Raw genomic sequence first — 57,671 nt, forward strand, 5'->3', positions numbered from 1 at the left:
CACTATTATTCGCGCCCACCAGCACGCCTCCGGCGCAAAAAAGGGGCTGAAGATCAGGCCCTTGGCCGTTCCCGCGGCGGCTTGAGCACCAAAATCCATATGGCCGTGCGTGGCCTTGGATGTCCCGTTCGTTTCATTCTGACCGCCGGTCAGAAAGGCGATGCACCGCAAGCCGATCTCCTGATCGAAGACCTACCAGCCGAGGTCGTCATGGCCGATACGGCCTACGACAGCGACCGGCTACGCAAACTCATTGCCGACAAGGGCGCGCAAGCGGTCATCCCGAACAACCCCTCGCGTGCCAAGAAGTATCCGCTCGACAAGCAACTTTATGCTCAGCGCTATCTCGTCGAATGCTGCTTCTCGAAGCTCAAGCAGTTTCGACGCATCGCCACACGATATGAGAAAACCGTTCGAAACTACAAAGCCATGATCGCTCTGGCCGCAACAATCCTATGGCTCAGATAAGTGTCCACAGCTCCTAAAGCGTGTCGCATCAAATTTGATTCATGCCACGCGCTTTAGCTCATTGTTTTGATGCATGTCGTTATCCCGGAACCGCGGCACACTTCCGGGCGACATGCATTAAAAACCAAACGCCGCGGAATTTTGCTCCGCGGCGTCAGGACGATTATCGGTTCACCACAACCTGTCAGGCGTTTGTCGATTCCTGATAGAGATTGGTGCCGATGCCGGTATAGGTAAAGCCGTGTTTGCGGACCTCGTCGCTGCGGTAAATATTGCGCAGGTCGACCAGGACCGGGGCGCGCATCGACTGCTTCAGGCGATTGAAATCGAGCGCGCGGAACTGGTTCCATTCGGTGACGATGACAAGCGCATCCGCACCAGCGGCCGCTTCATAGGGACCGCTCGCATATTCGATATTCTCGATCACCTTGCGGGCATTCTCCATGCCCTCGGGATCGTAGCCGACCACCAGGGCGCCGGCGTCCTGCAGGGTCTGGATGACCGCAATCGCCGGGCTGTCGCGCATGTCGTCGGTGTTCGGCTTGAACGTCAGGCCGAGAATCGCGATCTTCTTGCCACGAATGTCGCCGCCGACGGCCGAGATGACTTTACGTCCCATCGCCCGCTTGCGGTTGTCGTTGATCGAGATCGTCGTCTCGATAAGCCGAATCGGCGCGTCGTAATCCTGCGCCGTCTTGGCGAGGGCAAGCGTATCCTTGGGGAAGCACGAACCGCCGTAACCCGGACCGGCATGCAGGAACTTGGCGCCGATACGGCCATCGAGACCGATGCCGCGCGAAACGTCCTGGACGTTTGCATCAACCCGTTCGCAAAGATCGGCGATCTCGTTGATGAAGGTGATCTTCATCGCGAGGAATGCATTGGCAGCATATTTGATCAATTCCGAGGTGCGGCGGGTGGTGAAGACCAAGGGGGCCTGGTTGAGGTAAAGCGGGCGGTAGACCTCGGTCATGGCTTCGCGTGCCCGGTCGTCATTCAGGCCGACGACGATACGGTCGGGACGCTTGAAATCTTCGATCGCCGCGCCTTCGCGCAGGAACTCCGGATTGGAAACGACGGCGACATCCGCCGCAGGATTGGTTTCACGCATGATGCGCTCGACTTCGTCGCCGGTGCCGACCGGCACCGTCGACTTGGTGACGATCACGGTGAAGCCTTCCACATAGGTGGCAATCTCGCGCGCCGCGGCGTAGACATAGGAGAGATCCGCGTGGCCGTCGCCGCGCCGGGACGGGGTGCCGACCGCAATGAACACGACGTCGGCGCTACGGACGCTTTCGCCGACATCCGTCGAAAACGACAACCGGCCGGTGCTGGTATTTTCGGCGACCAATTGTTCCAGACCCGGCTCGTAGATCGGAATGCGGCCTTCGCGAAGGGCTTCGATCTTGCTCAGGTCCTTGTCTACGCAGATGACGTCATGGCCGAAATCCGCAAAGCAAACGCCTGAAACGAGGCCGACATAGCCTGATCCAATCATCGTGATGCGCATAATTCCCTCAAATCATTAGAGTAGGACATCATGCTGCGTCGCAGCATGGCGTCCGTCATACTTAATCTGGGCGAAAAGACAATATCGAAGATCGCTTGATACCCATACCGGAAATCGAACTTGGGGCGCCGCAACTCTCTGACGGCGGCCCTGTCGATAGCAAAAACATAGGTTTGTGTGAGCGATATGACAAGTCGAGCCGTTCGTCAGAGCGGCTCGACCTGGATTTCTAAAGCGGTGCGTTCAGCTTATTTTGCGGCGCCCGCTGTCACAGCCGGTACCAGACATAGGGGTCTGTTCCCGATTGAATCTTGTCCCAGCGCAGATCGGTATCCCGCCAATTCTTGATGCTGCTTAGCCTGTTGTCGAGCACGAGGTCGCCCTTATCGGTCCTGACCACCAGGACGGCATGCCCTTCACCGGAGGGTGTATAGGCGGTCGCAATCCGCAAAGCGCGCGACGACCAGCCCATCGCGATCAGCCGGCTGCGCTTGGTGAGCGCGAAATCTTCGCAGTCGCCGCTGCGCACATTCACCTTCCAGACGTCGCCGTTCAATTCGTTGCGGGAATCGTTCCGGCCGATCATCGTACGATTGACGGTGCCGTTCACGTTTTTCAGCTGCTGCATTTGCTCGTCGGTGAGCGCGACGACCGAGAGACCGTTGTTGTCGCGGCATTCGGCCGGGTTCTGGGCGCAGAACAATACCTGCGCGAAGGGCGGAATGATCGTGCCTTTTTCAGAGATATAGCTGACCGCCGACCTGCCGTTCAGGCCGCGGGCGAAACCTGCGGGACCGGCGGCAAATGCCGAGCAGGCATTCCCTGCTGTAAAGGCCAGCGCCAGAAGTGTAACGAATGTCTTCTTCATCTGTTAAATCCCCGTTCAGGGCAACTGATTGAGATCAGGCTTGCCTTTTTTCTCAGTCAATGGCATGGCGATCTAGTGATCCGCCAAGTATTGGCTGCAGAACGTCTGTCCCGTTCCTGCTGCTTGACGGAGCATAGCCGGGGGCTTGTCTCGATTGGCTTAAGTCTTTCGCGACAATTTTAAACGATGTGAAATTCTGTTGCACTTTAACACGCAAGCCTTTGATATGCAACTTATGTTAGTACGTGCATATTAACCGCTCGGGTTGTAATTCTGCCGTTGCCGCTCGCCGGCGAAGAGATCGAATGTTATCCAACCTCATCAACAGGCAGGTTTTGCGAGAGGCCCTTCTCTTCGCCTTTATCGGCCTCGTTATACTGACGCTCATTCCGTTCGGAAGCGTCACGCCCTTTCCCTTCGCCTTTGCTGCGATCGGAATGTTTACCCTTGGCGCCATTTCGGCACTGCTGTTCGGAGAGCCGAGACAAAGCAGGCGGGTTTTCGGTATCGCCCTGTTGATGCTTGTCGTGGTGACGGGCTGGACGTTCATCCAGACCATTGAACTGCCGTCCAACTGGCTGGCAAACCCGGCCTGGAGTGCTGCGCGTGACCTGGCAGGTGTCGATTACGCGGCAATCTCGGTCGAGCCGGCCGACACGCTGGCGTCGATCCTCTCCGTGGCACTGCCCTTCGTTACGTTCCTGACCGGGCTTCTCTTATGCGATACCGATCAGCGTGCGAGGAAAGTGTTGGCCTTCCTCGGGCTGTCGGCGGGTATCATCGCTGTGTTCGGTCTGCTGCAGTTTTCACTGTTTCCCAGCATCTTGATCGTCGTGGAGAAGCACGCCTACCTCGACAGCCTGACCGGAGTCTTCGTCAATCGCAATACCGCGGCGACCTTCCTCGGGCTTGGAACGCTGCTGATGCTGACCCTGGTCAGAGACATCGTCCGTTCCTATTCGAAGCATCCGCCCGGCGAGCCGGGCCGAAACACTCTTCTGTTGAAGTCGTGGATGTATATCCTGCTCTTGTGCGCATGCTTCACCGCGCTGATGCTGACCCGCTCACGCGCCGGCATATTCGCGACCTTTATTGCCGCTCTCATTTATTTCCCGTGGCTGGTCATGAATTGGAGCGGCTCGCGGCGCTATCTGAAACCGGCGCCGGGATGGCGTTCGATGCTGAAACTCCTCTCGGCGATCGTTTTCGTCGTCGTGCTGCTGACGGTGTTTGCAGGTCAGGCGATTTTGCGCGCACAAGAGCGGCGGCTCGAGGATGATGATCGGTTCTGCATCCTGCCGGGCATTTGGCGTGCCATTTCGGATCATTGGTTGACCGGGACCGGCCTCGGAACCTTCCGGACCGTATTTCCTGCCTATCGCGATCCTGCCTGTGGAATTTTCGGGATCTTCGACCGGGCGCATAATTTCTATCTCGAAGGATTTTTGGGTCTCGGAATATTATTCCCGATTGCCGCGATCCTGGTCTTCTCTGTCCTTGCCAAGGTGTTTCGGCAGGGGTTCGCCCAAAGGCGGCGTCTCAGGCATTTTGTGCTGCTCGGCTTGGCGGCAACGGTTCTGGTCGCCCTTCATGCGGCCGTCGATTTCTCGCTGCAAATACCGGGTTTTGCTGTGTTTTATTCCGCGTTCCTCAGTGCGGTCGTCGCGATAAGCCTTGGGCGCAGCAACGGAGAGGCGGATGTGGCATATGAGCGGCCGCTCAGCCGCTAAAATTTAAACAGATGGTTTATGAAGGTTTTTGAAAAATAGCGATTGTGCAGGTGCGAACTGTTGACTCTGAAACGCAAGAAATTTTATAGCGGGTCTAGCCCTCGGGTTCTTACGGCGCCAGAAAAGTTAAACTGGGTCGTTATTCGCTTCCTCAGGGGCTTGGCGTTGCCAGCCTGCCACAGTTAGGGGAATGTTAATCGGCTTTCAGTGTTATTGATCGGGGTTTGTCTTGTATTTTGTCAGATTGCGGGGCAGTAGCTTCAGGGGCGTCAACACAGGTTATTCTATGGGTTGTTCTCGTATCGGTAGTACACGCGTCGCCATTGTTGTAGCGCTAACCACTATATTGGCAAGCTGCACATCGTTGCCAAGGTCCGGTCCCGATCACAAAGATGTCGATCGAGATGCGGCAGTGAAAGTGACAACGAAGGAGCGTCGCGTCGGCATCGACTACGCCCTGATTGATCTCAGCAAGAACGTTCTGCCCTATTTTACCTCTGCCCAGCCGACGTCCTTCAAAGGATTTGGCGGTGGTCGCGGAGGAGCGCCTGAAATTCCGCTTGGTTACGGCGATGTCGTTCAGGTTGCCATCTTCGAAGCGCAGTCCGGTGGGTTGTTCATTCCCTCGGACGCCGGCAGCCGACCCGGCAATTACATCAATCTGCCGGAGCAGACCATCGATCGAAACGGAACGATTACGATCCCCTATGCCGGTCGCGTTCCGGCCGCCGGTCGCCTGAAGGAGACCGTGGAGCAGGACGTCGAAGATCGGCTGGCGAGCCGCGCGATCGAGCCGCAGGTGGTTATTACGACAACGAACAGCCGCTCCAGTCAGGTGGCCGTGCTCGGTGACGTCAACAATCCTCAGCGCGTCACGATCAGCCCGGCCGGTGAGCGTGTTCTCGATGTCATTTCCGCCGCCGGCGGTTTGACGACCAACAATATCGAAACGAATGTTACGCTGCAGCGTCGCGGCAAGACGGCAACCGTCGCCTACAATACGCTGTTGAAGAATCCGGCGGAGAATATCTATGTCGCGCCGAATGATACGGTCTCGATCGATCATGAGCGCCGCACCTATCTCACGCTCGGCGCCGCTGGCGTCAGCGGCCGCTTCGATTTCGAAGAATCCGACCTGACCCTAGGAGAAGCAATCGCCAAGGCGGGCGGTCTGCGCGACGACCGCGCCGATCCGGCTCAGGTCTTGCTCTATCGCTTGGTCCCGAAGAAAACGGTTCAGTCGATGAACGTCGACACGACGAGATTTGCGGGTGAGACGGTTCCAGTGATCGTCCGCGCGAATCTGCGCGATCCGGCGACCTTGTTTGCCGTTCAGCAATTCAAGATGGAAGACAAGGATATTATCTATATTTCCAATTCGGACTCTGTTGAATTGGTCAAGTTCCTTGACATCGTAAACTCGGTATCGTCCACTGTTGCCGGCGTGACCGACGATGCGAACGATACTCGCAACGCGGTCCAGGATCTCGGAAATTGATTGAAATAGGCGAGTCGGCATCGATCGCGAGTGATCAATGCCGGCGGTCTATATAGCGGATTTGATGAAGGACTATGTTATGGCAAGGTCAGCTGTTTATCGTAAGCTTGCATATAGCGGAATTGTCGTTGCGATGTTTGCCGGGATGAATTCAAGCGCTTTTGCGGCGGCTTGCCTGGGTCCGGCAAATCTTACTTCCGTCGATGTCAGCGGATTTACGGCCAACCCTGCCGTTCTGCTCGATATGTCCGATCCATTGATTTTGTCGTCGCGTGTTCGCGCCCTGGTCGGGACCAGCAATGACGCGCTGTCGCCGGTGATCGAGCAGGCCAAGAAGGCCAATGCCGCGCAGATGGCGGCTATCGGCTCCGGTCTTGGCCGGGCCGCAAACAGCTGCCAGGTATCGGATCCGCAATTCAAGCTGGCGATCGAAAAGGCCGTTGCCGACGCGGCGAGTGCCGATCCCAACCTTGCTCCGCTGCTTGCAGCCTTTGCAAAGGTCCTTGCCGAAGGTGGCACCGCGGCGCTCGGTCCGGGCGCAGGCGCTGCCGCTGCTGCATCCGGCATTGGCAACACGGGGTCGATCGGGCAGACAGGTCCTGGATCGGACGATGGTACGCCCTTTGACGGCGCGGCGACGACTGCCGGTTCGCTGGTTTCGAACGCCGGCGATGGAGATAGCTCGACCTCGACCTCGACAAGGACATTCCTCACCGTCAATGGGGGAGGGCAGTCCTCCTCTGACACGACGGGATCGACCAGTCCGAGCACACCCGTCATACAATAGCTGGAATTGCCCGTAGATCTTAGCGCTTGACGCCTTAGTTGGAGATCGAAATTGCTATCGCCAGATAAACTTACGCCGCGTATCGACCCCTCCCGCGATACGGGAAACGAAGCTGATTTCATCGATTTCGACAAGCTGATCGCGATCGCCCGCCGACAGTGGCGGATGGTTGCGGCGTGCGCGTTCGCCTTCGCCATTCTCGGCGTTGTGTATGTGCTGACGTCGGTGCCGGTCTACACCGCCGACACAAGCGTGCTGATCGACCGCAGCGATAACCAGGTGATCAACCAGCTGGCGGCTTTCGGCCAGATGGACGATGACGAAGGTACCGTCCTCAGCCAGGTCGAGCTGTTGAAGTCCGACACGATCGCCTATGCCGTTGTCGATAAGTTGAAACTGGTCGACGATCCGGTGTTCAATGCACAGCGCAATTCGCTGTTTTCAGTTGCAACCGTGAAGTCTCTGTTCAGTTTCAAATCATGGTTTGCCGACGACGCGGCAGTGGCGCCCGATCCGGAAATGCAACGGCGGTACGCTGCGGAAACTGTGGCCGGCAATATCGATGTCGAACGTGTCGGCAAATCCTACGTTCTCGATGTCAGTTATACCTCGCAGTCACCCGATATGGCGCGTCAGATCGCCGCGGCCATTGCAGACGTCTATCTGGTCGATAAACTCAATTCGAAATACGAAGCGACACGCCGGGCCGGTGAATGGCTGCAGGAGCGTATCGAAGAGCTTCGGCAGCAGGCACTGGACACCGACCTTGCGGTTCAGAAATTCCGCAGCGAGCATGGGCTTGTCGAGGCCGGATCCGGTACGCTGATCAGCGAACAGCAGCTTTCCGAGATCAACACGCAGTTGATCAATGCCCAGGCCGAGACGGCGAAGGCCGAGGCAAAATATGCGCGCGTCAAATCGATCATCGACGCCAAGCAGACCGATGCTATCGTCACCGATGTGCTCGACAGTTCCATTTCCAACGACCTGCGCAAGAAATATCTCGAGGCTTCCAAGCTCGAGACCGAAATCGAGGCGCGGCTCGGTCCCGATCACGTTCAGGCGGTTCGGCTTCGTGCGGAAATGGAAGAATATAAGAGACTCATGTTCGATGAGTTGAACCGCATCGCCGAGAGTTACCAAAGCGAGCTGCAGGTTGCGCAGTCACGGGAAAATTCTCTGCGTGACAGTGTCACGAAAGCGACCGGTGTTGCCGCGACGGCCGGCGAAACGCAGGTGCAGGTTCGCGAACTCGAGCGCACGCGCGATACCTATAAGAATCTTTATCAGAGTTTCCTGACGCGCTACCAGGAAGCCATTCAGCAGCAGAGCTTCCCGATTACCGCTGCGCGCATCATCACGATGGCGGAGACCCCGACGAAGCCGAGTGCACCGAAGAGAGCCCTTGTCGTCGCTTTTGCGATGTTCCTCGGATGTGCGGTCGGAAGCGGCATAGGCGCTTTCCGAGAATTCCGGGATCGGTTCTTCCGCACCGGCGATGACGTCAAGGAAGTGCTCGATGTGGAATCGCTTGGTGTCATGCCGCTGGTTGACGATAACGTCGATGATCCCACGCTCGTCGATCCAAGCAATCCGCGAAGCATCGCCAGGGGCAGCAAGACCACGACCTATGTCGAGGAGCATCCGCTCTCGGCATTTGCCGAGACGCTTCGAAGCGCCAAGATTGCGATCGACCTCAGTGCGGCTGATCAGCGCTGCAAGGTCATCGGCGTGGTGTCGAGCTTGCCCGGCGAAGGAAAGTCGACGACATCCATCAATTTTGCCAAGCTTCTGGCAATGCAAGGCGCCCGCTGCCTGCTTATCGACGGCGACATGCGAAATCCTGGCTCGACCCGGGCAATCGGCCGCCATGCCGAGGCCGGCTTGCTCGAGGCGATCGTCGACGGCCGTCCGCTCAAGGATCTGATCCTTCTCGATCCCAAAACCAAGCTTGCATTTCTGCCGACGGTTGCACGATATCGTGTCCCGCATTCGTCGGAGCTGCTCGCATCACGTGGCATGGATCAGCTTCTTGAAGTGGCGCGTCAAAGCTTCGATTACATCATCGTCGACCTGCCGCCTTTGGCGCCGGTTGTGGATGCGCGCGCTATCAATTCGAAGCTCGATGCGGTGGTTTTCGTTATCGAGTGGGGAAAGACATCGCGCAAGGTCGTGCAGTCGACGCTGCTGTCGGAGCCTGAACTCTATGCGAAATGCGTCGGCGCTATATTGACCAAGGTCGATCCGTCGCAGATGAAGCTTTACCGGACATTCGGCTCCAGCGAATACTATTATAAGCGTTATTCGCGATACTATACCGAAAGCTGATGTTCCGAAGCCGGGTCGTTTCGGTCACCAGGATCGCTTTCGTTATCGTCACCGTCGTCTTTGTGGTGCTGGCCGGACGAGAGCTCTATGCTTCGATCAGAACGGCCAGCATCTCGATCGTCGCCGAGAGGATCGAGCGTGGCGATACCGTCGCCGATGATGTGGTGACGAGATATGCGTCGCGCAGTGTCGACGTGGTTGACGGACATTATTGCCGATCCGATATTGTCGCTGCCGGTGTGACGCTCGTTCTGGCGCAACTCGACCGACAGAATGTCAATGTTAACTACGATGCCTGGGTTGCTGCCGCATCGAGCGCCCGCGGTTATCTGCAATATGCGCTCTCCTGCATGCCGACGAACAGTAATTTTTGGCTCCGTCTCGCCGCTGTTCAGTCGATCATCGCGGAAGAGCCGCTTTCGATTGCGGGAATGATGAAGCGTTCGGTCGCTTTCGCGCCTTACGACGAGTCGATGATTTTGACCCGGTTCTATTTCTGGAACGATTTCACCGATGCAACGCTTTCGGCGGCAAAGACTGCGCTCAATAGCGATCTCACGACGATGCTGAAACTTGGCGATCGTTGCAGGGTCAACGCCACCATAAAAGAGATCAGCCCACAACTCCGCCCGATCTTCGATCGAACTTGGGCAGGCGCCGGAGACGGCGCCACAGCGCGATTTCGGCAACGCTGCAGCAAGTAACCGACGGCAGATTTCTGAGGACAGTTCGAGACCCAAGACGGCTGTATGCAAGGCTTGATGGGCGACAACGCCCGCTGCTTGCGCAGCGGGCGTTGTCGATTGATCGGCGATTGGATGATCAGACGCTGGCGCCCGAGACAAAATCCGTGCCCGTGATATTGAGCGTCAGAACGCCGGCGTCCGTGTGACCTTGGCCGTCGGAGATCTTGTAATACTGGATGGTTTCCGTGACATGATCGCCCGGAGCGATATCGGCTGCCAGATCATAGGTGAATGAGCCGTCGGCCTTGACATGGAACGTGCCATAGGTCCCGACGACGTCGGTGGTTGCGCTCGGGTTGCCGTTCACGTTCGTGCCGGCGAACTGACGGAGGAAGAGATGTCCATTGTCGCCGGGAATGTCGTTGTCGAGCGCATTGCCGGCGATCGGGCTGCCTTCGGTGAAGCTGTAGTGGTCGTCGACGGCGATCGGCTTGACCTGAGTTACGCCCTGAATATTCAGGGTGAACAGGCCGACATCGGTATGACCGCTGCCGTCGGAGATCTTGTACGAGACCTTTTCCTGGAGCAATTCACCATTGGTGAAGTTGACCTTGGCAGCATCGCTCAGAACATAGGTGTAGCTGCCGTCCGGCTTGACGAAGAAGGTGCCGTAGTCGCCCTGGATTTCAGTAACCTGGCTGTTGCCTTGCTTGGCGCCAACGCTCTGCTGGTCGAATGCGCGAAGGAATAGGTGGCCGTTGTCAGATGAATCGTTGCTCAGCAGGTTTCCCGAGATGACGTCGGTTTCCAGAAATGTTGCACTATCGTCGGTTGCGTGAATAGCCATTGTATCTCTCCTTGAATTGATCTTCGCTGGCCAATTTTAACCTTAGCGACGGGTGAGATTAAGGATATATTAATACAGCGAGTCAAGGCTAGGATTAACAGAAGATGAACAGAAGATCGTTCTGCGTGCAATAATGACACACATAGTTTCGGCGTAAGGTAAGGAAGCACTTGCCGATGAGTGCTTTAATAATAAGTGAATACGCGACATAATGATCGATTGAGCATATTTCTTCAGAATGTAAGAAGTTTTATGCGGAGGCAATCAATAATAATACCCGAGTTCACTTCTAGGTGGACGAAATTGTCAAATAATCACATTGGGCTAGCGATCTCTTTTGGTGATTTTGTCGCGCTGCCCCGATATGCCGATCTCAGGCCATTTTAAGTTCACCATTGTCATTTCCATTCTCGGATATGCCGAGGGAGAACCTTCGCAGTTGCGGCGACATTATCACAGCAATCCGTCTGTTACGGAAAATGGACTGCTATCGAACCGACATTCTAGTAAAAATACAATTCTGTCGTGCGTTGCAACTTTGACGCCATGAAAGATACCTGGAGGACGAAGAAAGTACCCCCTGCGGTCAAGAATATCGACAGATAGAAAGAATTTTAGTGTTTCATTTTAGCTGGCGGAGAGAGAGGCGCGCTTAGAAGATTTCCATTACCTCGGGGAGATCAAAGCATGACCGTCTACTACGTGAATTCAGCGACAGGATCCGACCATAACAACGGAACCACGGAGAGCTCGGCTTTCGCGACCTTGTCAGCGGTCGAATCCCTGAGGCTGAACCCCGGTGACAGTGTGCTGCTTGCCGCCGGCAGCGTGTTCAATGAACAATTCGACTTGAAATACTCCGGAAGTGTTACGGCGCCGATCACCATTGGCAGCTACGGTCTTGGCGACGCCCCGGTCATTCACAGCAGCAATGACGGCATCCATGGTTCTAAGGCCTCGAATATCGTCATCGAGAATATCAAGATCGCCGATACTGGGGCGAACGCGATATATGCAGGGAATGTGTCCAACTGGGTCGTGCGGAATGTTGAGGTGACGAATACGGGCCTTGCCGGAAAGCCCGGATCCGTCAGCTTCCAAAGCAGCCAGAACATCACCATCGTAAACAGCACGCTGACCGGTGTCCATTCCGACGGGATCTGGATGGAAAAGGTCAATGGCGTCACCCTGATCAACAACACCGTCACCAACGCCCAGGGAAGCGCGGCAGACGCCATTCAGCTCAACGACAGCAGCAACATTCTCGTCAAGGACAATCATCTGGAGCAAACGCAAACCAACAGCGCCAAGGGTGTCCTGGTGCTGATCCGCGCTCAGGATGCCCTGGTCGAGGGTAATACGCTCATCGGCGGCGGTTTCGGGTTGAGTGCACAGGCGGGCACCAATATCGCCATCCACGACAACAATATCTCGGGATATGGCGGCTACAGCTGGTCCTACGGCATCGGCCTGGGCGATCAGGGCGATGCGAAGAACTATGATATCAGCGGGAATTATATTCACGATGGCGTGTACGGGGTTCTGGTCAGCGCCGCCGGCAATCCGCTCTATGTTCGCGAGAATATCGATGTTCATGACAATGTCTTTGACGACCTGTCGTCTTCGGCGCTGAAGGTCGACCGGCCTGCATCGGGCTCCTTCTATGACAACATTATAGACAGCGATGTGTCGACGCTGACGATGCCGGCCGTAATCGCTGCGCAAAACACCTTCTTTGTCGGCGACAACAAGACATTCGAGCAGGCGCAGGCCGAACTCGACAGCGCTGCCGGCAGCACGACCGGCGATACGTCACCGAGCCACGAGCAGACGCCTGCCGTACCGGTCATCGAACATCCTGCGGAAATCCCGGCGCAGCCGCTGGTATCCGCCCCGGCGCCTGTGACCGAAACGCCGGTAGTGAACGTGCCCACAGTCGCCGCGCCGAAAATTGTCGCAGTCCATGACAACTTGAAGATTTCGGCCGATACGGGCAGCGCATATCATGGAAATCTTCTTGAAAATGACAGTGCTGCCAACGGGCATGTACTGCTCCGCCGCTTTGGCGACGGTGCCGTGGATAAATATGGGCTGACGGTAACGGGGAAATATGGTGTGATCCATATCGAAAGTGATGGCGATTACACCTACACCGTCGACGCGGCGAAGCTCGCCGGTCTTAGCGGGAACGTCAGCGAATCCTTCCAGTACAAAATTTCCGACGGCGCTTCGCACATCGACACGGACTCGCTGGGTATCTACATCAATGTCGATGCATTTCATTCCAGCCACGCGTCGCACCTGTTGGTCTGACGCACGCCAACGCCGAGACAGCGTCAGCCGGCCGTCTTCCCGGCTGACGTTTCCCGAGTTCCTTGGTCGATGATGAGCCGCCGCAGGCTGTGAAATGGGGCAAGGCGCGGTGACAAAATATTTCCGCGGTTCATATTCAGAACACACTATAGACTAGATTTATAGTTAACGCCTCAGTAAGCCTCGTGTCTATGTGCGCGACATGTTCAACCCTTTGAGCCGATATTGGGCGGTTTACGGTTTTCACTTGCTTGGGCCGGTATATTTAGCATAGCGTTAAGCTAGGGCCCCTGAAATCGCTCGCTATAAATTGGAATTTTCGGTCATTTTTCAGTGGGATTCATGTAATAAGCTTTGGACTTGTCAGTGGGTTTCGGTACCGATGCCGAAAATCCCAAACAGCGATGTCATTATTCGGGCTTCATTGGCCTGTAGCTGCGATGTACGCAGATTTATTTGCCCGTATGCGATGCGGTAGGAGAGGATTTAATTCGTGTTTCAGAGTTCAGCGACTGATGCCAGCGAGCCGTCCCAGGCCTTGCGGAAATGCAAGGGGGGACTCATCTTCATTGGCATAGCAAGCGCGCTTATCAATATTCTCTATCTTACAAGCTCGTTTTTCATGCTTGAGGTCTATGACCGGGTCATCCCCAGCAAAAGCATCCCGACGCTGGCTGCCCTGGCAATACTTGCCCTCACTCTCTACGCTTTCCAGGGCGCCTTCGAGGTTCTCCGGAGCAGAATGCTGGTGCGCGTTGCCGGTGCGCTCGACGAGATGATGAACGGACGCGTATTCCGGGCGCTCATCAAGGCGCCGTTGAAGGTCAAAATCGGCGGGGACGGGCTTCAGCCGTTGCGCGACTTCGACCAGATAAGGACCTTTCTGTCCGGCATGGGCCCGACGGCGATGTTCGATCTGCCCTGGCTTCCCTTCTACGTCGTGATCTGCTTCCTGTTTCATCCGGCGATCGGATATATCGCGATCGGTGGATCGCTGGTGCTCGCCATCCTGACGTTCCTGACCAACCAGGGAACGCGGACGCTCTCAAAGAAGCAATCGGAAGCCGGCAACATGCGCAATGCCTTCGCGCAGACCTCGATCCGCAACTCCGAGGTCATTCACGCAATGGGCATGGCCGGCACCATGGCTGAAATCTGGGACCGTAAAAACAGCGAATACCGGCTCATCAACCGGCAGGCGTCGGATGTCGGGAACGGATATGCGACCCTGTCGAAGATTTTCCGTATTGCCCTGCAATCGGGAACGCTTGCGACCGGCGCGATCCTGGTCATTCAAGGACAGGCGTCCTCAGGCATTATCATCGCGGGTTCTATTCTGACGTCTCGCGCTCTGGCGCCTGTGGAAGCGGCTATCGGAAATTGGCGCGGTTTCGTTTCCGCCCAGCAGAGCTGGGCCCGGCTTGCGAACCTGTTGAAAACCATTCCGGAAATTCCCGCCCCGCTCGCGCTTGCAGCGCCTTCCAAGCAGGTTACGGTCGAGGGGCTGGCAAGCGGGCCGCCGGCGGGCCAACGCCTGGTCATTTCCGATATCAGCTTCGGGCTGAGAGCGGGTAGCGCCCTCGGAGTCATCGGTTACAGCGCCTCGGGCAAGTCGTCTTTGGCGCGGGCGATGATGGGCATCTGGCCGACCGTTAGGGGATCCATTCGCCTCGATGGCGCAGCACTCGACCAGTGGGATGGCGACGCGCTCGGCCGGCATATCGGCTATCTCCCGCAGGACGTGGAACTGTTCTCAGGAACCGTCGCTCAGAATATCTGCCGTTTCGCCAAGGAAATGTCGCCTGAGGCGGTGGTTGCCGCAGCGCGGGCGGCGCGTGTTCACGATCTCATTCTTCGGCTGCCGAACGGTTACGAAACCGAAATCGGTGAGGGAGGCGCCGCGCTTTCGGCCGGCCAGAGACAGCGTATCGCGCTTGCAAGAGCGCTCTACGGCGAACCCTTCCTCGTCGTGCTCGACGAACCGAACTCCAATCTCGATGAAGAAGGCGAGCGGGCGCTGAGTGCCGCGATCATGAGCGTGCGCGCACGCGGCGGCATCGTCGTCGTCATCGCGCATCGGTCCGGGGTTCTGGCGGTCTGCGACTTCGTGCTGATGATGCAGGACGGCCGGATGATCGCCTTCGGACCGAAAGAGGAAGTTCTGGCACGGGTCAGCCGGCCGGAAGCGGCGCCGCGTACGCCGATTGCCGAGCGCGTGGCTCAGCTCAAAGTCGTCGTCGACGGCATAAATGCCGCCGAATAGGCCGGAAGGAAGATTGTGAGTAAGGTTATCAGTGAATCGAAACGCTCCCTCAATCGCCATGTCGCCATTGTCGGCGTGTTGTCGCTAGCCCTGGTTTGCGGCATTGGCGGCTGGGCGGCAACGACCGAGCTTTCGAGCGCCGTCATCGGCGAGGGCGTGGTCGTCGTCAACGGCGATGTCAAGAAGATCCAGCACCTGACCGGCGGCATCGTGTCGAAACTGCTGGTCTCCGAAAATGACCATGTGACGGCTGGACAGGTCCTGATACGGCTCGACGGCACGACGACAAAAGCACAGCTCTCGATCGTCGAGAGCACACTCGCTCAGCTTTATGCGCGCCGTGCCCGCCTCAAGGCCGAACGGATCGACGCCGAGACATTCGATGTCCAGGAAAACATCAGCGATCTGACGTCCAGCACCTCGGCGCGGGATCTGCTCGACGGCGAGACGAAGCTGTTCGACAGCCGCAGATCGGCGCTGATCGGAATGAAAAGCCAGCTGGCGTCGCGCAAGGATCAACTGGCCGAGCAGATCAAGGGGTTGGTCGTTCAGATCGACGCGACCCATGATTCCCTGGGCTTGATCGAACAGGAACTCGAGGGTGTCGATACGCTCTACAAGAAGGGGCTGGTGACGCTGCAGCGTTTGAATGCGCTCAAGCGCGCCCGCGCCGACCTTCAGGGTAACAGCGGCCAGGAAATCGCTGCAAAGGCGGAGGCCGAAGGCAAGGCGATCGAGATCGATCGCCAGTCGATCCAGCTGGACGAGGATCGCCGTTCGGAGATCGCCAAGGAACTGACCGACGTTGAGGCGAAGATCGCCGAAAATGAAGAGCGCCGAGGAACTGCGCTCGATCAGCTCCGCCGTCTCGACATTACCGCGCCGCTCAGCGGGCGCGTTCACGAGCTTTCCATTCACACCGTCAATGGCGTCGTCAATCCGGGTGAGACGCTGATGCTGGTCGTTCCCGAAAATGAAGATCTGACGGTTGAGGCGAGAGTTGCCACGCGCGATATCGACCAGCTTCACGTCAGCCAGTCCGTCGATGTGCGTTTCAGCGCCTTCGATCAGCGCACGACGCCGGATGTGCGCGGTGAGATCACCTCGATTGCGCCTGATATCGTCAAGGATGAGCGGACGGGCATCAGCTATTATCCCGTTCGCGTCAAGCCGGAGGCTGAAAGCATCGCCAAGCTGAAGTCGATAAAGCTCTATCCCGGCATGCCGGCCGAAGTCTTTATCAAGATCGCCGACAGAACCGTTATCTCCTATCTGACGAAGCCGCTGACCGATCAAATGCAGCACGTATTTCGTGAGGAGTGATGGCGCGGCTGTGCCGCGTCACAACCGGCATGAGCGGTCATCTTCATAAAATGGTCTCAAGCCTGCTGCAGTTTGTGTCAAGAAGGGCATGGCTGCATTTCCAGCCGGATTTTGGACGCGTGACCTATCGGTTCCGCCGAGATATGATTTCGCCATGATAAGTTTGCGGCTTTGGCGAGCAGCGCCGGTTGAGAGACGATCGCCCTATGGATGGCTTCTGCTTTTGGCGTGTCTGGCGATGCTCGGGGCGCCGGAAAGCGGTCATGCCGGGAATGCCCCGCCGTTGAAAATAGTAGCGTTCGGAACATCATTGACGGCTCGGGGAGGGTGGCAGCCCGCTCTCGAGACAGAGCTTGCAGCCTGCCTGCAGAGGCCGGTGAAAATCGAGAGCGTTGCAAAAAGTGGCGAGACATCGCTATGGGCTCTTACCCAGCTCGATCGCGTCGTTGCCGAGCAGCCGGATATCGTCCTGATCGAGCTTTACGCTAACGACGCAGCATTGCAGCGGTTCGTGTCGCTTGCGCAAAGCCGAAAGGATATCGGCGATATCCTCGATCAGCTTCGGCAGCGCCTGCCGCAGGCGCGGATCATCGTCATGGCGATGAATCCCTTTTCGGGGCTGCGCGGCCTGATCCGCCCCTTTGTCGGCAGCTATATCTCGGCCCATCAGGCGGAGGCGCAGAAACGCGGTCTGGAGTTGGTCGACCACCAGCCGAACTGGCGGCGTCTGACGCCGGTAGAACTGGCGGCAGCAATTCCGGATGGCGCCCATCCCCTGCCTGAGATTGCATCCAAAGTCATCGTGCCGGAACTTGTCAAACACATTACCGGTGGCAATTGCACGGAATGAAGGATCTCCGCCGTGCCGACAGCGTCTCTGCGGGGGCTGATTCAGACTGCCGCGAGATAGCCTTTGAGGTAGTTGACTAGGGAAGCCCGTCCAACCTCGGACGGATCCTCGTGAGAGGGACTGTCCAGATCTGCAAGAAGATAGTTTTTGAGATCCTCGTCGGAATGCGCGACATAGATGCCCGGCCGGCCGGCGAGCTGACCTACGGTGGCAAGCTGGTGATCGTTTCGATGCTCGCCGAGGGATGCTTGCCGCGGCACGAGAATGATCGGTTTTCCAAAACGTTTCGCGGTTAGCACCGTGCCAATTCCCGCATGCGAGACGATGACAGTCGCGTCGCGAAAGACCCTATCGAAGTCCGCGGGCTCGATATTCTTGATCCATTTCATATTCTGTGGCGTGTAGGTGCCTTTGCCGATCTGCGCCAGAACCGGCTTGGACAGTTCCTTTGCGAAAGTGTCGACGGCCCTGATGAGGCGGTCAAACGGCAGCTGCGTTCCGACGGTGACAAGGATCAAAGGACAGCTCCTGCGTAGTGGGGACCATCCGGCCGCGACAAATGTTGCCATTGCGTGAGCCACAGCGTCGCGATACGGCCAGCCAATTTTCCCGATAGGGACAACTTCTCGACATTGGCGACGCTATCGATCCAGATCGTCCGCTTGCCCGTCAATTTGCCGGCAAGCAGGCAGAAAAGTCCGGGCGCAGCACCCGTGGAAATGACAACGTCGGGCCTCTGCTTGATAACCATGGCGAAGGCGCTGAAAAAGCATCGGATCGACATGGTAATGGAGTCGCGGCTGCAATCGGGCAGGACCAGCCCGTCGCGAATATCATATTTGGCAAGCAGCCCGGGAATGGTCGTTGCAAAGACGATATCGCAGCCCTCGAACGCGCCGCGCATGGCCATCAACTGCTCCCAGTGGCCGCCTCCCGACGAGGCAGCGAGAACCTTTATTTTTTTCTCAGCCATAGACAGGCATCTCCTATATTTGACCGACGGCAAGAGCGAAAAACCGTTCTGTTCGAACCAGCAGTTGTGTCACGATAATTCAGTAGAAGTGTATCATTCTCGGCTCGGTTGGTTGAAGCCTTGCAGTTCATCGGCAGCCGTTAGACATGATAATTTTGGTTGGAACATAGTAACGGCCAGAACGTCTCCAAGAGCGCTTCCGCAAATAATATCAGTGGGCGGCATTGGGCTTGTATTCCTGATAGGCATGTCCGAGGATCCCGTTAACCATGCCGGCGCCGCGCAGAACATGGGTGAGCGCTCGCATGCCCCAGTAAGGTGAAATCAAGATCGCCGGCAGCATGAACAGTCCGAGCACGACCCTCGTGGTGCCATAGGCCGCGCGGTAGAGCCGGCGCTTGAGGTTGCCATGCAGCACCTCGCTGACTGCGAAGGTATTGCCCAGACGGTACTGTCTTTGCAACACCCATTTCCAGGTCATCCGATTCGCCGGAACGATGTCATAGACAAGGGCCTTGTCAGCCCAGAAAATCTGCATGCCGCGGCGGATGGCCTGGTTGAAGAAAAGATAGTCCGTTCCGCCGGTGAACCGCATCTTCTCCTCAAAACGAAGATTCCATGAGCGGATCAGGGGATAGTCGAACATGACATTGTTCGAAGCCGCATAACCGATACGCTGGCCGTCGATGTTCTTCTTGCGCTCGAAAACCCTGGCCTTGATGAAATATTCCGGCGGGTTTTCGGGATAGACCGGCTGGACGGGGCCGTAGACGCAATCGGCGCGGTTTTTCTCGCGGGTCTCCAGCATGGCGTCCAGCCAGCCGTCGACCGGCCATTCGTCATCGTCGAGAAAGCAGAAGAGGTCGGTGCCGGGAGGTGCCGAATCCAGCGCGCGGTTGCGCGCAAAGGGGATGCCCTGGTTTTGCTCGACGACGTAGACCAGGTCGTAGGCGCCTGTCTGGCCAAAGCTCTCCACCGTTGCCTTGGCGCTGCCGGCCGCATCATTGTCCACGATCACCATGGTGAGATGATAGGGGCGGGCGGGGTGCCTGATCTGGCGCGTCATGACGTCAAGCAGCTTGGCGATCCCGTCCAGACGCCGATAGGTCAGCACGCCGACGGCGATCTTCAACGGCGCAGCGTCTGCCTGATCGGTGCCGCGGGATGAGCGCGGGAAAGTTTCCTGCTGGTTCATGACTGTCCTCTCCGCAGCATATTTCCCAAACGCTTGCGCGCCGCCATCAGGGCCACCTCGGTTGCGGCAGCATCGCCGAACGGACCGCCGGTCACCGTGTTGCGCGCTTCGCTCCTGAGCTTCAGCAGCGATGTCGTTTCGGCAATGCCGCCAGCCACCAGGCTCTTGCCGAGCGCCTGCAGCCCATCGTATCGGCGCGCCAATTCCAGTCCTGTCGCGATCATGATCCGCGGGCGCAGCGTCTTTGCCCTGCTTGTGCCGGTATAGCGGTTCGAGGCGTGAATGCGCTGGAAGGTCAGCGGTGTTTCGATGATGGCGCCACGGCCAAGAAAGGCTGCAGCGAACTTGATGTAGTTGTCGCTGAGGACGACGTCTGTCGCGACGGACATCGGCAATATCTGTGACAGCAGGCTGCGGCGGAAGCTCAAGCCCGAAGTCGGAACCGGGAGCGAGGGAAAGCCCCCCTTGCGAAGCGTGTCCCGCTTGTCGAACAGCATCATCTGCAATTCTGCAGGAGGCTGGTCGCTTTCCTCGGTCGTGACACGGTCGAAACACCAGTCGATCTCGTTGCGATCGTAGATCTCGGCAATCCGCGCGAGTTTGCCGGGCAAAAACGCATCGTCGGCATCAAGGAGAAAGAGGACATCGCCGCTCGCGGCCGCAAAGCCTGCATTGAAGCTCGAGGCCTGGCCAGCGTTTTCCTTCAATACAGCCAGAATCCGGTCCCCGTAGGAGGCAAGAATCTCGCGGGAATCATCCGTCGATCCGTCGTCGACTACCACCACCTCGAAGTCAGGATAGGCCTGCAACAGAACGCTATCGATGCATGGGCGGAGAAAACGACCATAATTGAAATTATTGATGAGCACCGAGAGCTTCAAATTACCGCCTCCTACAGCGCCGCGCGTCTTCTCAGACGCGCAAAGGACGCTGTAATATTTCGAATTGCTAAGGCCAATCGATCACCGCGCCAGCGTCTGAGGCGCATATCGGCGAATTCCAGCCCGATAACCGCGCATGTAGTAATATTTCCAGATAGCCCAGAAACGCTTCTTGGATTGCGGCAGGAGATAAAGCGTGGCTGCCCGGAATGCCCATTGCGCGCTTTCGATCCACGTCGGAAGCGGAACTCCGCTTAACCTTACTCCTGCAGGCACTTCGTCGGGAAAGAGCGCCGGCATGCCATAGCCAAGACGCTCGCCTCGTTTCTGCACCCAATCCTCGGTGACGCTTGATGCTGGAATCCAGTGATGAACCACGGCTTCGGCGCATCGATAGGATTTGGCGCCGTTTGCCGCCAGACGGATGATGATCTCCGCATCTTCACCCATGGCAAATATCTTTCCCGGAAGAGGACCGATATCTTCCCGGTAGCGCACGCTGGCACCCAGCAGTTCCCGCCGAATGATCGTATTGGGGCCCCAGACTTTTGTCGGGTCGCACGGCCCGCTTTGCGTTTCATCGACGATCGCAAAGGTGGAGCCCATCGGAATCCACTCGATGAAGCGATCCTTTGGCTCCTTTTCCCAATCGGGGACAATTCGGCCTCCGAAGACGCCATAGCCCGGATGGGCGATGGCGCAGTCGACGATGGCTTTCAGCCAGTTCGGTTCGGCGCGTATGTCGTCATCGGTAAAGACGACGAGATCGCCCTTCACCCGATCCAGAGCCAAATTCAGCGCCCCGGACTTTCCCGGCTTGCGCTGTTGCAGGATCGTGATGGGGAGCTTGTCGCCATACGACGTCAGAAGATCGAACGTGTCGTCATTGCTGTTGTTGTCGACAGCAACCAGTTCCCATCGATCGTGGGGAAGCTCCTGGCGCACCAAGGAATCCAAAGTATGGCGCAGCCGGCGGCTGGCGCCATTATAGGATGAAAAGAGTACGCTGACGAATAGATCCGACATCAATGACCAACCCTCGTGGTGAAGTCGAAAGAAAAAAGCCTCATATTTTGACTGCCTGTGCGATATTTGAACGGGATCGGCGCCTTATGCCGGGTTCGACCGGGTCTTGCCGAAAAACTCGCGCCTGTGACTTTGGCCGAGTATCCTCAGCTTTCGAAGATTGCGCAACCACCGCCGCGGTTTGGTAAGCACGCCGCGGTTCAGGAAATACTGTCGCAGCAGGCTTGGTGCCTGGCTGTGCGATCCGCCATGGGCGACCCGATAGACCGCCCCGCGAAAGGGAAGTTTCGTCAGCGGCGCTCCACGTTGGGACAGGATGGTCGCAATGCGGACGTGGCTGCCCAGCATCGACTTGATCCAGTCGAGAGAAGCATCCTCGAAGCGGCCGGGGAGCTCGTAGAGATCGGCACGAATGATCAACGAGGTGCCGCAGAGATGGCTGAAATCATCATGGCCGAACAGGAAATTGCCGCCATCGTCCCAGATATAACCGTGGTCGATCGTCCACCCGTTTGCATCCCGATTCTCGGACGCGTGCTGCACGATCCGGGAGCTGACGAAGTCATCGTCGTCGACAATCATGAAGAAGCGGCTATCGGCGGCGGTCAACATGCCGCTCAGGACGCGCCGGCCCTTGTCTGCCCGGAAGGCGTCAAGGAAGTCTTCCTTGCTGCCCTTTCCAAGTTCATGCAGGTCGTTCGGCGGAAAAGTCACGCGCACGGCGGAAAACTTTTCCGGCAGATCAGGCAGGTCGGCGCCTTCGTTCGCCACGATGATCCCGCGCCAATCTCCATTGGTCTGGTTGGAAATCGAGGCCACGGTCTGGCTGAGATTTGCCTTCAGCTTGCTCCAATCGCGGGCATTGTCCTGGTGTCGGACCGGTATGATGAAGGTAACGAGTGGCATCAATAACCCCTTAAGCCCGCAAGCTCATAGCTTCTTTGTTATCGACACGCCCTTTGGCCGCCTGGTGACGCGCCCACTCGATCCCGTCGTCGAGCGAGGTTGCCTTGTATGAAAGATCCGTCCCGCCGGAGAACGCATTCATGAAGCGGCGGATCTTTCCATAGCTGTTGTCCAGCACGGCATGTGGACGGCCGAGCAGCAGCGAGCAGATATGGACGTGCAGGCGGTCGGTGACGATTGCGCGGGCACGTGAAATCTGGCTGATGCCGCGTTCGAAGCGGTTATGCGCAGCCGCGTCCAGCCTGCGCAATGCGACTTCGCTGGGCTTCAATGCGAGATAGGCCGAAGCTACGCCAAGCTTCTTGGCGATATTCACCTTCCGTTTCGACTCCGTAATCCAGTCTTCCACAGGAATGTCGGAAGGAATGCTGCGATCGGTGCCGCCAACCCGTTCCGCATCCTCCCGCAGCATGGCGAGGACGGGAATTTGCGTCGCCCTTTCCGGAAGCGCGCCGATGGCGAAAGCCATATCGGGGCATAGCCGCACCGCGCAGTCGAAATGTTTCTCGGAAAATTCCTTCGATTCTTCGTCGCGCACGAGCAGCACGAAATTCTTGTGGCGCCCGATTGCCCGTTTGGACTGTTCGATGCGCTCAGGCGAGCTGTAGTGGATCGACTGCGGGAACTGGACGATCTGCCGATCGGGGAAGCGCTCCATGATCGCTTCACGGAAATCCTGATGGGCAACCCAGATATCGCCGAAATTGCCGCCGCCGTGAATGAAGATCGGGCCTGTGGGAACGCGCCGTTTCAGCTCTTCCGCGGAGAAGTCGTACAGCCTGGAAACATAGTCCGGGCGCTTGCCGAAGCGATTCTTGAGATAGGCCATCTCACCCAGCCAGATCGCCGAGTCGCCACAATTGCGGATGTCGGGGAAGTCGAGAATCGCGAGCGGCTCGTCGCGCGAGACATAGTCCTTCAGGCAATCATGGATCATGCCATTGAGTTTTGCGATCAGCTCAGATCTGGATAGGCTGGTCATTCTGCCTCACTTGTTAAGGTTCGTTTTAGCTTTAAGCCGACTTGGGAACGGCTATACGTTTGGCTTTTGACAGGAACTTGACGGCGATACGCTGAACTTCGGTTTCCGGGCCATTTGGCTTCTTCATTGCGAGCCAAAGGACAAAGCTGGAACCGATATAGAGAATACCGCCGGTGACGACGAGGATGGCGAGGTGCAGGGCCAGCGCCGGCTTGTCGGTGGGGGTGTTCAGGACATGCGACAATCCCCAGACGCCGGCGGCCATCAGGGCGACACTGGCCAGCGCGCGGAAATTTGCGGCAAGCTGCTGGAAGAACGGCAGATTGATCAGGCGCTTGACGAGAAGCATGTTGACCACCGTGGAAATCAGACCCGTCAACACCCGCGCATAAACCACGCCCGGAAGCCCGGCCATCATCAGGCCGGCGATGATGATGGGAATGCGAACCACCAGCATCTGCGTGTCGCGGATGAACAGCATCTTGGTATGGCCTTTCGCCATGCCGAGCGGCTGGACGAGCGAACCGAGCGTCTGCAGCGCGAAGACCGATGCCAGCGCCTGGACGATGAAGATCGCAGGAGCCCACTTCTCTCCCAGGGCAAGCCGCATCATCGGATCCGCCACGACAGCCATGCCGATCCCTGCCGGAAGCGCCACCGCCGCCAGCAGCGCCTGCGCGCGCTGATAGGCGGCGACCAGCCGGACCGGATCGTTGCGGACCTTGGAAAAGCCCGGATAAATCGTCTGGTTCAATGGCGCCGTCGCCTCGCGCGTCGGCAGCGTCGAAAGAGTGTTGCCGACGGTATAGTGACCAAGCTGCGTGGCGCCGAGCATCTTGCCGATCAGCAGATATTCGATCCGCCAGTTCAGCGTATTGACGATCTGTCCGGCCGTCAGCCACACCGAGAAGGAAAACAGTTCCCGGGCATGGCGGAAGGTTATACGCGGCCAGAACGGCAAGACGGTGTAGGACACGATGATATTGGTCACCTGATAGGCGAGCGTGCCGATCACGAGCGCCCAATAGCTCTGGTAGATCGCAGCAATTGCCACCGTCACGATGAAGCCGACCAGCTTTTGCGAGACGTTGAGGACGAATTCCTGCCAGAAGATCAGATCGCGCTGGAGCATGACGCGGCGCGGATTGGCGAGACCACTCAGGAGCAGGCTGAAACTCAGGGCAAGCATCACACTCGTCAAACGAGGTTCATTGTAAAACTCGGCGATCGGATAGGAGGCGGCGGCAAACAGCAGCGCCAATATGGCGCTTCTCGTTACGCTCAATGTCCAAACCGCGCTGAAGTGAGTTTCGCTCGGAGATTCGTGGCGGATGAGCGCCTGATTGAGTGAAAGCTCGGTGACCGAACTCAAGATGACCTGGATCGTCGTTGCAATGGCGACGAGACCAAAATCAGCCGGTACGAGATACCAGGCCAGAACAAAGGTGCTGAGCGCTGAAAGCCCGTTGACGATGGCGCGGGACAGACTCAGCCACATGCTGCCCTGAATCAGTCGGTCGGTCACACTGCTCATGGGCGAACCGCTCCCGAGATGGAGAACATCGACCAGTTGAGCGGGCCGCATGCCCATCCAAGGTGCTTCTGCCCCTTGCGGGCGCAGAGGGTATCGATGGAGTTGGAAAGCATCATGCCTTGTTGCCTCGTCACGAAACCGGTTTGCGCCCTTAAAGGGCGCTTGCCGTTTTCTTGGAAAAATCTTGCTTCAGTCGGTTCAGCTCGACCAGCATTCTCTCGTGTGCTCTTACGATAGACTCATCAGTGCTGAGCTGGCCGGGCTTCTCCGCCACCTCCTGCAACGTCTTGACCGTCGATCCGAAGACGTAATTTCCGGTCAGCTGCCGGATCCGGCGGTGGCGGAACGTTATGTTCTTCAACAGGGTGGTATTTTTCCGTACCAGCGACGCTCCGACCTCGACGAGGTTCGACGGGCCGATCGGATCGAAATCGATCTCCAGATCGAGTGCACTCGCCCAATCATACCACTTGGCGCGATTGCCCGGCGCGATCGGCCGGATCGCCCGCCATGGAACGCGCAACGCATCCGATATGATGCAGCCATGCATTGCCTCGGAGACGACCTTATGCGAGGCGCTGATTTCGGTCAGAACCTTTTCCACCGACCAGCGGGGATCGATATAGTGGATGCCGGCGAGATCACAGACCTTGTCCCAACTGCCGTACATGGCGCTTTCGTAGTGCGGCATGAAGGAGACGGGATAACGCTTCTCGATGCTTTTGGCATCCCAGCAGCTGCGCGTCAGGATGCCCGAATCGCCGATGGCGTAGCTCGGATCGATGCCGAGGATTTCGGCAGTCTTCTTTCCGCGCACGAAATAGAAGGTCCAGTTGCCGTCGACTTTCGGCGGGTTGGTATAGCCGCCATAACCTGAGCCGAAGACGATCTTCTGCATGTTCGGATCGAAATTGTCGTAGAGAATCGAACCGATGCCGAGAAAGAGCTGACCTTCGTCATCGTCGAAGAAGCCGGGCAGCAGACGCTCCCAGAGCCAATGGTTGAGTTCGTCGCCAAAATTCTCGTGTTTCCCGCGGTAGGCAAACATCTTCATCGTGCTTCTCCAGTCGGCAAGTGCGTGACGATCTGCGAGACCGTTTCGTCTTCGCGTGCCATGCGTCCGTAACGTGAAATGATCTTGATGTCGCTGCGGATGATCTTTGCCGGATTGCCCGCCACGAGCGAGCGCGGCGGCACGCTCCTGGTCACCACCGAGCCGGAGCCGATGACGCATTCGTCGCCGATTTCGACGCCGGGCAGAATGATGCTGCGGGCGCCGATGAAGCAGCGTTTGCCGATTCTCGTGTGAAGGTAGAGCCCGCGCGTGAGATCATGGGTCAGGATCGCCGCCTCAAAGGCGACATAGGTTTCCGCGCCGATATGAAGGCCCTTCGGATTGGTCTTGTCGAACCGGACGCTTAGGGAAAAGCTCGCCGTCGGATCGATGTCCATTCCCCAGAATTTCGTATAATAAAGCCATTTGGCCGTCACGATTCCGTTCCGCAGCGGCCGAAATACGTTCAGTCCCCACTTCGGCTTCTTTCCTGTCTGCACCATCAAGTCCGACCCCGGCTGGAAAATTCGTCTAGCACGGAACTGTAATAGTCCTCGAGCATCCCCGTCTGACGACGTAAGTCGAAGCGCTCGGCCACCAGAAGCGGTGCCCGCGCGCTGAAGGCTGTCCACAGGGCTTGGTCGTTGAGCAGTCTTCCGACTGATTCGGCCATTCCCGCGACATCCCGCTCCTCCACGAGATAACCAGTTTTCCCCTCTTCGATCGCTTCGCCAACGCCTCCCGAGCGAAATGCGACGACCGGAGTCCCGACGGCTTCGGCCTCCAGATTGGCGAGGCCGAACGCTTCGGCGTGACCATTGTCGAGGGTCACGCTGCCATGGAGATAAAGCTCCGCACTGGCGAGCAGATCCCTTATCTCAGTCTGCGACAGATTTTCATGGATCGTGACGCTTGGCAAGGAACGACGCGCCAGCGCCTCGATTTCCTGTTTCAGCGGTCCCTGACCCACCATGACGAATTCGACCGGCGTGCCGGCCGCCGCCACGCGCGAAAGCGCGTCGATCATGAAGCGGTGGCCCTTATAGTCGACGAAACGGGCAATGGAAACCACCAGGCCTCTTTTTCGGGGGCGCGGCTCCATTTTGAAGAGATCGAGATCGATGCCGATATGGTGGCGATAGACGCGGTCGGCGCGAAAGCCGAGCGCCAGCAGCCGGTCGCGGATGAAATCGGAAACGGCGATATTCCAGCTGTTCCAGCCGGCCATCTCGCTGCGGCCCTTGGCGAAGAAGCGCACCTGATTGAAGCCGCCCGGCTTTTTCGGATCGCCGCCATAGGTGGCGTCGAAGCCGTGGAATGTCGTGACCAGCGGCTTGCCGGCGGCGCGTGCCAAGGGCCCGATGACATAACCGTTCTTGCCGAAATGGGCGTGAACGAGATCGGCATTGCCGATCGCGGGGAAGAGAAAGGGAAGGCCGATCTGGGGGATTTTCAGAAGCAGTTCACCGGCCCGCGCCACGGGAGACCGACGGATGTCATGAACCGGAACAGTGGATTTTTTGGTATGGGCGGAAGAAATTCGCGAGCCGGCAAGAATTTCAGCTTCGAAGGAACGAAATGCCACCGCCTGGTTGAGAACAAATGCCTGGCTGGCAGGCAGAAATTTTTCCACGTAAATAACGGCTTTTCTCATGAATCTGTCGATGTCTCCGTTGTCTTGCGCATCACATCGCCTCTATTGCCCGTCGGACGCCATCAACCGCACTTCTCGGCGCATTGTTTTCGTCGTAAAGATTAACGCGTTTCGTACACGCCGCGTCGGGGCCGGCGGCCTTCTCGTCGGGCTCGCCGTATTTCTCCGACATGCCCCATACCGTCACGCCTTTCAAGTCGCCACGCTCGGCTGCCACGGTGATGACGTCACTGAAAATATCGGCATACGACGTCGGCGTGAAGCTTTTGTCGCGGTTCAGGAAGTGGCAGGAGGCGTCGAGTTCGGTGATGAAAACGCCGATACCCATGTCCTTCAGCGCCGCGCAGAAGCGCCCCATTCCTTCCGGGTCGATGCGGTCGAGGCCGGGGCGGAAATGCGCCTGCAGTCCCACCGCGTTGATCGGCGTTTTCTTGGCGACGAGGTCCTCGACGATTTTCAGGATGCGCGCGCGCTTCTGTTCGAACACGTCGGATTTTTTCTCCAGATGCGTTTCGTTGAGCACCAACGTCGCGCCGGGATTGGCCTGATGTGCCATATCGAAGCTCATACGGATATAGTCGTCGCCAAGAAGGCGTCGGAAAACACAATCCCGCAGAACCGGCGCATCATATTCCAACGGCTCGTTCACCACATCCCAAGCGTCGATCGCGTTCTTATAACGAGTGACAACCTGTTTTATATGACGGTTCATCGCCGCCTGAATCGTCTTGGCATCGGCGATGTCAGACACCCATTCCGGGACGCGATACCAGATCAGTGTATGGCCATAAACCCTCATGTTGTTTTTGCGTGCAAATGCAACCATAAGGTCGGCATTTTTGAAGCTGAAAACACCGGGTCTTTTTTCCGTCGCATTCCATTTCAGCTCGTTTCGCGGCGTTATCGAATTGACGTTGTCGATATAGATCCCGGAAGCGATCGGATCGTCGATGTTCTGCGGGTCGATTGCCGATCCGAATCGCAACGCCTTGCTGTCGGCAAGGGCGCGCAACCCTTTCGCCGGAGGCACCTGAGCCAGGACGTGGCCCGCATTGGCATACAACAGAGCAAGCGGAATCGAGGCGAGGAAACGTCTTCTATTCATCTTATCTCTCACTGTTGGCTTTTTTCATGTCAGCGGTGGAATTTAACGGGCCGGCCTGGCCGGCAACGATCCATCGCGGGGTTTGCGTTCAATTCAGTAGAGTAATGCAATCTCAAGTATACTTTCGCACCAGGGGATATTGTCAGTATCTGCTAGACTTTCCAGCTTGCTCCAAGATATAAGCCGTTCTGGAGGGCGCTCGCGATGGAAGATTGGTTTAGCTATCTGATGAGCTGTTTTCATATGGCATTTCAAAATGCCGTTTTTTTTATGGCGACTGTCCAAAAGGATCTATCCCTTCTCGACGTTAGGCAGTTCACAGCCCTTGTCCTCGGCATCGGCGGCGTCATTGTCATCCTGTTTGCAGCGCTGATCAGAACATCCTTGCGGTTGCGTCGCTCGGCATTCGCCATTCGCTCTCTGAACGATGATCTTGCCCAGGTCACGCAGGACCTCAATGTCGAGCGTGTCTGGCGCCTGGCGGGCGGAGACGGCACCGAACGGCCGAGTGCGGAGAGCTTGAAAGAACTTTACAGGATCCTGGCCAGACATCACGACGATGTAAGCTACATGGTGTGATCAGCTTATTGGAGCCGCTGCACACTTCCGAGCGACATGCATCAATGCGGATGTTCCGCATTTTCTGCCGGTGCCTCGGCATCGGCAGGCGTCGACACCGGTGCCGGTTCCGTGCCGGCCTCGGCCGTGGGGTCCGGTGATGGAAGCCATGTTCTGTCGGAAAAATAACGTCTTGTTCTTTTCTGCGGTCCCGAGGTCGCATCCAGCGACAGCGTGAAATTATAGCGCCCGGGATTGAGCACCTCTCGGGCGAAGTTGATGCTGGCTCCGAAGCCGTCTTCCTTGATGTCCCTCAGATCCTTGATTGCGTTCAGCGTCTCGTGAAAATCGAGCCATTGCGGTTGCCGCAATATGGTTTCGAAGATTCGCAGAATGCCTGGATCGAGCTGGCCGTTTTGATCCGTCTCGGGATTGATGATTTTCACTCGCATATTGTTGATCGCGCCGGCGGCGTCGCCGCGAACGATGACGAAGATGGAGTTCGGAAGCTGATCCTTCTCCCGCTTGCCGCCATGTTCGAAAAAGCATTCGAACGTATCGGCGTTAAAGCTCGCCGCCGCCCAATCGCTGGTTTCGATGCCGGCATCGCGCAGCGCCGCACACATGGCAGGCCCGGATATTCGCCATGTGCGCAGAAAAGTCGACGCAGTCTGTGCCGACGGCGGTTCGATGATATGCAAGGGAAGCTTGAAGGTGGCTGGCGGCGTCGGGCGGGGAAGGGCTTTGGGGGGAGGCGGCCTGACGTCAGGGGCAGAGAGATCGAAGCCAAAATAATGGCTCACCGTCTTCAAGTGTTTCATATCGTTGGAAAGAAGCACCGTCCCCATCACCAGCGAGAGGGAGATCGTCAGCAGCAACCAGAAGACCACGGGAATCTTCGGTTTTCCCAATGGCTGTTTCGCATTTGCGGACGACGAATTATCGGGCAAGCTTGTCTTCTCCGGTGCGAGAAGGGTTTCGATCGGGCTGTCTAAATCCAGCACTATACATTTATCCGTTAAATATCTTTGGCTTCGTGTCGGCAATTGGGCGCCTTTGTGCCGCACCGGATGGGCGCGGCAGCGTCGGCAAAGGCGCAGCGCCATTCGATCGGGAACCGCTCATGCAGCTGCGCAATATCGCAGCGACGGATCGCGGACGATGTCATTATTCGCTCTGTGAACAGTCCCGGCTGGTTTCATAATTTCGAGATATTGCTCTGTTTGTTATTGTGAGTTCGGTGACTTCATCGGACTGTTCCAGGTATTTACTGATGATCCATCCGATCGTTATTTTCCATTCGCCATTTTCTATGTATTGTCGCGCTCTGGTTTTGTTTTTAATTATAAAACCTCAGATTATATATCTTGTTATCCTTGCTGTTCGGCGGGTTTCATCAAATTTTCGACGTATTCTTGGATAGGGTCTGCCGTGCAATCGCCGGGGGAGGGGACATGTCCGTCGAGCTAGACGCAACCACCTATGTTCACGTCAAACCGACAACCGCGCATTCCTACATCCTGCCCGCCGTGCTCGACGTGCTGGAGAGCCATTTCGGCGGTTCTGCAAAAAACGACGTCTTTGATTTGGGATGTGGTACCGGCGGAGCGGCCGCTGCTCTTGCGCAGAAGGGTTATCATGTCGTTGGTGTCGATCCCTCCAGCGATGGTATTGCCAAGGCCAATATCAATTATCCCGAACTGCCGCTGCAAGTCGGCTCGGCCTATGACGATCTTTCCCGGGAATACGGCAGGTTCAATGCCGTCATAAGCCTGGAGGTGGTCGAGCATGTCTACGATCCGAGGGCATTCACCTCGACGCTGTACGATCTTGTCAAGCCGGGTGGCGTCGCCGTGTTGTCGACCCCCTATCACGGTTATCTGAAGAACCTTGCGCTCGCGGTGATGGGGAAAATGGACGATCACTTCATGCCGCTGACGGATCATGGGCATATCAAGTTCTGGTCGAAAAACACTCTGAGCACGCTGCTGCTGGATGCCGGCTTCGACAAGGTCCGTTTTGAATTTGTCGGAAGAATTCCCGTTTTGGCCAAGTCGATGATCGCCGTCGCTCAAAAATCTCTTTAGAGCCCTAAATCTCTTTAGACGGTATCGGGGCGGCCCGCATTTGGAACAGCATTGCTCTGTGGATTTGCGCGCGCGAGTGCGATGCGGGTCCAATCCAAAGGCGGCCTCCGCTGCAATAATCCATAGGTTGTTTTTGCTATGCGCAGCGCGGAAAAAAATCCTTAAGAAATATTTACTTTTAGTTGCATTCTTGCTTAAACTCTCCATTATACGGCTCGGCATGCTGATAAAGTGGGAGACTTGTTCACATGAAGGCGAAATCCCCGAATTCGATCGACGTCTATGTTGGCAACCGCGTCAGGGTCCGGCGAAAGACGCTCGGGATGACCCAGCACGGCCTAGCCGAACTTCTGGGCATCACCTTCCAGCAGATCCAGAAATACGAAAAGGGGACGAACCGCATAGGCGCCAGCCGTCTTCAGCGCATATCCGAGATTCTTCGCGTGCCCATCGGCTTCTTCTTCGAGAACGGTGGTTCCGGACCGATCGAAGGCGAGACGAGCGAGTTGAACAGGTTTTTGTCCTCGAAAGAGGGGCTGGCGCTCAACAAGGCGTTCATCGCCATCGAGGATCCGAATATCAGGCAAAAACTGGTGGCATTGGCCAAAAGTCTGGCAGTTGCGGGGTTGTCCGACATCGACGGTGAGTTGCAGGATCCGGTTATCAACGGCTGAGGACGGAGCGTGCTTCACCTGCAGAGATTCGGCGATCTGCGGTTGATCGAGACGAGCGGCGACCCGGTCCGCTCTCCGATCAAGGGGCTGTTGACGATGGCCCATATCTATGCCTGAGCAGTGAATTCAGCCATTATGGGTTGGCTCAGTTTCTGCGGAGCGACGTCAAAGCTGAGGGCGGTATATTCAATGGCGAAAATTGGCATTGTGGGGATAGCTGGCGGGGCGGAGGCGGTCGCTGCCGCCTGGTCGGCGCCGCTCTGCCTTGCGGCGGCCTCAGCGACAGCCGAGGCGTCATTCTGACGCGCCGGGTCCACTATTCCGACAGGATCATATCGCCGGGGGAAACTCTTTCCCGCGTCGAACCTTTTTTGGCCAGCTTCGGCATCACCAGGGTTGCGCGACATACCGGATTGGACGACATCGGAATCCCTGTCTGGTGCGCCTATGCCCCGAATTCGCGGTCGATCGTGATTGCTCAGGGGAAGGGCCTGACCGATCTGGACGCCAAGGTATCCGCAATCATGGAGGCGCTCGAACGAGCCGTCGCCGGCGAACCCTTCGTCAAGCGCGTCCACGGTTCCTCTGCCCGCCTGCAGGCAAAGGGCTGCCAGGCCGACAGATTGAGCTGCCTGACCGCCGTTCATAAACCCGATCTCGGGCCGGATGACGAGACCGAATGGGTTGCCGGCGTCAATATCCTCAGCGGCGAAGAGATCCACATTCCCTTCGAGGCGGTGGTGCTCGACCGGACGCGTGACACGCGATACTGGATGTCCTCGGATGGCCTGGCTTCGGGAAACAGTGCCGAGGAAGCAATCTTTCATGGCGTGCTGGAGCGTATCGAGCGTGACGCTCATGTGCTGTGGCAGGTGGGCGGAGAGGCCGATCGTTATGCCGGCTGCGTCGATCCCCGCGGCTTTGAGGACGAGGCCCTCAACGGGCTGATCGACAAGATCGAAGCATCGGGATTGGCGCTCAGGCTGTTCGATATCACCAGCGACATCGCAATCCCCTGTTTCACCGCCATGCTGGGGCCTGGGGAGCTAATTCCAGGCTCCAGGCATCCTTATGCTGACAGGGACATTCGCCTCGTCGAGGTGACCGGCGGTACCGGGGCGCATCCGTCCCCCGTCCGCGCGGCCATTCGCGCGGTGACGGAAGCCGTGCAATCCCGGCTGACCTATATCAGCGGCGCCAGGGACGATATTTCTCCTGCAACTTTCTCGAGATCCCTCCCGCCACTGATGCGGCGGGCCTTCGATGCGGTTGCCGCACCGCCTGCCGCCCTCTGCGGTGACGGCGCGGCAGGATATCGGCCACAGGATCTGACGCAGTTGCTGCAGCATGTGCTTGACGCTCTCAGCAACCGAGGGATTAATTCGGTCATCCGGGTTCACCTCAGCGACGACACGCTTCCCTTCAGCGTCGTCAAGGTGGTTATCCCCGAACTCGAAAATCCCGAGGGGGAGCGCGCCCGGCGATTTGGAACAAGGGCTCTGGCCAAGGCGATCGGGTTTTGAAGATCATTTTCGCAGGTCCCAGTCTTCCCGATGCGGCATCGCTTGCCGGCGAGGCAATACGCGTCCTGCCGCCTGCCATGCAGGGCGACGTCCTGGCTCAGGTGGAGCAGGGCGCCAATGTCATCGGCCTGATCGACGGCGGCTTCGAATATGCCGCACCGGTCTGGCACAAGGAAATTCTCCATGCTCTCTCGCTTGGCGTGGCCGTTCTCGGGGCCGCAAGCATGGGCGCCTTGCGGGCCGCGGAATGTCATCCTTTCGGGATGATCGGGCTCGGCCGCATTTTCGAGGACTATCGCAGCGGCCGGCTGGTCGACGATGCCGCCGTCGCACTCATGCATGCGCCGAGCGCGCTGGGCAGCAAGCCGCTGACGATACCGCTCGTCAATGTCAGCGCCACGCTGGATGCGATGGAGGATAGGGGACTGCTGGCAGGTGGGTTGCGCCAGGTGCTCGAAGATGCGGCAAACGCGATCTTCTTCAAGAAGCGGACGTGGCGGGCGATCGTCGAACAATGTGCTGACATAGCCGAGCCGGATCCTCCGCAACTGCTGGCGGCGCTTCTTTCGAATTCCGTCGATCAAAAACGCCTTGATGCCCTGGAATTGCTGAAAGCCCTACAGGACGCCCGCGACATCCGTTCGAACGCCGATCTGCCCTGGAAACTGCACGCAACCGCGTTCCGTACCCGTCCTGCATTGTAAATCGAAGACGGCAATTTTCACCAAGGGTTGTGTCACGCTTTTTTCACGGGCTCGACCCCCTCTGCGCGCGTATCATGCCTTCAATTCGTTGGAGAAATGGTCATGGGCGTGACATCGATTGCCAAGGTAAGTGCAGGGCAAGGGGCAGAAGACGGTCTGAATGAACTCATCGCGCTGGCGCGGATGATCGCCTACGCGCGACAGGTCGCTCAGGATGTCAAATTGCAGTTCGCGACGAATTGCCTCGATCTGGCGCTCGAGGCCGTGAAGCAGGAGGTGGGGGAGGGTTTGACCAGTGAACTGGCTGAATTGGGCTCGCCGGTTCCGCAAGTGAGCGTGAGCCGTCACTAATGCATGTCGCCGGGAAGTGTGCAGCGGTTCCTGGATAACGACATGCATCAAAACAAAGGGCCAAAGCGCGTCGCATGAATCAAATCTGATGCGACGCGCTTTAGAGCGGTTCTGCGCGTCCGTGAAAAGTTGAACTGCTCTGATGCATGCCGCCCGGAAGTGTGCAGCGTTCCGGGCGACATGCAAAAACAAGGGACTATAACGCGCGTCGCTGGGCACAATGCGTCGGCTTTATGGACGTGGCACTCGCGGGACCATTCGATCCCATCGCGCGGGAGATAACGGGCTGAAACTGATGCCCGAGCGTTGGTAAATCCATCTTAGTTGCGGCTTGGAGAAGCCCGGCTCGCTGCGGGCCGCGGATGGTCGGCGCGCTATTCAGGGTCTGCTGGAAACGACCCTGAATGGAAACGAAGGGTAACCGATCTCCCCGACGTTGCTTCCGGAAAGGGAAGCGGCGCGATCTCGCGTTCACAGATCGTCTGCGCGATCGGCCGATCGGCGGCCGATCCATGGTCTCAGTGGGTCAAATTGCGCTTCTGGGCCAGCAGTAAAATGTAGTCGTCGGCAATGTCTGCGATGGCCATTGCGACTTCCGCCGGATCGCACCCCTCGACCTTCGTATTTGCAATGAACTGATAAACCGCCTTTTCGATCTGCTTCCGGCAGATCATCACGCGTTCATCATAACCAAATTCCGGAATATGCGATGCTATATCACTCATCAGGTCGGCTCCCTCACTACTTACAGTGACCATGACACAAATTATAAGTTGAGCAAGCAAATGCTTTATGAAGGGTTAATTCCCTGCCGAGGTGCGACCATTTCGACACAGGTGTGGCAAATCGTAAGACGCCTTTGGCGTGTTGAACGGGACGGGCTCGAAAAGGGCGGCTGTTTCGCGTCGAAAGAATCGCCAACGCCGCTGGCGCCCCGGCTTGGCGCCGGTATCTCGGTCGGATATGCCGGAACCCCGTGCCTGAGGGTAAAACGGACGAGCCGGCTGCTGCCGAGTGAAGCGGCGGAACTGCGCCGTGCCTAGGGTCTAACCATCTGATTTAGCAATATATTGCACCATCATACATCTCCGCTGCCGTCATTCGGCGGTCCTAAGCTGCACCGGCATCGCTCCTGTGCGTGGTCATCTCCATGAATGTCGAGTCATCGCTTGTGATCCCTCGTCGGGATGCTCGACAGGTTGCCGGGCGTCTGAAACCCGAGGTGGGGAAGAGGCTTCAACTGATTTTTTGCCCTCTTGGAAAACTTGAACCGAGGTCGGCGGCAATTAAAGGCAGAATAACCTGCGGCTGATAACCGGTGTTGTGAAGAAAATTTTATCAAAAGGTTAAATAATAAGTTTCAGATGGAGGTTGTATTTAAATATCAATTAAAAGATGACATGAATTCTATATGCATATAATCACTGGATGTGCTGTCTTATGGTTATCGCGCGTTATTATTGTCTATCATGCCCAGAGATCAACTGTATGACATCGGCTGTTGGCAAAATTTTAAGGCATTCATAAATATCATCTTTGTACTTGAAATATAGATTCTGATGTTGCTGGGGCGAGCGGCGGGAGGTCCTGTCCGTTGGAAAATGCGAGCTTGTCTCGTGAGGCCGATCTCTGCCCGGGCGATATTACTATTCGAGCAATATTTTCCATGTCGAGACAAAAGACAACGGCAATCGCATTTCCGGCGAACCGCAGGGAAGAAAAGCAGAGGACCCGCCGGGGTGGGTGACGGGTCCTCCAGTAGAAACGCTTGCACAGTGCGTGGATATAATTGCAGGTAAATCGTGTATTGTCACACGTCATTATTGATGATGATGGTTTTTCACCGGTTTCATTGATTTTTACTTATTGTTATTCTGGCGAAATATCGCATTTCCAGTGTTCTAGCGAGATGTTGACCGGTTGGTCGCCTGCATCACGTCTGCTGTGACGAGGTCGCAGCAGAGCATTCGCCAGACCGATCGATCTCCGACAAGCGCCGGAGCAACGCTTTCGTCCTGAAGAGGGACCAACCGCTCATCAAGGGGCAAAATGGATCGATCTCTTCGAATTTCTGGACATTCTTTTCCTTTGGATCCCTTGCCGGCCAGGATTTGGACAGCGCCCTGCGTGCAGCTCGCGTGGTTTTTGAAAGCATAAAATTCGTCAGCACGCCCGAAGCGAGCATCGGGCTATGATGATAGATGTGCTTCAGCGAGGTCGCGGCGCTGGGCCAATCTCTTAGACTGGCAAATTGCGAAAAGGCATAAAGATGCGCCGAGACGCGGGCGCAGCCGATGACAAAAGCCGGCAGGTCCGGATTGCGCGCGATACATTGCTCGTAGACCGCCAGAAGCGATCGAGCCATCCGTGATCGATCGGCAGACATGGCTTCCGAGTGAAGGCGATATCCCACCAGCCCCAACGGCACCGTCTCGATCTTGAAATGCTCGGCCGTCCGGAGTTCGAAGTCGAAATCCTCGCATCCGCCGATCCCCTGCCTGGCATAACGCGGATCGTAGCCGCCGATCTTGTCGATGACGGCGCGGCGAACCATGAAGCCGCTGCCATTGCCGACGAAGCGGAAGACGAGATGGCGCGCTAGAATCGAGTCCCTAGCGTTCACTGATGAACCGGATCTCATGTAATATCCCGCGGGATCGATCAAGCGGTGAAGAGTATACACCGCGCCCCAGGCGTCCGGCAGGGGATGGAGGGCCGAAAGCATGCGCTCGACATAGGTCGGATGCCAGAGATCGTCGGCATCGAGGAAGGCGATATAGCCTGATGTCGATGCCTCAATTCCGATATTGCGGGCGGCAGCGACGCCGCGGTTTACCGTCGACAGGAGCTTGATCCTTGGATCTCCGGCGGTGAAGCGGCGACAGATCGACGCCGTCCCGTCGGTCGAACCGTCGTCGACGATGATGATTTCCAGTGCCTTGTGGCTCTGATCGACAACCGATTGAAGCGTCTGGGCAAGGTAGGGGCTGGCATTATAGGCGGGGATCACGACCGCCACCTCAATCCCTGATATGGTCGAAAGCTCCATCGCCGTCACCCGAGCCTGGAGGTGGATGTGGGCGGGCTAAGATCGATCCGGTTCTTCATCAGCCTGGCGATAGCCAGCCGATGGTTGACGACGATCAGCGTTCTGCCGGCATCTTCCTTCATCATCGCAGCAAACACCCGCATCTCGATATCCTCGTCGAGGGCACTGGTAGCTTCGTCGAGCAGCAGAATCTGCGGCCGGCCGGCGAGAGCGCGCGCCCGTCCGGTGCGCTGCCTTTGGCCGCCCGAAAGCCGGATTGCTTCGTCGCCCAGCCATTCATCGAAGCCAGAGGGCAGATCTTCGATGAACTCCGTGGCGCAAGCCACTTCGGCGGCCCACCGGATATCCTCCTTCTAGATATCGCGCCGAAACCTTATGTTGTCGAGTACCGTGCCCACCATCAGGTCGACGTCCTGACCCGACACGGAGTTGCAGCCAACTGGAGCGGTCGACCGTTGCGAGATCTCTGCCGTCGCCCGTGATCCTGCCTTGGGTCGGCCGGCTGCGGTCGAGGATTGTCTTTTTGGCAGCGCGCGTCGCTTTTGCACTGGCAATCTATCGATCATGAACAGCGGCCGGCTAGAAATATATTTGTCGAATAACCATTACTCCATTTATTGAAAATCTTGGTGTAACTTCTTTGCGACGTGTGGACTTCGGAGTTGAGAGCTTGAAGAAATCGGCAAGAAGTGACGTAACTGTTGCTGTTGTAATCCCGGCCTACAACGCGGAACGAACTCTGGTTGAAACAATCAGCAGCGTTCGCAATCAAACGCATCATGCGCTCGATATCGTCGTGGTGGACGACGGTTCAAAGGACGGTACCCTGGCTATTGCGCAAGAAATCGTTAAAATTGATCCGCGCGTGCGAGTATTGAAGCAAAGAAATTCAGGCGTCGCTGCTGCTCGAAATGCGGGTTGGCGCTCTACTCCTGCCGACCTAGTGGCGTTCCTAGATGCTGATGACCTTTGGTCACCTGATAAAATTGAGCGACAATTGGTGGCATTGGAGACAGGCGGCCCACAAGTCGGGCTAGTCTACACTTGGTATGCGATGATCGACCACAACAATTACGTCATTTACCGGAGCAATGAGATTTCCGCCGAGGGAGATGTGCTCGACGAAGTACTTGCCGAAAACTTCATTGGAAATGGAAGCTCGCCACTCGTACGGCGGAATGTCCTCGACGCGACGGGAGGATTTGACTCCTCACTCCAACAGCGCGAGGCGCAGGGATGTGAGGATTATCTCTTTTACTGTCGGGCCGCTGAACTCTCGCATTTTGTCGTGGTGCCGGATCATCTTGTCGGCTATCGCCAAACCCCCGACAACATGTCAGCCAATTTGACGCGAATGCTTCGGTCCTGGATTCTGGTCGCGGATGAAATGCTAAAGAGACACCCGGAAAAGGGTTTTGCAATCCGGGCCGGCCTACGCCGCTGTGGCCGGTGGCTCGCCCAGAGGGCGGTTGAACAGGGCCAATACCGCGCGCTCATCGGACTTGTGGCTACTATGTCGCGATATGACAAGCCAATTGCCGCCCAGATGCTTGTGGTCGACGCGAGATCAAAGGCAATGAGGAGCCTTAAAAAAAAGGCCCGATCATGGTTGAAGCAGGAACCTTATTTCTCTCCAAATCCCAATCATCGCTTTGCCCTAGGAACAAAGTACGATGCGGGTTGGACGGTGGAACCCCCCATTCTTGTCTCAGCCAAATAGCAGATTTGCGAACTCTGACTGGGTGATCCCGCGAAAAACCTCCTGTCTTTTCAATGCGAGCTTATCGGCATCCGCCCGCACCGTGCCACCGACGCAGCTTAACCCGATCCGGTAACCACATTGTTCGGCTATGTCCCGGATAGCGGGGTCGAAGTCGCCATAAGGATATGCGACAGCCAGCACTTCTCGGCCCAGGCATTTTTCAAGCATAGCTTTGGAGCCAGCAAGCTCTCGTAATAGGCTCTCCGGTGGCAGAGCAGATAAACGTACGTGCCGGACTCCGTGGGCGCCCAGCGTCACGTCGCTGTTCGCGACTGCCGCAAGTTCCTCCCAAGTTAGCAATGGAGCCGGCGATCCATAGGCCGAATCCCATATTGCAGAGCCGCCGACCCTACCGGTTGGCACAAAGAGTGAGGATGGGAAGCCGTATCGATGTAGCAGTGGGAGAGCATGCGTCATGAAATCGCGCGTAGCGTCGTCGAAGGTCAGGACTAATGTCTTTTCTGGCGGTTTGGCACCTTCATCGAAACAAGCAAGCAGCCGGTCCAAAGTCATCCCGCGCCATCCGGCGTCGCGCAGGAAGGCCAGTTGGGTTTCGAAAGCCTCCGGAGATTGGCGGTATCGAGCGAGCTGTTCAGCACCATCGTCCGAAACCTGATGATACATCAAAATCGGGACATCGTTCCAGTCGGCGGACGCTTCCACAACTTGCCCCCCTCTCCAGCGTACTTGGCTGGCGACCTGAATGGGCAAAGGCTGCGCCGTGTTGACTTCCACGCGTGTCGGCTCAAGGACCCCCCGGTGCTCCACCTTCTCGAACCTTTGGATTCTATAGAGCGGACTTTTGGCTTCGACCGAGAGAGTTAAATCCGGATGCTGGTCAAACATCTCGCCTATGCCGACCGCACCGAATTCATGCGGCCACCCGAATCCTGTCTCATGCGGCCTATCAATCAGGAGGTTGGCGTGGGCAGTAACGAACCAACCACCCGTGCGAAGACTGCCCGCAATCTTATCGACTATCTGGCGGAGTTTTGCTCTGTTTTCGAAATAGTACAGAACCTCACTGCAGACGATGAGATCGTAAGGCCCTTCCAGCTTGTCGCTCAAAAGATCCAACTGCCGATAGGCTACCGCGGAATCATGGTCCTGCAGCGAGGCCGCCCGAGCGACTGCCGACGCCGAAATGTCGGTCGCCAGCAGGTTGTCGACGCGGGAGGCCAACATCCGTGTAAAGGTTCCTTCCGCGCAGGCCAGCTCAAGGCCGTTTGAAAAGCGCCGATCGTCCAACAACGAGAGTGTTTGAAGGTATTTCACAGTCTCATAGTTGTTTCGGTAGTCCCAAGGATCGACCTGGGAAAACAGTTCCTCCCAGTACGCCTCCGTATCGTACCTCGGCACCTCATCGCCTACCGGGCCGGTTTTTTTCGACGGCGTCTCCTTTAATATCTGCGCCGAGGCTGCAACTGCCCGCTGACTTTCCTCTTCAACGATTCGATCGAATTCGACGCGCCCGGCATGCGCCATGCCTGATATCGGCGCCTTCTTGTTCGACCAACCCCTGACGGTCTTAGCTCCGGCCCAATATGATACTTTCGCCACGAGCTTCCGCATCCGTTGAGCTACTCCGCTGTAGCTTGGCGCTGCCCTGCTGGCGGAGTCGGCGCCCCCGTCCTCCTGATCAGCAAGATTGACGAAGCCACCTTCTGCCAACGAAACCGCCGTTGGGTGATTGTCGAACTCCAGGCCGAACATCATCCTAAGTCGATTTCGTATGGCATCGGCTTCGATCGCTCCGAAGACAACAAACTCCAGTTGCCCTAGCAGCGTCGGGCCTTGCCAGATGCAACAGCGCAGCCGCTCAATGCCGGGCAAGATAAGGTCGACGATAGGTCGATCCAAATCGATTGGCTGTATCCTCGTTGTTCCGATCGTGGCGGGCACGTCGGTCGGCTGTTGGTCAGCGATCTTTCGTTCCAGTGCACGAACCAACAGGGAACCAAAAGCTTCCTGGGGAGCATGCCGATTAAACCAAGCCTCCAGATCGGGAAGCTTGTCCTGGATCTTCGACCACAGTCCGGGCCAAATCGGCTCGTCCGGGAAAGCGCCGACCACAATCCCGTCTATCATGATTGCACTGAGCGTGTAGACGTCGGCGTCAGGCGGAAGTGGCTCCGCCACCCGGTCAAGCAGTTCGCCAGGATTGTCGCCCTGACCTATTGCAGCGCCGACGAGCCAGGTCGCGAGATACCAGCACGCTGTTCCCAACGCGGCTTGTGTGATTCCCTGAGCGAGCGCCGGCACCGGATAGGCAATGCGCGGATCGGAATGGTGGCCGCGCCGGATCACCTTGAGACCAAAATCGAGATGCTTGATCCTGTTCGACGACAGCGAGCCGGCCGCCACGCTAACGTCAGCCATCAGGCCTTCAACCGGCGCAAATTCGGCGCCCACTCGAGCGAGGCGCTGCCATAGGTCCCAGTCCTCGCACATTGCCATCTCTGGATCGAAGCCGCCGATTTCTGCAAGCCGGGACCGGCGAAGCAAGGCGGCGTGGATCGCGAAGGGGCAATAGCGCGCTGTTTCGGCGAACGGATTGTCCATTTTGACTGCGGGGTGAGACTGCCACCAGGGAGCACCATTTTTCAGACGGCGCCAACCGCAATGCAGAATGTCGGCCTGCGGCAAGGTTCGTGTGTGATTCAGCATGGTTTCGAGATGGAGGGGTGCCAGCGCGTCGTCTGAATCGAGAAAGACGACCCAGTCGCCTTTCGCCTGCGCCAGTCCCGCATTGCGAGCAGCCGAAACGCCGCTCTGCTCCTGCCGCAGCACACGGAAGCGCGTATCCCCAGCCGCGAAACGGTCCGCAATTTCAGCGGTCTGATCGGTTGAACCATCATCAATGATGAAGCATTCCCAGTCGGCATGACTTTGCGCTCTCAGGCTCTGCAAAGTCGAAGAAATCGTTGTTTCCGCTTCATGCGCCGGTGTAATGATGGAAACCATCGGCATATTTGTTGCTTTCTACGATAACGATCACGCTAGTGTACCGTGTCAGTTCGCGAGTATGATGATCTTTACTACTTTGAGGCAAGGTGTATTTAACCGGTGGCAAAAGTGAGCCGAAATGCCTGAACATCTCAAGGATGATGCGCTTGATCGCGCGAAGCGACGGGACCAATACTGGCGTCGTGATCAGTGGAAGCCCTTGATCCATATCTGTCTGCAATGGAACGATTTGCTGTTAGAACTTCTGGCACGCGATCTGAAGATGAGATATCAACGGTCCGCAATTGGCCTCGGCTGGTCCTTGATGCGGCCATTGAGCCAGTTGCTGGTTTTTTCGCTGCTCTTTCGGCACGTCCTGCCCCTAGATATTCCCCATTACACCACTTTCGTCTTTTCCGGCGTGTTGGCCTGGGGTTGGCTCAGCACTGCCGTACCCGCGGCGACGACTTCCATAACCGGCAGCAGCGAACTGGTGCGCCGGCCGGGCTTTCCGACCGGGATACTTCCTGTTGTCGCAGTCATCACGCAGGCAGTGCACCTTCTGCTCGCTCTGCCACTCCTCTTCATCATCTCGTTTGTCGAGACCGGGGGGCCGACTTTGAGCGTCGTCGCACTTCCACTCGTCTTCATTGCGCAGGCGCTGTTCACGATGGGCCTGTCCTATCTTGTTGCGATTGCGCATGTCCACTTCCGGGATACTCAACATTTGGTAGGCGTAGTTTTGATGCTGGGTTTTTACCTGACACCCGTGTTCTACAGCCCACTTAAGGCGAGTGAGCCAATGGCGTTAATACACACCTGGAACCCGATGGCCTGGATTCTCGAGGGCTACCGCGCCATTTTCGTCGAACACGCGTGGCCTCCCGTTGAGATCTATTGGAAGACCGCGCTGATTTCTTTGCCGATGCTCTTTGCTGGCATTTGGCTGGTCGAGCGTGGCAGCGCACGCCTAGTGGACGAACTATGAGACAAGGCGCCATCACCGTCCACGACGTCGGCAAGCGCTACCGTGCGCAAGGGGGTGCACGCTCCACCACCTTGAAGGGTTACCTTTTGTCTGGACGGTCCGTGGTACAGTCGAAAAGCTTTTGGGGTCTGCGCCACATCAGCTTCGCGGTTGCGCCAGGGCAAGCTGTCGGCGTGGTCGGGCTAAACGGGGCCGGGAAGTCCACTTTGCTGCGTCTGATCGGTGGTGTTGGTCGTCCCGATGAAGGGCAGATCAAGGTGATGGGTCGAATTGGCGCCTTGCTCGACATCGGGGCGGGCCTGACCGACGATTTGACGGGGCGCGAGAACATCTTCCTACTGGGTGTTATCGCGGGAATGCGGCGGACCGAGGTTGCCGAGCGGTTTGATGAGATTGTAGCCTTCGCCGAGTTGGAGGCGGCCGTTGAGAATCCGGTTCGCAGCTATAGCACCGGGATGCGCATGCGCCTGGCATTTGCCGTGGCAGTCCATGTGCGCCCGGACATCTTGCTTATCGATGAGGCCCTCGCGGTAGGCGACCAAGCCTTCCAGCAGAAGTGCATTGCAAGAGTGAAGGAGATACTGAACGGCGGCGCCACTATCTTCTTCGTGTCACACGACGTCTCGCAGGTAAGGGAAATCTGCGATCACGTGCTGTTCCTGAGAGGCGGACGCGTCGTGGGCTACGGACCAATCAACGAAATGCTCCCGCTTTATACTTCGGCTGTCGAGGCGAAGGTCGCCAGCGTCCAGCACGAACCGTTCGCCGTTACAAAACTGCCCGCCGAACTTGTGCCGCAGGTCAGCCGGTTCGGCAATGGCGAACTCCAGATCACAGCCGTCGTGTTGCTGAACGAGCAAAGCACGCCGACAAGTACCATCGTTGCGGGCGACCGGCTGTCGATTTCACTGACCTATGTTGGCGCCACCAGAGATCGCAACGCCGTTATCGTCATCGGCATCTACGCGGCGGACGATACGTGCTGCTTCGAGACCGACAGCAAGTTGGCCGAATTCGCCCCTGTCGTAGACACGGATACGGTGCGCATGGAAACAACACTCAATCGTGTCGACCTGGCGCCGGGCGACTATCGCGTTACCGTGGGCCTTTTTTCGGCGGACTGGCAGCTGGTTTACGATTATCATGCCGAAGTCTATCCTCTCGCCGTGACCGGCCCCGGCCCAAGAAAGGGTATGCTGAATCCTCCGACACAGTGGCAGCAGGTGCAGTCGCGCTCCTCCGCGACCTTGCCGGATGACGGCTTATCGGGTCAGTACAGCTCGGATCGGAACTCCTGATGCGCCTTGCGGTTCGAGACATAGACATTCTTGACCTTCCGCCAGATTTTGAACCGACCGATGACTATCAGGGTGCACTTGTGCTGGTCCGGGTCGCCGGTCGTCCGTGCGGCCAAGCTGTGATCGCCTTCGACACCGATGGCGGCAAGACACCAATTAAGGACCGGGTTCTGTCTGCGGCCAGTTCGTCGGTGTTCGAGGCTTGGCTGAGGCATCGGCTGGCCCTCCCTGACCCGTCGCCGACTCCAAGTCAGCTGCCGAAAGCTTGCGTGGTGATCTGCACGCGCGATCGTACCGAAGATCTGGAGCGCTGCCTCATCGGGCTTTTGGCGATGGTCGATAAAGCCGATATTCTAGTCGTCGACAATGCCCCATCGAACGAGGCCACGCGAGATTTAGTCGGGCGCTTCGAGACTGTGAGGTATCTGCGTGAACCGCGTCCCGGTCTTGACGTCGCGCGCAATACTGCCCTTCGCAACGCAGAAGCAGACGTCGTCGCCTTCATCGACGACGACGCGGTTCCCGACCCGCTATGGCTTAGAACCTTGCTTCGCAATTTCGAGGACCCCCTAGTGCTGGCCGTGACCGGCCTTACCATGGCGGCAGAGCTGGAAACGGACTCGCAGATCGCCTTTCAGCATTTTGGCGGTTTTTGCCGTGGTTTCAGGCGTCAGGTCTATGATGCCTATAACCTGGACCCATTCATGGGATGGCACGCGGGTGCCGGTGTCAACATGGCATTGCGCCGAACGATCGTTGACGCGGTCGGGTGGTTCGACGAGGCTCTCGACGCTGGAACGCTAAGTCTGGCTGGTGGCGACACAGACATGTTCCGGCGTGTGCTCGAAGCCGGATATCGGATCATCTACGATCCCGAGGCTCTGAACTGGCACCGCCATCGTCGCTCAAGCAAGGAACTGCAGCAGCAGATGTATGGCTACGAGGTTGCATCGTTCGCCATCCTGACGAAGGCCCTCCTGTTCGAGGGAAACCCGCGTGCGCTGCCTCGCATGTTTCGTTCGTACAGCAGGCTTCTTCGGCGATTGTTTCAACCTCGACGGACGCACCAATTCAGCCTGCCTTACAACGACGCCTTAACGCAGGTCAGAGGTGCTGTGAGCGGCCCGGTCCGTTATCTGAGGGCGCGGGCGCGAGCAGGGGAGGCCGGGCATAAGCGTGGTTGACATCAGCGTTATCATACCAACGCATAATCGTGCTGCTATGCTGAGATCGCTTTTAAGCAAGCTCGACGCTCAGCGCGATGGGACCCCAGCGTTCGAAGTCCTGGTTGTGGCGGACGGGTGTGAGGACGACACGTCGACAATGCTCTCGTCGCTTCGTACCCGCGTTCCGCTTCGTACCCTGACGTTGCCGGGCGTCGGTCCGGCACTCGCCCGCAATGCGGGGGCACAGGTCGCGAGCGGCCGTTTATTGATCTTCCTTGATGACGACATTGAGCCCGGGGAAAACTTCGTTCGGGCGCACGCCGCGGAACATCAGCGCCACCCCGGGGGCGTGGTGATGGGGCCGTACCCGCCACTTCCGCACATTGCCAAGGATCGCTTCCGCCTCACCGCGCGCGCATGGTGGACGAGGCACTTCGAGCGCGTGTCCCGCCCTGGACATCAGTTCGCCTTTACCGATGTGCTGACAGGAAACCTTTCGCTGGATGCAGAACTATTTCACGCAATGGGCGGGCTCGATCCTCAATTCGCTCGTGCACGAGAAGACTTCGAATTTGGTCTGCGTCTGATCAAAAAAGGAGTTCCAATTCGTTTTGCTCCCGAGGCATTGGGTTATCATCTCGAACATCAAACGACGACACTCGCCGGAAAGATGGTGCGCAGGCATCAAGAGGGACGCTCCGATGCCTTGATGGCTCGTAAGCACCCCGACATACAGCGGCTGCTCGCGATCCATCGGTTCGCCGGAAGAAAAGGGCGGAAGAGGCGTCTGCAAAGGACCATCGCTACCCGTGCCGGTTCTGTCCTTGACCCCCTCGTCAAGGCTGGCCCCCGCGTCCTCCAAATATTGGAAAAGGTTGGCCTTCGCAGGCTCTATGACAAGGTGGAGCGACAGTGCAGTGGATATCATTATCTTCGCGGCGCCGCGGAAGTGTTGGGTGAGGATTGGCGGCTTCCGACGGATCCGACAGCTTCCATTGACGAAATCGACGTGCTCGAGATCAATCTGGACCAAGGCCTTGAGGCAGCCGAAGCCATGCTGGCGAAACGCCGCCCCCTCGCTGCTCGCATCATGAATGGGACGGTACATGTCGGCGACATGTGTCACCGGATCGGCACCGAACCATGGGACGCACGGCATTTCCGTCCATGGCTGAACCGCCAGGCAATCCATAGATATCTTCCGTTGGCGCTTGCCGAATGGCAGGGTCAGCCGATCAACGTCCCCCCGCATTTGTCCGACTTGACATTGAATACTCTCAATAACCCCAGTTTCCACGCGCATATGATCGAACAGCACGTCCAGTGGATGCAGGCGAAACTGCGTTCAGCACTCTATGACCATACGAGTAAATCGTAGCGGCGGCCGACGCTGCTGCAACCGACCGCCAGGTTCAGATGCCCTATGGCGCCCATGCCGATGCGCCATTCTCTCAAATCGTACCGTGAGCATACGCCGCGCCATCCCGGACGCGACGCCCGAAAGCCGTGATGATTATTCCGCCGCGCCGAGGTTTATTTTTGCCCGGAACCAGTCGAGCGTCATGGCGACGCCCTGCTCGTAGCTGATCTTGCACGACCATTCCGGCATGACGTAGTTCGCATTGGTCAGGTCGGGCCGCCTGTTGGTGGGGTCCTGCGGTGGTGACGGCTCGAAGACGATCGGCACGCCGCCGACCAGTTTGGACACATATTGGGCGACTTCGAGCACCGAAATCTCGCGATCGTTGCCGACGTTCAGAGGTCCCTTGTAGTCGGTTTCATTGATCCAGAAATAGCGTGCGAAACCATCGACGACGTCGTCGACATAGCCCCAGCTGCGCGATTGCTTGCCGTCGCCGAACACGGTGATTGGCCGGCCCGCCAGCGCCTGGGTGATGAAGTTGGAGACGGCGCGCCCGTCATCGGGCCGTGTGCGCGGACCGTAAATATTGAAGGGACGCACGACCTTGAGGTCGAGCCCCTGGGTGCGCTGCATTTCGAACAGCAGCGATTCCGTGCAGCGCTTGCTCTCGTCGTAGGACGAGCGCGGTCCGGTGCAATCCACCTGGCCTTTGTAGGATTCCGGCTGCGGCGACACCAGAGGATCGCCATAAACTTCGGAGGTCGAGGTGAAGCCGAAGCGACCGCCCTTCTTCAAGAGCTCCAGCAGCCGGAATGCCCCGAGAAGATTGGCGGAAATCGTCCTCTTCGGTTCCTTCATATACCATGGCGGCGATGCCGGGGACGCCAGATGGTAGATTTCATCAAACTTCTCCGACGTCTGCAGCGTCTCGACGTCCGATTTCACGAAGTGGAAACGGGGATCCCTGATGTGGGCGATATTGTCGAAAAGTCCGGTCCAGAGGTTGTCAACAACGACCAGTTTCTGGACGTCGGTTCTAAGTAAAAGCCGGTCACACAAATGCGATCCGATAAATCCAGCCCCGCCAGAAATCAATACGCTTTTCATTGCATTGCGCCTTGTGACGTTTGAGGTGAATGTTTATTAGCATCACCTTTAAGGCGTGGCAATTCATTAGAAGTGTTCTAGAAAATACTCGCCTATTAATCTTAATTATTGATGCCTTTTACTTAAGGTAGTGCCGCCGGCTTCGCCATGGGCGCGCTGCGGGACGGCACGCCCGTCGATCGCTACAGTTTGCGTATCACGAGCGTGCCGGCCAGCGCATCGGGCTAAAGTCCGATCCGATCTTGGCAAGCACCATGCAGAGTTCGGGCGATGCACCCACGTCGGCGAGGCTTGTGTTCGGCTCAGTCGGCCGAAAGCGCCGTCAGGATCTGATAGGCCGCGGCGACGCGATCCTCGTTGGGATAGTTCTTATTGGCCAGGATGACGATGCCGAGCCGCTCCCTGGGAATGAAGGCGACGTAGGCGCCGAAACCGTTGGTCGAGCCGGTCTTGTTGATCCACACATCGTCGCGCGGCTGCATCGGCGGACGCAGTTCCGAAACCGGCATGGTCTTCAGCATCGCCGGCGAATTGCTCTCCAGCACGTCGTTCAAGCTTGGGGGATAGGCATATTGCTCCCAGATGAGATCCTGGGTCATCGCCCCTGCTTTGAAATATCCGCTATGGGTCTCGGTGATGGCCTGCTGCAGTTTTTCGTCGAGCTTGAGCATGCCCATATTGGCGCCGACGAAGCGGATCATGTCGCCTGCGGTGGATTTGACGCCATAGGCTTCGGCCGAAAGCATGGCCGGCGTCATCCGGGCCGGCTCGCCGCTGCGCTTATAACCTTGAGCATAATCGGCCTGCCGCGCTTTCGGCACATCGATATAGGTGCTTTTCAAACCGAGCGCGGCAAACAGCCTACCTTCCATCAAACCGGTAAAATCCCCATGCATGGATTTCGCGACGATATAGCCGAGCATGCCGATGCTGGGATTGGCGTAACTTCTCTGCGTCCCCGCCGCATAGGAGGACTGCCAGGCTTCGAAATAGCCGAGCAGCTGCTTTTCGGTCTTGACCTCGTCGGGAAGCTGCAGCGGAAATCCGCCTGAAGTATGGGTGGCCAGATGCATCAGGGCGACATCGCCGAACGGCTTTCCCGTCATTCCAGGCAGATATTTGCCGACCTTGTCCGACAGCGAAAGCTGTCCGCGTGCTTGCGCATAGGATGCCAGCGTCACGGTGAAGGTCTTGCTGATCGATCCGAGTTCGAACAGCGTGGTCGGTGCCACCGGCTTGCCGGTGTCCTTGGACTCGACGCCATAGGTGAAGATGTGGTCCCGGCCGTCGGCGGTGATGGCGACGGCTATGCCGGGGATGGCGTATTTCTCCATGATCGGCTTGATCGCGGCATCCGTGACCGCCTTCACTGTCGTTTCGTCGGCGGCAAAACCGCTTGTGGAGGCGCTGGCCGAGAGCAAAACGGCCGATAATATTCTTATCCCAACGCTGTTCATAACCATCATCCTCCAAATCGACAGGGCAGCCAAACCAGCGCAAAGCGCATGGGGAGGAGGTTTATCGGCGCTGTTTTGCAATCACAAATGATGATATCTCGCAGCAGCTACAAGAAAATCTAATGCATGTCGCCTGGAAGCGTGCGGCTGTTCCGGCAGAACGACATGCAGCAAAACATAGGCCTTTGATGGTTCGGCAATTCCTCCCCTTGAACGGCCTGCGCGCCTTCGAAGCCTCGGCACGGCATCTGAGCTTCACCCGTGCCGCGATCGAGCTCTGTGTCACCCAGGCGGCGGTCAGCCAGCAGGTCAAAGGCCTGGAGACGCGATTGGGCGTGGCGCTGTTCCAGCGTCTTCCCCGCGGCTTGAAAATCACCGCCGAAGGCGAAGCGCTGCTGCCGACGGTGACGGCCTCCTTCGACCAGATGGCGACGACGCTGGACAGGATCGAAGCCGGGCAGGTGCGGGAGCTGCTGTTTCTCGGCGTGGTCGGGACATTTGCCGTTGGCTGGCTGTTGCCGCGGCTTGCGGATTTCCAGCGCCGGCATGCCTTTATCGATCTCCGCATTTCCACCAACAACAACCGCGTCGATCCGGCCGCCGAAGGGCTGGATTTTGCCATCCGCTTCGGCAGCGGCTCGTGGCACGGCACCGAGGCGCAGCGCCTGTTCGAAGCGCCGCTTTCGCCGCTCTGCATCCCCAAACTGGCGGAGCATCTGCGATCGCCTGAAGATCTTGCCGGGGCCACGCTGCTGCGCAGTTACCGGACGGATGAATGGAGCAGCTGGTTTCAGGCGGCAGGCGTTGCCCCCGCAGCGCAGGTCAATGCCGGCATCGTCTTCGATTCCTCCGTCGGCATGATGGAGGCCGCCCTCCAGGGGCTCGGCGTCGCGCTGGCGCCGCCGTCGATGTTCACACGGCATCTGTCGTCCGGTGCGATCGTCCAGCCTTTTCCCACCGCCATTTCGCTCGGCAGCTACTGGCTGACGCGCCTGCAATCGCGGCCGGTCACGGCGGCGATGCAGGCATTTTCGGATTGGATCGGTGCGCAGGTCTGATGTCCGGAGCGCTCTCAGAGGTCCCGAGCTGCCCCTCATCCGCCTGCCGGCACCTTCTCCCCGCTTGCGGGGCGAAGGGGATGTGCCGCGACCGCTCGGTTGCCACGTAACCTCGCGCAGGGCACGTCCCCTCTCCCCGTCAGAACGGGGAGAGGGTTAGGGTGAGGGGCAGCCATTGGCGCAGGCCGACAGCCAGGATCACTTCTGAATGCAGGTATCCACCGTATCCTTGGTGCATTCATCCAGCCCGGTGAACACCGGATCCTCGACCTTCTTTCCAGCAATCAGGTCCATCATCACGGTTGGCGCCTTGTAGCCCATTTCGAACGGCCGCTGGCCGACGAGCGCGGTGACCAGGCCCTCCTTGGCGATCGCCACTTCGTCGCCGATCGTGTCGGCGGCGCCGATGACGAATTCGTTCTTGGCGATCTTGTCGGCCATCGGCTTGAACAGGTCGCGATAGGGCTGCGGGGCGCCGAACAGCGGCCAGCCGCCCATGATGCCGAAGGCATCGAGGTCGGTATTGGCGGCGAGGATGTCGGTCATCGCCTGAACGCCCTTGGCGCCGTCGTCATTGGTGAACACCGGGCAGCCGGCCACTTCAGTCCAGCCGCCTTCACCCTTCAGTGCCGCAAGGCCCTTCTGGCCGCTCAGCGTATCGCGCATGCCCTGGGCGCGGCGCAGGATGTTGTCGGCGCCGGGATTGCCTTCGATGGTGCAGATCTTGCCGCCCTTCGGCTTGGCCTTCTTGATATATTCGCCGATCTTGGCGCCCATCAGATAGTTGTCGGTGCCGAGATAGGTCTTGCGTAGCGCCGCATCATCTGCCGCGAGATCGGCATCGAGCGTCATCACCGGAACGCTCGGATTGGCGGTCTTGAGCGTCTGGGCGATCAGCTTGGCGTTCGACGGCGAGATGGCGATGGCGGCGGTATCGGCTTTACCCAGCATATCCTGGACGATCTGCGCCTCGCCGGCTTCATCGGAGGTCGATGCCGGGCCGGTGTAGAAGCATTCATATTCGGCGGATGCGTTTTCCTTGTTCCACTTCTGGCAACCCTGGTTGATCGCCTCGAAGAACGGGTTGTCGAGGCCTTTGACGACGATGACCAGCTGCTTCTTGGCGGCGAGCGCCTGTCCGGCCGTCAACGCCAGGACTGCAGCTGTAAGCAATAATGCCTTCCTCATAGCTTCCTCCCATTGAAAAAGACGGGCGCTTCTGCACCCGCCGCGTCATCAACCTGGATACCAGACGACCCGAGGCTCCTCCCTCGAACGCTGGTAGTCCCAAGCCGAATTGATCAGCTTTTCCAGATCGTAGACCGGCTTCCAGTCCAACAGATATCTGGCCTTGCTGTTGTCCATCCAGTTCGAGTGAAACCGGCTTGCGATATCGACCGAGCCGAGCCCGCGCGTGCGGGCGAGAAAATCGGCGACCTCGCCATAGTCGACCGGCCGATCCATCGAGATGTTGAAAAGCTCCCCCTTGGCGCGCGGATTGTCGATTGCCGCCAGGATCGCCGCGACGAGATCGTCGACATGCACGAAGTTGCGCTTCAGCGGCCGCCCGTCGGCATCGCGCAGCAGCGGCACCGTGCCATTATGCGCGTAACGCTCGGCATCATCAGCCGGCACCAGCGTCTTCCAGTCCGGCCCGCCGAAGACATCGTCACCGAAGGACAGCGTGAATTTGAAATCGTCCTTCTCCATGATCCAGGGCGCGCGCAGGCAGCAGCTGTTGATGCCGTACTGGATGGTGAACTGCTCGAGCATCACCTCTTCCAGCACCTTGGAGAGCGCGTAGCAGCCGGGATAGGCGCGATGCGGCGTCTTTTCGGTCACCGGCCCGTCATGGCGATAGAAGAAATGGCCGATGCCGGCATCGCCGCCGATCAGGATGAACTGCTGCGCCGTGGGGCTGGCGCGAAACGCCTCGAGCAGCCAGAACAGGCCCTTGACGGTGATATCCATCACATCTTCAGGGATTTCCTTGCAGGTGGCAAGATGCACGACATGGGTGACGCCGTCCATCGCCGCCGCCACCACCTCGCTGTCGGCAATCGAGCCCTTGACGACACCGATGCGGTCGGTCTCCTCGAGCACACGATTATGGCAAAGCGCGCGAATGCGCGCTTCGGAAAATCGCGGCTCGTCAAGCAGCCCACTAATAAAGCGCCGCCCGACCTTGCCCGTAGCCCCGGTGACAAGGATCAGCATACCTCTCTCCCCAGCAACAGCTAATATGCGCGCGTTTCCGGCGTCAATCTGTATTTATCGTACAAAATAGATTTTTGCGGTGAGGGGCTGATTTAGCGGACATTTGATTGACGATTCCGGGCGCTTTTGCATTAATGAAGATAATCGCTTTTCCGGGAGGAGATCGGCCGAGCGAGATCGCAGGCGTCCGACTGGCAGCCGGGTATCGGCAGCCGGCGGTGAGGCAGGCCTGCAGGTTCCGGGGAGGGTAGTCGGCTGGTCGCGGTTCTCGAACTCACCAATATTTCAAAACATTTCGGCGCCATCCAGGCGGTCAACGACGTGTCGTTTACGCTCGAAGCCGGCCAGGTCGTCGGGCTGATGGGCGATAACGGCGCCGGCAAAAGCACGCTGGTGAAGATGATCGCCGGCAACTTCCGGCCGAGCGAAGGCACGATGCGGCTGGAGGGCAAGGAGATCGTCATGCACCGCCCGGTCGAGGCGCGCCAGCACGGCATCGAGATCGTCCATCAGGATCTGGCGCTGTGCAACAATCTGACGGCGGCCGCCAATGTCTTCCTCGGACGGGAACTGCGCCGCGGCATCGGCCCCCTGAAGGTTCTCGATTACAAGACAATGTACCGGCGCGCCGGCGAGATCTTCAAGGAGCTGAAATCGGAAACCAGGCCGCGCGACCTCGTCAAGCAGATGTCGGGCGGCCAGCGGCAGGCGGTGGCGATCGGGCGCACCATGCTGTCGGAGGCCAAGATCGTGCTGATGGACGAGCCGACGGCGGCCATCTCGGTCCGCCAGGTGGCCGAAGTCCTCAACCTGATCCGCGAACTGCGCGACCGCGGCATCGCGGTCGTGCTGATCAGCCATCGCATGCCCGATGTTTTCACCGTCGCCGACCGGGTGATCGTCATGCGCCGCGGCCGGAAGGTCGCCGACAAGGCGATTGCCGCGAGTTCACCTGAGGAAGTGACGGGTCTGATCACAGGCGCCATCGAACAGGTGTGAGCGCCGCCGCTTAGGGGAGAAATCCCTGCCGTAAGAAATGCCCTTGGGGAAAAATGCCCTATCTGGAGTGAGAGGTCGAAAATGGCAGTGACATTGGACCAGACGATTGCACAGAAGCAGCGCAGCCGGCTTGCGGAGTTTGTCGGCGGCCAGACCTTCTGGGTGCTGATCGCCGTGCTTCTCGCCTGCCTCTTCCTGTCCTTCGCCACCGATTCCTTCGCGACGGCGAAGAACCTCTACAACATCACCCGCAACGTCACCTTCGTCGCCATCATCGCGCTCGGCATGACGCTCGTCATCATCACCGGCGGCATTGATCTCTCGGTCGGCTCGGTGCTCTGCCTCTGCAGCATGGTGCTGGCGGTCACCATGAATGCCGGCTACTCCATCGAGGTCGGCATCACGGCGGCGATCGTCACGGCGCTGGTGATCGGCGCCTTCAACGGCGTGCTGATCGCCTATCTCAATTTCCCGCCTTTCGTGGTGACGCTCGGCATGCTGTCGATTGCGCGCAGCCTGGCGATGGTCGCCTCGAACAACACCGTCGTCTTCCAGTTCGGCCCCGACCATGACAAGCTGCTGGCGCTCGGCGGCGGCGCCTGGTTTTTCGGCATTGCCAACCCGGTGCTCTACATGGTCATCCTGGCGCTGCTCACCGGCTTCGTGCTGCGCTGGACGCGCTTCGGCCGCTATGTCTTTGCCATCGGCGGCAATGAACATGCGGCCACGCTGACCGGCGTTCCCGTGCGCACCATCAAGGTCGCCGTCTATATGATCTCGGCGCTCTCGGCCGGCATTGCGGGCATCGTCCAGACCGGCTGGCTCGGCGCCGTCACCACCAATATCGGCGCCGGCATGGAACTCCAGGTCATCGCCGCCGCCGTCATCGGCGGCGCCAACCTCGCCGGCGGTGTCGGCACCGCCTTCGGCGCCCTGGTCGGGGCGGCATTGATCGAAGTGATCCGCAACAGCCTCGGCCTTCTCGGCATCAACGCCTTCTGGCAGGGCACGTTTATCGGCGGGGCGATCGTGCTGGCGGTGCTGTTCGATCGGATCCGCAATTTGCGGCAGAGCGAGTAGCTATCCGGTCGTAGCGTTCGTTGAGCAAACTCCGGCCATGCCCTCAGGGGCGCTGATCCTCATAGCCATCCAACTCGGGGCATCCCCTGATGTTGGCGAAGCCGATCTCGCGCCGGTCGCCCGATTGATCCAGACCCCTGAGCACGATGACATTGTCATCCTGCTGTATGATCTCGCTACGATAGATTCCGGCCCGCAGCGCCCGGTTTTTTGCCTGGCTGATGTTGCATTGCCCGGGCGGGGGAGTGACGTGCCAGTATCTCGTGCCTTGGCCATCCGACTGCCATCCGCCGGAGGCGGCGAATCCCGGCACGCTGGATAGCAGTATGGCACACGACACTATCAAGCTGCCCACCAGTTTCATGTGACCTCCGTCAGCCGTCGACGTTTCAGGGCTCGTCGCCACGCTGCTTGCCCCGGTTGCAATGGATAACCGGGTTTCGCTTGTTGTCACCACGGTAGATGACCCGCGCTAACACGGTGCTAACGGCTCCAGCGCCAACGAGATAATGTCGCCCGTATGCTGCCAGGGGGTTGCGCGCAAACAGCAGCGGGACAGGCTCGTCGCTCGGCATCTCCCAAACAAGTCATGAAGTTGTCACCCACCGCCCTGAGGGACCGCACGATCGACGGTTGCGTATCCTTCCTTGTCCAATCATAGTGCGGCGATGAAATCGGCAGAGCTATTTTACAGTCGTGAATTTCCTGAAACACCAATAAGCGGTTGGGCGGGAGCGCGACGATATGGGTGGATGCCGGAGATGACAGCGAGTGGGCAGATTAAGCGCCCACGACGTGTCGTGCATCCTTTTGCATCTCAACGAAAGCTATGGTGTCTTCTGGCGATTCATTTTGACGGCGTCGATTTGATCTTTGCCACGCCTTTGGAACTGGATCAGTTCCTTGCCGTCATGTCCCAAAATCTGCTGTCTTCGGGTTGGGCGCTCGTTCCCGGCTGTTTAGTGGGTCGCCCCAACAGACATTGGTTGTCGCGTCTGCCCAAGGCAGCGAAAAGCTCGAAATTTCGGCAGTCGATTTGCAGATTTCTGCGCCAGGCAGGCGTCGTGCGGGAGTTCAGAGATTTTTATGCGGGGGAGCCGCTGAAGCTGCAGTTTGATGGCGTGTTCAACAATTACTATGAGGCCTGGAAGCGACCGGTCGCTTGAAAGCATCAGCCATGTTTAAGGCGGTATGCGCCTGAGGCTGGCAGCGGCGGCGCAGGTGCATCAGGCCGATATTGAAGATCAACCGCAGATAGCTATGCTGCGCCGTATAGTCACAACAATATTGGACCGATCGAATGTTGCGCAACGTCATTTCGGTCTTCTCGATGTTTGGCCTATCCGTTCTGATCATTCCCGGCGAACGTGCTCTGGCCACCGACAATCCAAACATCCAGTTGATCGCGCCCGGCGATCCGGCCATGGCCAAAGCCCATGAGAAATCCATAAGGGAGTTGGACGGCTTCCTCGAGAAACTGCGAAATCCACCGCCGGGAACCGAAAATTACAGCATCAAGCTCGGTTTCACGGACAAGGGCAAGGACGTGGCACTGACCACCGACCAGATGGCGCCGAATGTGGAATTCATGTGGGTCTATCAGATCAAGGCATCAGGTGACCATTTCACTGCTCTTCTCAGCGATACGCCTGAGTACATCCACAACATCAAACCCGATAATCGGGTCGAGTTCGAGAAGTCGGATATCTTCGACTGGATGTATACCGAGAATGGGAAAGTGAAGGGAAACTACACCGCTTGCCCGCTGCTGCTATCAGGTCCGAAAGAACAGTTGGAGCAATATCGGGAGATCTACGGCATTGTCTGCGACTGACCGCTAGGACGCTCCCCAGTTCCCCTTGATGATCGAGATCAGCCTTCCGGGGCCGATGTAAACCGGCTGGCATCGAACGGGCCTCTGGCGGCGACCGGGCCGCTGGCAGCGACCGGGATGACATCCTCGCTCGACGTCGCGACATTCGTTTCACCATGAACCGTGCGCGGGGAGACACGCGGCGCGCTCAACCCCATCGCCTCGCCGGGAGAATGCAGCGCCCATTTCATCAGCGCCGCGTCGGATGTCGATCCGAGGAAGTTTGCTTCTTCCCAGGAAGCGGTCATCGGCAGGGCGGCGATCATATCGGCGCCCTGCCTGGAGGCCTCCGGTGCAACAATGCGGGGATGGAAGCGGGCGTGATCAGGCAATGCCGGCGTCTGCCGCTCCGGCAGTGCGGCAATCGGGCCGATCGACGCCGTCTCCAGTTTGTCGTCCACATCGGTAGCGTGCGCGAGGGCGGCCGGCCGCATCGCCGGTATCGGAATCGGCAAGGATGAAAGATCCGGAACGGAGCGTTTGTCGTCCGGCTCGGCAGCGCCGGTCTGCAGCGCGAGCGCATTCAATGCTCGGCTTTTCGGCGAAGGCAGAAGCGCCGTCACGAGG

Annotated in this window: 49 protein-coding genes and 3 pseudogenes (1 of these 52 running past the window's edge); 26 read left to right on the forward strand and 26 right to left on the reverse strand. The window is 58.0% G+C overall.

All coding sequences use genetic code 11. The annotated features are described in order from the left end of the window. Positions 1-468 (forward strand): annotated as a pseudogene (locus tag BBJ66_RS18305) (IS5 family transposase); the annotation flags it as partial. A gap of 184 nt (positions 469-652) precedes the next feature. Here the strand turns inward: BBJ66_RS18305 and BBJ66_RS18310 are convergent. Together BBJ66_RS18310 and BBJ66_RS18315 are read right to left on the reverse strand one after the other, a co-directional pair. Then, entirely contained in the window at positions 653-1,981 is a 1,329-nt protein-coding gene (locus BBJ66_RS18310; RefSeq protein ID WP_049733741.1) for a UDP-glucose dehydrogenase family protein, read from the reverse strand. A 268-nt stretch (positions 1,982-2,249) separates the two neighbouring features. Then, a complete protein-coding gene (locus BBJ66_RS18315) occupies positions 2,250-2,849 on the reverse strand; it encodes a transglutaminase-like cysteine peptidase (protein ID WP_071088794.1) in 600 nt (199 codons plus the stop codon). A gap of 305 nt (positions 2,850-3,154) precedes the next feature. Between BBJ66_RS18315 and BBJ66_RS18320 the strand changes: the two genes are divergently transcribed. The 5 genes from BBJ66_RS18320 (at position 3,155) to BBJ66_RS18340 (ending at position 9,896) form a co-directional block, all read left to right on the forward strand. Then, positions 3,155-4,579, forward strand: a complete 1,425-nt coding sequence (locus tag BBJ66_RS18320) for an O-antigen ligase family protein (RefSeq protein WP_049733743.1) — start codon at positions 3,155-3,157, stop codon at positions 4,577-4,579. 286 nt (positions 4,580-4,865) lie between these two features. Beyond that, on the forward strand, positions 4,866-6,077 hold the full coding sequence (locus BBJ66_RS18325; RefSeq protein ID WP_049733744.1) for a polysaccharide biosynthesis/export family protein: 1,212 nt from the start codon (positions 4,866-4,868) through the stop codon (positions 6,075-6,077). 79 nt (positions 6,078-6,156) lie between these two features. Then, complete coding sequence (locus BBJ66_RS18330; RefSeq protein WP_071088853.1) at positions 6,157-6,864, forward strand: sugar transporter; 708 nt, start codon at positions 6,157-6,159, stop codon at positions 6,862-6,864. 51 nt (positions 6,865-6,915) lie between these two features. Then, positions 6,916-9,192, forward strand: a complete 2,277-nt coding sequence (locus BBJ66_RS18335; protein WP_071088796.1) for a polysaccharide biosynthesis tyrosine autokinase — start codon at positions 6,916-6,918, stop codon at positions 9,190-9,192. Then, on the forward strand, positions 9,192-9,896 hold the full coding sequence (locus BBJ66_RS18340; RefSeq protein WP_049733746.1) for a hypothetical protein: 705 nt from the start codon (positions 9,192-9,194) through the stop codon (positions 9,894-9,896). The genes BBJ66_RS18335 and BBJ66_RS18340 overlap by 1 nt, the downstream gene beginning before the upstream one ends. 118 nt (positions 9,897-10,014) lie before the next feature. Here BBJ66_RS18340 and BBJ66_RS18345 read toward each other — a convergent pair whose 3' ends face one another. Beyond that, positions 10,015-10,725, reverse strand: coding sequence for an Ig-like domain-containing protein (locus BBJ66_RS18345; RefSeq protein WP_049733747.1), 711 nt, complete (start codon positions 10,723-10,725; stop codon positions 10,015-10,017). Between the two features lie 687 nt (positions 10,726-11,412). Here BBJ66_RS18345 and BBJ66_RS18350 point away from each other — a divergent pair. The 4 genes from BBJ66_RS18350 to BBJ66_RS18365 all read left to right on the forward strand — a co-directional run bounded on the left by BBJ66_RS18350 (position 11,413) and on the right by BBJ66_RS18365 (position 17,474). Further along, entirely contained in the window at positions 11,413-13,038 is a 1,626-nt protein-coding gene (locus tag BBJ66_RS18350) for a right-handed parallel beta-helix repeat-containing protein (protein ID WP_049733748.1), read from the forward strand. A 493-nt stretch (positions 13,039-13,531) separates the two neighbouring features. Further along, positions 13,532-15,301 (forward strand): type I secretion system permease/ATPase, encoded by a 1,770-nt coding sequence (locus BBJ66_RS18355; RefSeq protein WP_049733749.1) that lies wholly within the window; start codon positions 13,532-13,534, stop codon positions 15,299-15,301. Positions 15,302-15,316: 15 nt separating this feature from the next. Further along, positions 15,317-16,624, forward strand: a complete 1,308-nt coding sequence (locus BBJ66_RS18360) for an HlyD family type I secretion periplasmic adaptor subunit (protein WP_071088798.1) — start codon at positions 15,317-15,319, stop codon at positions 16,622-16,624. Between the two features lie 154 nt (positions 16,625-16,778). Then, a complete protein-coding gene (locus BBJ66_RS18365) occupies positions 16,779-17,474 on the forward strand; it encodes an SGNH/GDSL hydrolase family protein (protein ID WP_049733805.1) in 696 nt (231 codons plus the stop codon). A gap of 41 nt (positions 17,475-17,515) precedes the next feature. Here the strand turns inward: BBJ66_RS18365 and BBJ66_RS18370 are convergent, their stop codons facing one another. The 12 genes from BBJ66_RS18370 to BBJ66_RS18425 all read right to left on the reverse strand — a co-directional run bounded on the left by BBJ66_RS18370 (position 17,516) and on the right by BBJ66_RS18425 (position 28,844). Continuing rightward, complete coding sequence (locus BBJ66_RS18370) at positions 17,516-17,992, reverse strand: glycosyltransferase (protein WP_049733751.1); 477 nt, start codon at positions 17,990-17,992, stop codon at positions 17,516-17,518. Beyond that, a complete protein-coding gene (locus BBJ66_RS18375) occupies positions 17,989-18,447 on the reverse strand; it encodes a glucuronosyltransferase (RefSeq protein ID WP_049733752.1) in 459 nt (152 codons plus the stop codon). Before BBJ66_RS18375 ends, BBJ66_RS18370 begins: the two co-directional genes overlap by 4 nt. Before the next feature lie 211 nt (positions 18,448-18,658). After that, a complete protein-coding gene (locus BBJ66_RS18380; RefSeq protein WP_071088801.1) occupies positions 18,659-19,642 on the reverse strand; it encodes a glycosyltransferase in 984 nt (327 codons plus the stop codon). Next, positions 19,639-20,523, reverse strand: coding sequence for a glycosyltransferase family 2 protein (locus BBJ66_RS18385; protein ID WP_071088803.1), 885 nt, complete (start codon positions 20,521-20,523; stop codon positions 19,639-19,641). The genes BBJ66_RS18380 and BBJ66_RS18385 overlap by 4 nt, the downstream gene beginning before the upstream one ends. 81 nt (positions 20,524-20,604) lie before the next feature. Continuing rightward, a complete protein-coding gene (locus BBJ66_RS18390) occupies positions 20,605-21,549 on the reverse strand; it encodes a glycosyltransferase (RefSeq protein WP_049733755.1) in 945 nt (314 codons plus the stop codon). Positions 21,550-21,633: 84 nt separating this feature from the next. Further along, positions 21,634-22,455, reverse strand: coding sequence for a galactosyl transferase (locus BBJ66_RS18395; protein WP_049733756.1), 822 nt, complete (start codon positions 22,453-22,455; stop codon positions 21,634-21,636). Positions 22,456-22,465: 10 nt separating this feature from the next. Further along, positions 22,466-23,497, reverse strand: coding sequence for a polysaccharide pyruvyl transferase family protein (locus tag BBJ66_RS18400; RefSeq protein WP_049733757.1), 1,032 nt, complete (start codon positions 23,495-23,497; stop codon positions 22,466-22,468). Between the two features lie 31 nt (positions 23,498-23,528). Next, complete coding sequence (locus tag BBJ66_RS18405) at positions 23,529-25,031, reverse strand: lipopolysaccharide biosynthesis protein (RefSeq protein ID WP_049733806.1); 1,503 nt, start codon at positions 25,029-25,031, stop codon at positions 23,529-23,531. A 151-nt stretch (positions 25,032-25,182) separates the two neighbouring features. Beyond that, positions 25,183-26,085: an exopolysaccharide glucosyl ketal-pyruvate-transferase gene (gene pssM / locus BBJ66_RS18410; RefSeq protein WP_071088805.1), complete on the reverse strand. Its 903-nt coding sequence runs from the start codon at positions 26,083-26,085 to the stop codon at positions 25,183-25,185. Then, positions 26,082-26,588, reverse strand: coding sequence for an acyltransferase (locus tag BBJ66_RS18415; RefSeq protein WP_049733759.1), 507 nt, complete (start codon positions 26,586-26,588; stop codon positions 26,082-26,084). The genes pssM and BBJ66_RS18415 overlap by 4 nt, the downstream gene beginning before the upstream one ends. Then, positions 26,588-27,739, reverse strand: a complete 1,152-nt coding sequence (locus BBJ66_RS18420) for a glycosyltransferase (RefSeq protein WP_071088807.1) — start codon at positions 27,737-27,739, stop codon at positions 26,588-26,590. The genes BBJ66_RS18415 and BBJ66_RS18420 overlap by 1 nt, the downstream gene beginning before the upstream one ends. A 31-nt stretch (positions 27,740-27,770) precedes the next feature. Beyond that, a complete protein-coding gene (locus BBJ66_RS18425; protein WP_071088809.1) occupies positions 27,771-28,844 on the reverse strand; it encodes an endo-1,4-beta-xylanase in 1,074 nt (357 codons plus the stop codon). 204 nt (positions 28,845-29,048) lie between these two features. Here BBJ66_RS18425 and BBJ66_RS18430 point away from each other — a divergent pair, with 204 nt between their 5' ends. Continuing rightward, positions 29,049-29,423, forward strand: a complete 375-nt coding sequence (locus BBJ66_RS18430) for a hypothetical protein (RefSeq protein ID WP_049733762.1) — start codon at positions 29,049-29,051, stop codon at positions 29,421-29,423. Positions 29,424-29,464: 41 nt separating this feature from the next. On the opposite strand, the gene BBJ66_RS18435 is transcribed toward BBJ66_RS18430, so the two are convergent. Beyond that, positions 29,465-30,352: a DUF6030 family protein gene (locus BBJ66_RS18435; RefSeq protein WP_049733807.1), complete on the reverse strand. Its 888-nt coding sequence runs from the start codon at positions 30,350-30,352 to the stop codon at positions 29,465-29,467. A 504-nt stretch (positions 30,353-30,856) separates the two neighbouring features. Here BBJ66_RS18435 and BBJ66_RS18440 point away from each other — a divergent pair. The 5 genes from BBJ66_RS18440 (at position 30,857) to BBJ66_RS18460 (ending at position 34,741) form a co-directional block, all read left to right on the forward strand. Beyond that, positions 30,857-31,489, forward strand: a complete 633-nt coding sequence (locus tag BBJ66_RS18440) for a class I SAM-dependent methyltransferase (RefSeq protein WP_071088811.1) — start codon at positions 30,857-30,859, stop codon at positions 31,487-31,489. A 248-nt stretch (positions 31,490-31,737) separates the two neighbouring features. Further along, positions 31,738-32,163, forward strand: coding sequence for a helix-turn-helix domain-containing protein (locus tag BBJ66_RS18445; protein ID WP_049733764.1), 426 nt, complete (start codon positions 31,738-31,740; stop codon positions 32,161-32,163). A gap of 332 nt (positions 32,164-32,495) precedes the next feature. Beyond that, positions 32,496-33,686: a YcaO-like family protein gene (locus tag BBJ66_RS18450; RefSeq protein WP_071088855.1), complete on the forward strand. Its 1,191-nt coding sequence runs from the start codon at positions 32,496-32,498 to the stop codon at positions 33,684-33,686. Further along, positions 33,683-34,390, forward strand: coding sequence for a TfuA-like protein (locus tag BBJ66_RS18455; RefSeq protein ID WP_049733765.1), 708 nt, complete (start codon positions 33,683-33,685; stop codon positions 34,388-34,390). The genes BBJ66_RS18450 and BBJ66_RS18455 overlap by 4 nt, the downstream gene beginning before the upstream one ends. A gap of 102 nt (positions 34,391-34,492) precedes the next feature. Continuing rightward, positions 34,493-34,741 carry a hypothetical protein gene (locus BBJ66_RS18460; RefSeq protein ID WP_049733766.1) on the forward strand — a complete coding sequence of 83 codons (249 nt, stop codon included), beginning with the start codon at positions 34,493-34,495 and terminating at the stop codon, positions 34,739-34,741. 518 nt (positions 34,742-35,259) lie between these two features. Here BBJ66_RS18460 and BBJ66_RS18465 read toward each other — a convergent pair. From BBJ66_RS18465 to BBJ66_RS33285, 3 genes and pseudogenes are all read right to left on the reverse strand, one after another. Further along, positions 35,260-35,466 (reverse strand): hypothetical protein, encoded by a 207-nt coding sequence (locus tag BBJ66_RS18465; protein WP_012558648.1) that lies wholly within the window; start codon positions 35,464-35,466, stop codon positions 35,260-35,262. Positions 35,467-36,674: 1,208 nt separating this feature from the next. Continuing rightward, positions 36,675-37,799, reverse strand: a complete 1,125-nt coding sequence (locus tag BBJ66_RS18470) for a glycosyltransferase family 2 protein (protein ID WP_071088813.1) — start codon at positions 37,797-37,799, stop codon at positions 36,675-36,677. Next, a pseudogene (locus tag BBJ66_RS33285) lies at positions 37,796-38,306 on the reverse strand (ATP-binding cassette domain-containing protein); the annotation flags it as partial. The gene BBJ66_RS18470 and the pseudogene BBJ66_RS33285, both read right to left, overlap by 4 nt. A 154-nt stretch (positions 38,307-38,460) precedes the next feature. On the opposite strand from BBJ66_RS33285, the gene BBJ66_RS18480 reads away from it, so the two are divergent. After that, the gene (locus BBJ66_RS18480) at positions 38,461-39,510 is read left to right on the forward strand and encodes a glycosyltransferase family 2 protein (RefSeq protein ID WP_071088856.1); all 1,050 of its coding nucleotides are present in this window, start codon (positions 38,461-38,463) and stop codon (positions 39,508-39,510) included. Here the strand turns inward: BBJ66_RS18480 and BBJ66_RS18485 are convergent. Further along, entirely contained in the window at positions 39,499-42,522 is a 3,024-nt protein-coding gene (locus tag BBJ66_RS18485) for a trifunctional glycosyltransferase/class I SAM-dependent methyltransferase/polysaccharide deacetylase (protein WP_071088816.1), read from the reverse strand. The two genes, BBJ66_RS18480 and BBJ66_RS18485, sit on opposite strands and share 12 nt — an antisense overlap. A gap of 115 nt (positions 42,523-42,637) precedes the next feature. Between BBJ66_RS18485 and BBJ66_RS18490 the strand changes: the two genes are divergently transcribed. From BBJ66_RS18490 to BBJ66_RS18505, 4 genes are read left to right on the forward strand one after another with little or no spacing between them, the layout of a single operon-like run. Beyond that, positions 42,638-43,486, forward strand: coding sequence for an ABC transporter permease (locus BBJ66_RS18490; protein WP_071088818.1), 849 nt, complete (start codon positions 42,638-42,640; stop codon positions 43,484-43,486). Then, positions 43,483-44,784 (forward strand): ABC transporter ATP-binding protein, encoded by a 1,302-nt coding sequence (locus tag BBJ66_RS18495; protein WP_071088820.1) that lies wholly within the window; start codon positions 43,483-43,485, stop codon positions 44,782-44,784. The genes BBJ66_RS18490 and BBJ66_RS18495 overlap by 4 nt, the downstream gene beginning before the upstream one ends. Further along, positions 44,784-45,968, forward strand: a complete 1,185-nt coding sequence (locus tag BBJ66_RS18500; RefSeq protein WP_071088822.1) for a glycosyltransferase family 2 protein — start codon at positions 44,784-44,786, stop codon at positions 45,966-45,968. The genes BBJ66_RS18495 and BBJ66_RS18500 overlap by 1 nt, the downstream gene beginning before the upstream one ends. Further along, positions 45,961-47,328 carry a glycosyltransferase family 2 protein gene (locus BBJ66_RS18505; RefSeq protein WP_071088824.1) on the forward strand — a complete coding sequence of 456 codons (1,368 nt, stop codon included), beginning with the start codon at positions 45,961-45,963 and terminating at the stop codon, positions 47,326-47,328. Before BBJ66_RS18500 ends, BBJ66_RS18505 begins: the two co-directional genes overlap by 8 nt. Positions 47,329-47,463: 135 nt before the next feature. Here BBJ66_RS18505 and BBJ66_RS18510 read toward each other — a convergent pair whose 3' ends face one another. Together BBJ66_RS18510 and ampC are read right to left on the reverse strand one after the other, a co-directional pair. After that, positions 47,464-48,420: an NAD-dependent epimerase/dehydratase family protein gene (locus BBJ66_RS18510; RefSeq protein ID WP_071088828.1), complete on the reverse strand. Its 957-nt coding sequence runs from the start codon at positions 48,418-48,420 to the stop codon at positions 47,464-47,466. 302 nt (positions 48,421-48,722) lie between these two features. Beyond that, positions 48,723-49,877: a class C beta-lactamase gene (gene ampC, locus BBJ66_RS18515; RefSeq protein WP_083335584.1), complete on the reverse strand. Its 1,155-nt coding sequence runs from the start codon at positions 49,875-49,877 to the stop codon at positions 48,723-48,725. 188 nt (positions 49,878-50,065) lie between these two features. Between ampC and BBJ66_RS18520 the strand changes: the two genes are divergently transcribed. Beyond that, a complete protein-coding gene (locus tag BBJ66_RS18520; RefSeq protein WP_071088832.1) occupies positions 50,066-50,935 on the forward strand; it encodes a LysR family transcriptional regulator in 870 nt (289 codons plus the stop codon). Positions 50,936-51,133: 198 nt separating this feature from the next. Here BBJ66_RS18520 and BBJ66_RS18525 read toward each other — a convergent pair whose 3' ends face one another. Both BBJ66_RS18525 and BBJ66_RS18530 read right to left on the reverse strand, forming a co-directional pair. Further along, positions 51,134-52,123 (reverse strand): substrate-binding domain-containing protein, encoded by a 990-nt coding sequence (locus BBJ66_RS18525; RefSeq protein WP_049733775.1) that lies wholly within the window; start codon positions 52,121-52,123, stop codon positions 51,134-51,136. A gap of 48 nt (positions 52,124-52,171) precedes the next feature. Beyond that, positions 52,172-53,152 carry an NAD-dependent epimerase/dehydratase family protein gene (locus BBJ66_RS18530; protein WP_071088835.1) on the reverse strand — a complete coding sequence of 327 codons (981 nt, stop codon included), beginning with the start codon at positions 53,150-53,152 and terminating at the stop codon, positions 52,172-52,174. Positions 53,153-53,255: 103 nt separating this feature from the next. On the opposite strand from BBJ66_RS18530, the pseudogene BBJ66_RS18535 reads away from it, so the two are divergent. Together BBJ66_RS18535 and BBJ66_RS18540 are read left to right on the forward strand one after the other, a co-directional pair. Then, positions 53,256-54,151, forward strand: a pseudogene (locus tag BBJ66_RS18535) (ATP-binding cassette domain-containing protein). 81 nt (positions 54,152-54,232) lie between these two features. Beyond that, positions 54,233-55,231, forward strand: coding sequence for an ABC transporter permease (locus tag BBJ66_RS18540; protein ID WP_071088837.1), 999 nt, complete (start codon positions 54,233-54,235; stop codon positions 55,229-55,231). A gap of 43 nt (positions 55,232-55,274) precedes the next feature. Here BBJ66_RS18540 and BBJ66_RS18545 read toward each other — a convergent pair whose 3' ends face one another. Then, positions 55,275-55,595: a hypothetical protein gene (locus BBJ66_RS18545; RefSeq protein ID WP_071088839.1), complete on the reverse strand. Its 321-nt coding sequence runs from the start codon at positions 55,593-55,595 to the stop codon at positions 55,275-55,277. Positions 55,596-55,983: 388 nt separating this feature from the next. Between BBJ66_RS18545 and BBJ66_RS18550 the strand changes: the two genes are divergently transcribed. Together BBJ66_RS18550 and BBJ66_RS18555 are read left to right on the forward strand one after the other, a co-directional pair. Continuing rightward, positions 55,984-56,397 (forward strand): hypothetical protein, encoded by a 414-nt coding sequence (locus tag BBJ66_RS18550; protein ID WP_244511711.1) that lies wholly within the window; start codon positions 55,984-55,986, stop codon positions 56,395-56,397. Positions 56,398-56,531: 134 nt separating this feature from the next. Next, the gene (locus BBJ66_RS18555; RefSeq protein WP_071088843.1) at positions 56,532-57,065 is read left to right on the forward strand and encodes a YegJ family protein; all 534 of its coding nucleotides are present in this window, start codon (positions 56,532-56,534) and stop codon (positions 57,063-57,065) included. 38 nt (positions 57,066-57,103) lie between these two features. Here the strand turns inward: BBJ66_RS18555 and BBJ66_RS18560 are convergent, their stop codons facing one another. Continuing rightward, on the reverse strand, positions 57,104-57,671 hold the final stretch of the coding sequence (locus BBJ66_RS18560; protein WP_071088845.1) for a DUF882 domain-containing protein. Its footprint extends 806 nt past the window's final position; 568 of the gene's 1,374 nt are visible here — the last part of the coding sequence; its start codon lies beyond the right edge, outside the window; it ends in the stop codon at positions 57,104-57,106.

Origin of the sequence: Rhizobium sp. RSm-3, from assembly GCF_001854685.1 — a bacterium.
GTDB classification, from domain to species: Bacteria; Pseudomonadota; Alphaproteobacteria; order Rhizobiales; family Rhizobiaceae; genus Rhizobium; species Rhizobium ecuadorense.

What these genes read in the sequence shown, in the direction of transcription:
- BBJ66_RS18315 (WP_071088794.1), bottom strand. Translation starts at nt 2,849, where the DNA reads ATGAAGAAGACATTCGTTACACTTCTGGCGCTGGCCTTTACAGCAGGG.
- BBJ66_RS18330 (WP_071088853.1), top strand. Translation starts at nt 6,157, where the DNA reads ATGGCAAGGTCAGCTGTTTATCGTAAGCTTGCATATAGCGGAATTGTC.
- BBJ66_RS18345 (WP_049733747.1), bottom strand. Translation starts at nt 10,725, where the DNA reads ATGGCTATTCACGCAACCGACGATAGTGCAACATTTCTGGAAACCGAC.
- BBJ66_RS18415 (WP_049733759.1), bottom strand. Translation starts at nt 26,588, where the DNA reads ATGGTGCAGACAGGAAAGAAGCCGAAGTGGGGACTGAACGTATTTCGG.
- BBJ66_RS18420 (WP_071088807.1), bottom strand. Translation starts at nt 27,739, where the DNA reads ATGAGAAAAGCCGTTATTTACGTGGAAAAATTTCTGCCTGCCAGCCAG.
- ampC (WP_083335584.1), bottom strand. Translation starts at nt 49,877, where the DNA reads ATGAACAGCGTTGGGATAAGAATATTATCGGCCGTTTTGCTCTCGGCC.
- BBJ66_RS18395 (WP_049733756.1), bottom strand. Translation starts at nt 22,455, where the DNA reads ATGCCACTCGTTACCTTCATCATACCGGTCCGACACCAGGACAATGCC.
- BBJ66_RS18400 (WP_049733757.1), bottom strand. Translation starts at nt 23,497, where the DNA reads ATGACCAGCCTATCCAGATCTGAGCTGATCGCAAAACTCAATGGCATG.
- BBJ66_RS18495 (WP_071088820.1), top strand. Translation starts at nt 43,483, where the DNA reads ATGAGACAAGGCGCCATCACCGTCCACGACGTCGGCAAGCGCTACCGT.
- pssM (WP_071088805.1), bottom strand. Translation starts at nt 26,085, where the DNA reads ATGAAGATGTTTGCCTACCGCGGGAAACACGAGAATTTTGGCGACGAA.
- BBJ66_RS18530 (WP_071088835.1), bottom strand. Translation starts at nt 53,152, where the DNA reads ATGCTGATCCTTGTCACCGGGGCTACGGGCAAGGTCGGGCGGCGCTTT.
- BBJ66_RS18320 (WP_049733743.1), top strand. Translation starts at nt 3,155, where the DNA reads ATGTTATCCAACCTCATCAACAGGCAGGTTTTGCGAGAGGCCCTTCTC.
- BBJ66_RS18545 (WP_071088839.1), bottom strand. Translation starts at nt 55,595, where the DNA reads ATGAAACTGGTGGGCAGCTTGATAGTGTCGTGTGCCATACTGCTATCC.
- BBJ66_RS18325 (WP_049733744.1), top strand. Translation starts at nt 4,866, where the DNA reads ATGGGTTGTTCTCGTATCGGTAGTACACGCGTCGCCATTGTTGTAGCG.
- BBJ66_RS18310 (WP_049733741.1), bottom strand. Translation starts at nt 1,981, where the DNA reads ATGCGCATCACGATGATTGGATCAGGCTATGTCGGCCTCGTTTCAGGC.
- BBJ66_RS18520 (WP_071088832.1), top strand. Translation starts at nt 50,066, where the DNA reads ATGGTTCGGCAATTCCTCCCCTTGAACGGCCTGCGCGCCTTCGAAGCC.
- BBJ66_RS18555 (WP_071088843.1), top strand. Translation starts at nt 56,532, where the DNA reads ATGTTGCGCAACGTCATTTCGGTCTTCTCGATGTTTGGCCTATCCGTT.
- BBJ66_RS18390 (WP_049733755.1), bottom strand. Translation starts at nt 21,549, where the DNA reads ATGTCGGATCTATTCGTCAGCGTACTCTTTTCATCCTATAATGGCGCC.
- BBJ66_RS18405 (WP_049733806.1), bottom strand. Translation starts at nt 25,031, where the DNA reads ATGAGCAGTGTGACCGACCGACTGATTCAGGGCAGCATGTGGCTGAGT.
- BBJ66_RS18375 (WP_049733752.1), bottom strand. Translation starts at nt 18,447, where the DNA reads ATGGCTGAGAAAAAAATAAAGGTTCTCGCTGCCTCGTCGGGAGGCGGC.
- BBJ66_RS18430 (WP_049733762.1), top strand. Translation starts at nt 29,049, where the DNA reads ATGGAAGATTGGTTTAGCTATCTGATGAGCTGTTTTCATATGGCATTT.
- BBJ66_RS18350 (WP_049733748.1), top strand. Translation starts at nt 11,413, where the DNA reads ATGACCGTCTACTACGTGAATTCAGCGACAGGATCCGACCATAACAAC.
- BBJ66_RS18510 (WP_071088828.1), bottom strand. Translation starts at nt 48,420, where the DNA reads ATGAAAAGCGTATTGATTTCTGGCGGGGCTGGATTTATCGGATCGCAT.
- BBJ66_RS18540 (WP_071088837.1), top strand. Translation starts at nt 54,233, where the DNA reads ATGGCAGTGACATTGGACCAGACGATTGCACAGAAGCAGCGCAGCCGG.
- BBJ66_RS18440 (WP_071088811.1), top strand. Translation starts at nt 30,857, where the DNA reads ATGTCCGTCGAGCTAGACGCAACCACCTATGTTCACGTCAAACCGACA.
- BBJ66_RS18490 (WP_071088818.1), top strand. Translation starts at nt 42,638, where the DNA reads ATGCCTGAACATCTCAAGGATGATGCGCTTGATCGCGCGAAGCGACGG.
- BBJ66_RS18445 (WP_049733764.1), top strand. Translation starts at nt 31,738, where the DNA reads ATGAAGGCGAAATCCCCGAATTCGATCGACGTCTATGTTGGCAACCGC.
- BBJ66_RS18525 (WP_049733775.1), bottom strand. Translation starts at nt 52,123, where the DNA reads ATGAGGAAGGCATTATTGCTTACAGCTGCAGTCCTGGCGTTGACGGCC.
- BBJ66_RS18460 (WP_049733766.1), top strand. Translation starts at nt 34,493, where the DNA reads ATGGGCGTGACATCGATTGCCAAGGTAAGTGCAGGGCAAGGGGCAGAA.
- BBJ66_RS18365 (WP_049733805.1), top strand. Translation starts at nt 16,779, where the DNA reads ATGATAAGTTTGCGGCTTTGGCGAGCAGCGCCGGTTGAGAGACGATCG.
- BBJ66_RS18340 (WP_049733746.1), top strand. Translation starts at nt 9,192, where the DNA reads ATGTTCCGAAGCCGGGTCGTTTCGGTCACCAGGATCGCTTTCGTTATC.
- BBJ66_RS18380 (WP_071088801.1), bottom strand. Translation starts at nt 19,642, where the DNA reads ATGAACCAGCAGGAAACTTTCCCGCGCTCATCCCGCGGCACCGATCAG.
- BBJ66_RS18425 (WP_071088809.1), bottom strand. Translation starts at nt 28,844, where the DNA reads ATGAATAGAAGACGTTTCCTCGCCTCGATTCCGCTTGCTCTGTTGTAT.
- BBJ66_RS18485 (WP_071088816.1), bottom strand. Translation starts at nt 42,522, where the DNA reads ATGCCGATGGTTTCCATCATTACACCGGCGCATGAAGCGGAAACAACG.
- BBJ66_RS18500 (WP_071088822.1), top strand. Translation starts at nt 44,784, where the DNA reads ATGCGCCTTGCGGTTCGAGACATAGACATTCTTGACCTTCCGCCAGAT.
- BBJ66_RS18465 (WP_012558648.1), bottom strand. Translation starts at nt 35,466, where the DNA reads ATGAGTGATATAGCATCGCATATTCCGGAATTTGGTTATGATGAACGC.
- BBJ66_RS18550 (WP_244511711.1), top strand. Translation starts at nt 55,984, where the DNA reads ATGCCGGAGATGACAGCGAGTGGGCAGATTAAGCGCCCACGACGTGTC.